This is a genomic window from Streptomyces sp. NPDC006529, assembly GCF_040611795.1.
In the GTDB taxonomy this organism is placed as follows: domain Bacteria; phylum Actinomycetota; class Actinomycetes; order Streptomycetales; family Streptomycetaceae; genus Streptomyces.
In genome coordinates this window covers 1-57671 of record NZ_JBEXPB010000013.1, presented here as the reverse complement: position 1 = coordinate 57671, position 57671 = coordinate 1, and the positions used below count along the sequence as shown (strand labels likewise).

The 57671-nt window shown below is 71.9% G+C and carries 39 protein-coding genes and 8 pseudogenes (1 of these 47 running past the window's edge); 22 read left to right on the top strand and 25 right to left on the bottom strand.

Annotated elements, in window-relative coordinates; all coding sequences use genetic code 11:
• Together ABZY31_RS12840 and ABZY31_RS12835 are read left to right on the top strand one after the other, a co-directional pair.
• Positions 1-610 carry the 3' portion of a hypothetical protein gene (locus tag ABZY31_RS12840; protein ID WP_356408476.1) on the top strand. 53 nt of this gene lie to the left of the window's left edge, so only the last 610 of its 663 coding nucleotides appear in the window; the start codon falls outside the window, past its left edge; its stop codon occupies positions 608-610.
• A gap of 695 nt (positions 611-1305) precedes the next feature.
• Positions 1306-1887 (top strand): YdeI/OmpD-associated family protein, encoded by a 582-nt coding sequence (locus tag ABZY31_RS12835; protein WP_356408473.1) that lies wholly within the window; start codon positions 1306-1308, stop codon positions 1885-1887.
• Between the two features lie 144 nt (positions 1888-2031).
• Here ABZY31_RS12835 and ABZY31_RS12830 read toward each other — a convergent pair whose 3' ends face one another.
• The 9 genes and pseudogenes from ABZY31_RS12830 to ABZY31_RS12790 all read right to left on the bottom strand — a co-directional run bounded on the left by ABZY31_RS12830 (position 2032) and on the right by ABZY31_RS12790 (position 10355).
• A complete protein-coding gene (locus tag ABZY31_RS12830) occupies positions 2032-2181 on the bottom strand; it encodes a hypothetical protein (RefSeq protein WP_356408470.1) in 150 nt (49 codons plus the stop codon).
• A 10-nt stretch (positions 2182-2191) separates the two neighbouring features.
• Positions 2192-2653 carry a hypothetical protein gene (locus ABZY31_RS12825; protein ID WP_356408467.1) on the bottom strand — a complete coding sequence of 154 codons (462 nt, stop codon included), beginning with the start codon at positions 2651-2653 and terminating at the stop codon, positions 2192-2194.
• 981 nt (positions 2654-3634) lie between these two features.
• Positions 3635-3862, bottom strand: coding sequence for a hypothetical protein (locus ABZY31_RS12820; protein ID WP_356408464.1), 228 nt, complete (start codon positions 3860-3862; stop codon positions 3635-3637).
• 1136 nt (positions 3863-4998) lie between these two features.
• Positions 4999-5736: pseudogene (locus ABZY31_RS12815) on the bottom strand (PIG-L family deacetylase); the annotation flags it as partial.
• 129 nt (positions 5737-5865) lie between these two features.
• Positions 5866-7050: pseudogene (locus ABZY31_RS12810) on the bottom strand (MFS transporter); the annotation flags it as partial.
• 59 nt (positions 7051-7109) lie between these two features.
• Positions 7110-7325, bottom strand: coding sequence for a hypothetical protein (locus ABZY31_RS12805; protein ID WP_356408679.1), 216 nt, complete (start codon positions 7323-7325; stop codon positions 7110-7112).
• Positions 7326-7452: 127 nt separating this feature from the next.
• A pseudogene (locus ABZY31_RS12800) lies at positions 7453-7557 on the bottom strand (NUDIX hydrolase); the annotation flags it as partial.
• Positions 7558-7586: 29 nt separating this feature from the next.
• The gene (locus tag ABZY31_RS12795) at positions 7587-8327 is read right to left on the bottom strand and encodes a phosphotransferase (protein ID WP_356408461.1); all 741 of its coding nucleotides are present in this window, start codon (positions 8325-8327) and stop codon (positions 7587-7589) included.
• A 138-nt stretch (positions 8328-8465) separates the two neighbouring features.
• On the bottom strand, positions 8466-10355 hold the full coding sequence (locus ABZY31_RS12790) for an ABC transporter ATP-binding protein (protein WP_356408458.1): 1890 nt from the start codon (positions 10353-10355) through the stop codon (positions 8466-8468).
• Positions 10356-10856: 501 nt separating this feature from the next.
• On the opposite strand from ABZY31_RS12790, the pseudogene ABZY31_RS12785 reads away from it, so the two are divergent.
• Positions 10857-11328 (top strand): annotated as a pseudogene (locus ABZY31_RS12785) (transposase family protein); the annotation flags it as partial.
• Between the two features lie 128 nt (positions 11329-11456).
• Here the strand turns inward: ABZY31_RS12785 and ABZY31_RS12780 are convergent.
• The 4 genes and pseudogenes from ABZY31_RS12780 to ABZY31_RS12765 all read right to left on the bottom strand — a co-directional run.
• A pseudogene (locus ABZY31_RS12780) lies at positions 11457-12041 on the bottom strand (NUDIX domain-containing protein); the annotation flags it as partial.
• A gap of 139 nt (positions 12042-12180) precedes the next feature.
• Positions 12181-13479 (bottom strand): cytochrome P450, encoded by a 1299-nt coding sequence (locus tag ABZY31_RS12775; RefSeq protein ID WP_356408455.1) that lies wholly within the window; start codon positions 13477-13479, stop codon positions 12181-12183.
• A 96-nt stretch (positions 13480-13575) separates the two neighbouring features.
• A complete protein-coding gene (locus ABZY31_RS12770; protein ID WP_356408452.1) occupies positions 13576-13740 on the bottom strand; it encodes a hypothetical protein in 165 nt (54 codons plus the stop codon).
• A complete protein-coding gene (locus tag ABZY31_RS12765) occupies positions 13737-15704 on the bottom strand; it encodes a prolyl oligopeptidase family serine peptidase (protein WP_356408449.1) in 1968 nt (655 codons plus the stop codon). Before ABZY31_RS12765 ends, ABZY31_RS12770 begins: the two co-directional genes overlap by 4 nt.
• 228 nt (positions 15705-15932) lie before the next feature.
• Here ABZY31_RS12765 and ABZY31_RS12760 point away from each other — a divergent pair, with 228 nt between their 5' ends.
• From ABZY31_RS12760 to ABZY31_RS12735, 6 genes are all read left to right on the top strand, one after another.
• On the top strand, positions 15933-17252 hold the full coding sequence (locus tag ABZY31_RS12760; protein ID WP_356408446.1) for an MFS transporter: 1320 nt from the start codon (positions 15933-15935) through the stop codon (positions 17250-17252).
• Positions 17253-18140: 888 nt separating this feature from the next.
• The gene (locus ABZY31_RS12755) at positions 18141-18995 is read left to right on the top strand and encodes a DUF4132 domain-containing protein (RefSeq protein WP_356408443.1); all 855 of its coding nucleotides are present in this window, start codon (positions 18141-18143) and stop codon (positions 18993-18995) included.
• The gene (locus ABZY31_RS12750; RefSeq protein WP_356408440.1) at positions 18992-23974 is read left to right on the top strand and encodes a hypothetical protein; all 4983 of its coding nucleotides are present in this window, start codon (positions 18992-18994) and stop codon (positions 23972-23974) included. Before ABZY31_RS12755 ends, ABZY31_RS12750 begins: the two co-directional genes overlap by 4 nt.
• The gene (locus tag ABZY31_RS12745) at positions 23971-25161 is read left to right on the top strand and encodes an AAA family ATPase (RefSeq protein ID WP_356408437.1); all 1191 of its coding nucleotides are present in this window, start codon (positions 23971-23973) and stop codon (positions 25159-25161) included. The genes ABZY31_RS12750 and ABZY31_RS12745 overlap by 4 nt, the downstream gene beginning before the upstream one ends.
• Positions 25162-25255: 94 nt before the next feature.
• Entirely contained in the window at positions 25256-28960 is a 3705-nt protein-coding gene (locus ABZY31_RS12740; protein WP_356408670.1) for a DUF5682 family protein, read from the top strand.
• Positions 28957-30747 (top strand): hypothetical protein, encoded by a 1791-nt coding sequence (locus ABZY31_RS12735; RefSeq protein WP_356408434.1) that lies wholly within the window; start codon positions 28957-28959, stop codon positions 30745-30747. The genes ABZY31_RS12740 and ABZY31_RS12735 overlap by 4 nt, the downstream gene beginning before the upstream one ends.
• Positions 30748-31002: 255 nt before the next feature.
• Here the strand turns inward: ABZY31_RS12735 and ABZY31_RS12730 are convergent, their stop codons facing one another.
• Complete coding sequence (locus ABZY31_RS12730) at positions 31003-31644, bottom strand: hypothetical protein (protein ID WP_356408431.1); 642 nt, start codon at positions 31642-31644, stop codon at positions 31003-31005.
• Positions 31645-32032: 388 nt separating this feature from the next.
• On the opposite strand from ABZY31_RS12730, the gene ABZY31_RS12725 reads away from it, so the two are divergent.
• Positions 32033-32968: a nitrilase-related carbon-nitrogen hydrolase gene (locus ABZY31_RS12725; RefSeq protein ID WP_356408429.1), complete on the top strand. Its 936-nt coding sequence runs from the start codon at positions 32033-32035 to the stop codon at positions 32966-32968.
• Between the two features lie 473 nt (positions 32969-33441).
• Here the strand turns inward: ABZY31_RS12725 and ABZY31_RS12720 are convergent.
• Positions 33442-33591: pseudogene (locus tag ABZY31_RS12720) on the bottom strand (thioredoxin-disulfide reductase); the annotation flags it as partial.
• A gap of 40 nt (positions 33592-33631) precedes the next feature.
• Positions 33632-34051: an arsenate reductase ArsC gene (locus ABZY31_RS12715; RefSeq protein ID WP_356408426.1), complete on the bottom strand. Its 420-nt coding sequence runs from the start codon at positions 34049-34051 to the stop codon at positions 33632-33634.
• A gap of 112 nt (positions 34052-34163) precedes the next feature.
• Between ABZY31_RS12715 and ABZY31_RS12710 the strand changes: the two genes are divergently transcribed.
• The 3 genes and pseudogenes from ABZY31_RS12710 to ABZY31_RS12700 all read left to right on the top strand — a co-directional run.
• Positions 34164-34472, top strand: a complete 309-nt coding sequence (locus ABZY31_RS12710) for a metalloregulator ArsR/SmtB family transcription factor (RefSeq protein WP_356408423.1) — start codon at positions 34164-34166, stop codon at positions 34470-34472.
• Positions 34469-35560 (top strand): annotated as a pseudogene (gene arsB / locus ABZY31_RS12705) (ACR3 family arsenite efflux transporter). Before ABZY31_RS12710 ends, arsB begins: the two are co-directional and overlap by 4 nt.
• Positions 35561-35983: pseudogene (locus ABZY31_RS12700) on the top strand (pyridine nucleotide-disulfide oxidoreductase); the annotation flags it as partial.
• Positions 35984-35995: 12 nt separating this feature from the next.
• Here ABZY31_RS12700 and ABZY31_RS12695 read toward each other — a convergent pair.
• The 3 genes from ABZY31_RS12695 to ABZY31_RS12685 form a co-directional block, all read right to left on the bottom strand.
• Positions 35996-36391, bottom strand: a complete 396-nt coding sequence (locus ABZY31_RS12695; protein ID WP_356408420.1) for a hypothetical protein — start codon at positions 36389-36391, stop codon at positions 35996-35998.
• A gap of 229 nt (positions 36392-36620) precedes the next feature.
• The gene (locus ABZY31_RS12690; RefSeq protein ID WP_356408417.1) at positions 36621-37115 is read right to left on the bottom strand and encodes an N-acetyltransferase family protein; all 495 of its coding nucleotides are present in this window, start codon (positions 37113-37115) and stop codon (positions 36621-36623) included.
• Positions 37112-37477: a metalloregulator ArsR/SmtB family transcription factor gene (locus ABZY31_RS12685; protein ID WP_356408414.1), complete on the bottom strand. Its 366-nt coding sequence runs from the start codon at positions 37475-37477 to the stop codon at positions 37112-37114. The genes ABZY31_RS12690 and ABZY31_RS12685 overlap by 4 nt, the downstream gene beginning before the upstream one ends.
• 207 nt (positions 37478-37684) lie before the next feature.
• On the opposite strand from ABZY31_RS12685, the gene ABZY31_RS12680 reads away from it, so the two are divergent.
• Positions 37685-39052 (top strand): NAD(P)-binding domain-containing protein, encoded by a 1368-nt coding sequence (locus ABZY31_RS12680; RefSeq protein WP_356408411.1) that lies wholly within the window; start codon positions 37685-37687, stop codon positions 39050-39052.
• A 5-nt stretch (positions 39053-39057) separates the two neighbouring features.
• Complete coding sequence (locus ABZY31_RS12675; protein WP_356408408.1) at positions 39058-40284, top strand: MFS transporter; 1227 nt, start codon at positions 39058-39060, stop codon at positions 40282-40284.
• 45 nt (positions 40285-40329) lie between these two features.
• Here the strand turns inward: ABZY31_RS12675 and ABZY31_RS12670 are convergent, their stop codons facing one another.
• The 3 genes from ABZY31_RS12670 to ABZY31_RS12660 all read right to left on the bottom strand — a co-directional run bounded on the left by ABZY31_RS12670 (position 40330) and on the right by ABZY31_RS12660 (position 43150).
• A complete protein-coding gene (locus ABZY31_RS12670) occupies positions 40330-40989 on the bottom strand; it encodes a hypothetical protein (RefSeq protein ID WP_356408405.1) in 660 nt (219 codons plus the stop codon).
• A gap of 850 nt (positions 40990-41839) precedes the next feature.
• Positions 41840-42247: a hypothetical protein gene (locus ABZY31_RS12665; protein ID WP_356408403.1), complete on the bottom strand. Its 408-nt coding sequence runs from the start codon at positions 42245-42247 to the stop codon at positions 41840-41842.
• A 3-nt stretch (positions 42248-42250) separates the two neighbouring features.
• Positions 42251-43150 carry an aminoglycoside phosphotransferase family protein gene (locus tag ABZY31_RS12660; protein ID WP_356408400.1) on the bottom strand — a complete coding sequence of 300 codons (900 nt, stop codon included), beginning with the start codon at positions 43148-43150 and terminating at the stop codon, positions 42251-42253.
• Positions 43151-43232: 82 nt separating this feature from the next.
• Here ABZY31_RS12660 and ABZY31_RS12655 point away from each other — a divergent pair, with 82 nt between their 5' ends.
• Complete coding sequence (locus ABZY31_RS12655) at positions 43233-43436, top strand: hypothetical protein (protein ID WP_356408397.1); 204 nt, start codon at positions 43233-43235, stop codon at positions 43434-43436.
• A 178-nt stretch (positions 43437-43614) separates the two neighbouring features.
• On the opposite strand, the gene ABZY31_RS12650 is transcribed toward ABZY31_RS12655, so the two are convergent.
• Positions 43615-44145 carry a hypothetical protein gene (locus ABZY31_RS12650; RefSeq protein WP_356408394.1) on the bottom strand — a complete coding sequence of 177 codons (531 nt, stop codon included), beginning with the start codon at positions 44143-44145 and terminating at the stop codon, positions 43615-43617.
• Positions 44146-44974: 829 nt separating this feature from the next.
• Here ABZY31_RS12650 and ABZY31_RS12645 point away from each other — a divergent pair.
• Together ABZY31_RS12645 and ABZY31_RS12640 are read left to right on the top strand one after the other, a co-directional pair.
• Positions 44975-45739, top strand: coding sequence for an alpha/beta fold hydrolase (locus tag ABZY31_RS12645; RefSeq protein ID WP_356408392.1), 765 nt, complete (start codon positions 44975-44977; stop codon positions 45737-45739).
• 112 nt (positions 45740-45851) lie between these two features.
• Positions 45852-48695, top strand: coding sequence for an AAA family ATPase (locus tag ABZY31_RS12640; RefSeq protein WP_356408389.1), 2844 nt, complete (start codon positions 45852-45854; stop codon positions 48693-48695).
• Between the two features lie 121 nt (positions 48696-48816).
• Here ABZY31_RS12640 and ABZY31_RS12635 read toward each other — a convergent pair whose 3' ends face one another.
• Both ABZY31_RS12635 and ABZY31_RS12630 read right to left on the bottom strand, forming a co-directional pair.
• The gene (locus ABZY31_RS12635; protein ID WP_356408386.1) at positions 48817-49449 is read right to left on the bottom strand and encodes a response regulator transcription factor; all 633 of its coding nucleotides are present in this window, start codon (positions 49447-49449) and stop codon (positions 48817-48819) included.
• Positions 49442-50743 (bottom strand): sensor histidine kinase, encoded by a 1302-nt coding sequence (locus ABZY31_RS12630; protein WP_356408383.1) that lies wholly within the window; start codon positions 50741-50743, stop codon positions 49442-49444. Before ABZY31_RS12630 ends, ABZY31_RS12635 begins: the two co-directional genes overlap by 8 nt.
• A 156-nt stretch (positions 50744-50899) precedes the next feature.
• On the opposite strand from ABZY31_RS12630, the gene ABZY31_RS12625 reads away from it, so the two are divergent.
• From ABZY31_RS12625 to ABZY31_RS12610, 4 genes are all read left to right on the top strand, one after another.
• Positions 50900-51484, top strand: a complete 585-nt coding sequence (locus tag ABZY31_RS12625; RefSeq protein ID WP_356408380.1) for a hypothetical protein — start codon at positions 50900-50902, stop codon at positions 51482-51484.
• A 40-nt stretch (positions 51485-51524) separates the two neighbouring features.
• The gene (locus ABZY31_RS12620) at positions 51525-52025 is read left to right on the top strand and encodes a PH domain-containing protein (RefSeq protein ID WP_356408377.1); all 501 of its coding nucleotides are present in this window, start codon (positions 51525-51527) and stop codon (positions 52023-52025) included.
• Complete coding sequence (locus ABZY31_RS12615; protein ID WP_356408374.1) at positions 52022-53566, top strand: PH domain-containing protein; 1545 nt, start codon at positions 52022-52024, stop codon at positions 53564-53566. The genes ABZY31_RS12620 and ABZY31_RS12615 overlap by 4 nt, the downstream gene beginning before the upstream one ends.
• A gap of 266 nt (positions 53567-53832) precedes the next feature.
• A partial coding sequence (locus ABZY31_RS12610; RefSeq protein ID WP_356408371.1) for a beta-ketoacyl synthase N-terminal-like domain-containing protein occupies positions 53833-57671 on the top strand: 3839 nt, incomplete at its 3' end.

The following is a 57671-nucleotide window of genomic DNA, read 5'->3' as shown; positions in this document are numbered from 1 at the left end:
CTCTCTCGGCTGGATTTCCGCGGCCCTGGTGCTGCCCGTTCTGGGCGATGATCCCTTCTGGGCGTCGTTGGGAGCGGGGCTGGGAGCGGGGCTGATCGTGGTGCCGCCCCTGACGGTCGTGACCATGTTCGTACTCGTCATGCTGGCCGGTCGGCGGTTCGAGCCGCCGACCGGAGGCCCCTCGCGGATCCGGGGTGGCTGGCTGATCGTGCTACCCCTGGTCCTGCTGCTGCCCGTGGCCCTGCTCGTGCCATTGCAGTACCTGATCGTGGTCGGCGCGCAGTTCGTCTACCTGGTCTGGGTGCTGCCCTGCCAGGACGCCCGCGACACTGCGGACGTGCTGCGCTCGCTATCCGACCCGGCCGTCCCTGCTGACCGGCGAGCCGGGATGGCCCGGGCGGTTGCGGGACTGCGGGGCAGGCCGGTCGTCGAAGCCCTGCTGCAGACCTCGGCCGACGCGGAGCCGGAGGTCGCCGAAGCGGGCTTGGAAAGCCTCTGCACCATCTGGCGGCGCGACGGAGTCGTCGGCGAGGACCTGCTGCTCAAGCTCGACCCTCGCGCCCAGGAGTACGTCCGGGCCCTTGGCGTCAGGGTGCGGAGCCCTTGGTGAGAACGGCGGCGATGGTAGGCATATGACAGGGCCTGGCCTGGCCCGACATTCGGTACCGGTCCCGGACGGTGCGGTGCATACCGGAACGGTGAGGGCGTACGAGAGCACGGCGACGAGCTGGTGAACTCGCTGCCGTCGTCGCGCCCTCACCTACCAGATGGCCCGCGCCCGCATCGCCGGCCTCCGCTGCGCTCCGGCCGACGCGCAGTTGCGACCGCCGTCGAGGGTGACCGCGCCGGCATGACGAATGTGCGTGGCAGAGTCTGCGGACCTTTCTCCATCTCGACACACCGAGGATCGACGATCTCGTCAACTTCGACGCGCCGGATCAGGCACAGGCCTAAGCTACCGAGGCGAACCAGCAGCTCGGCCAGGATCACGTAGTGCTTTGCGTGCCAGGCAGGAAACGCGATCCCCTTCATCCTCGCCTCTGCTTCGGCTGAATAGCGACATGCGACCCATTCGTTCAGCGAACTAGCCCACAGCCCTGATCTGCGCACACGGCCCATTGGACAGTCCCTGGTCGTAGCCGCCGTCGCCGGACTCCAAAGAACGTCCGCGTGGATGAGATCCTCTACGTTCAGCTCACCGGGGCTCGCCGGAGTCGGCAGGTCTGCTCGACATCCGGGGGCGTCGGAGGGCCCGTGTCCGTAGTAGGTCAGAACCTGTCCTATCTGGTCCCTAGCCTGCCATTCATGCAGACATACGAGGACGGCGTCGAGATTCTTGTCCCCGCCAGCCCGGCCGATCTCGAGGCATGGCTCGACGAGCATCACGAGGAACAGACCGCGCTCTGGGTGAAGATCGCCAAGAAGCATGCCGGCATCCCGTCGCTCTCCTGGGAAGAGATGGTCGACACGGTGCTGTGCTTCGGCTGGATCGACGGTCTGCGGCGCGGCTTCGACGACACGTACTTCCTGCAGCGCACGACACCCCGCCGCCCCCGCTCGTCCTGGTCGCAGGTGAACGTTGACAAGGCCGAGGCCCTGATCGCCGAGGGACGGATGCGCCCCCGCGGCCTCGCCGAGGTCGAGGCGGCGCGTGCGGACGGTCGCTGGGCGACGGCATATGCCTCGCAGAGGAATGCCACCGCACCGCCGGATCTCGTCGAGGCGCTCGACGCGAATCCGACGGCGCGGGCGTTCTACGAGACGCTCGGCAAGTCCGACCGGTTCGCCCTGTACCTCGGTCTGGTCACCGCCCGCACCGAGAAGACCCGGCTGGCCCGCCTGGAGCGGATGGTGACGGCGATGGCAAGGTCCGAGCGGCCATCATGAGCAACGTGCCAGGGTCCAGCGGGCACGACAACCGCCCCGAAAGGCCCTCGGCGGATAACTCACCCGCGCGGGCGGCCGGACACCGCAGACGCCTCACGACGCCAGGCGTCCAGTTGACGTTGCGCAGCAGCCAGTACTTCCTGTTCAGAAACGGGGCAAGGGACTCCGTGGGTCAACAGTTTCCATGAAATCGTCGAGCGATTGGCTGTTGTGAGCATCGACCTGACGCTCGACCACTTGGGCTTCCTCGGTATCCAGCGGTAAGGAAATCAATTCCTTCATTTCATCAATCACAGCGATTACCTTACGGTTTGACGACCGCTCGCATTGCTCGCATTGCGGTGTCGGGATCGTCCGCCGCAAAATAAATTTTCTTCGCCGCTACAACACCGGCCTTCCCGAGATCCAGACTCAGGAGTTGATCAAATTCCATGTACATATTCACGCTGGCGCCGACGGAGCAGGCAACGGCGTCTGCCTCGTCCGTTATGGAACGAAGCCCCCGGCCGGTGACCGTGCGCGTCCCCCTACCGACGGAACTGATGGCATGGACCGGGATGTCCACTGCACCGAGAAAACCCGTCCGCAGCGTGATCTGCTCGGAGTTGAGGAGGTGCGGATGGCGATGCATGGCGGCAACCGCACCGAACCCGAGCAGAATGATCGATATCTCCAACAGCGCATGCGCGGGGCGCATAACCGGAGGCACCATCCTCGAGACGAGGAATGCCAGGAAGCCCTCCATGGCGCAGAGAATGATGATCATCTGGCGAGTGTCGGAGGAGTGTCGTAGCGACGTCGCCTGTTCGACCCCGGGAAGAGGCCGGCGGGCAGCCCAATCGCGGAGGGATCCGCCCATTACTTTCATCATCCCGAGCTTGGACGGCTTCGGAATCGCTTTCGCGACAGGGGGAGTGACGGACACTGTAGATCCTCCTGCGTCCACACCCGGAGAGTCCCATTCTGCGGGCATCGTATGGAATGTTTCGAATTTAGCCTGATCGTGATTACGGCCTGCAGGCGACGTCACTTGCGGGCCTCCCAGCGGAACCGCATGCGGGCGGCCCACACAACGGCGACCGTCCACGCGCCAGCGCCCACTGGGTCAGGCAGCGCCACCGAGCCACCCCACGCGAACAAGATCCATCACCGACGTCAACGGCAGGTACGCACACCACTCAGTCGGCCAAGAGGGCATGGGACTGTCGAAGGAATCGCCGGACCCGATCCGGCGACGGAGACCAGAAGCGACGGCATCGTGGTCAGTTGCGCCATCTCCACGCTGCGAGTGAAGTTCGCTGTGCAGGCGACCCTTTCTTCCAGCGGGATTTGATCAAATCTCACCATTGCCCCTCTGTCAAACTCGTGTAGTGTGGACCCACTTAGAATCGGCCTTCTCTGGCACCGTTTCAGCCACGCCGAGATCCGAGGATCGACGGTTTTGAGTCATTGTGGAAACGGGCTCAATATTCCGCTTTCGGGCACAGTCGTAGCTACTGGCAGGCCCTGCGGAGGTGCGGGTCTGCGCCGTCGTCGCGTGCCTGACGGAAGAGCCTCCCACCTATCAGGTGCCCGCCTCGGCCCGTAATGTGGTTCCGCTGGCGGAAAGAACCCAGCCATATGGAACCCGCCACGGAATGGAACGGGACTCGAATCGGGACCTCAAAGGGGACCCGCAACGGCACCCATCAGCCATGGCCCCGCCCCCGGATCACGGCGGAACTGCTCCTGTGCGGGGCCATGGTCATCAGCGGACTTGGCCGAGGCGGAAGCGGCGAGCCATCCGGCTCCTGCTGCGGGTGCCGGTGGCATCGGCCAGGGCCGACCGCAGGACCTGATAAGTGACCTGTAGGGCGAAGACTTCCTGGGCGATGCCAGCAGTCTCGGCGGGAAGGGGCCGGTCGCCCAAAATGGTGGGCTTGATCTCCAGGTAGGAGGTCTCGACCTCTCGGCGCTCGTGGTAGAGCCTGATCACCTCGGCGGCGGCGGGTGCGGGGGTCAGGTCAGGGTCGTGACGAGACGGTATGCGCAGGTGCGGTGTCCCTGAACAGTGCTGAGGGTGATGCGCAGTCGATGGCCCTGACCGGAACGCATCCGAGCCCGGACGGGTAGGAACCGCCCGCCAATCGTCCCAGGACCGGCGGCCTGCGACGCCCCCGTCACGCGGACCGGGACGTGAGCGCCCGTGCGGGCGACCGCCTCGGCCACTGCCTGGACGGCGCAGTCCCGGTCCAGCAGGACGATCATGCCCTCGCGTAGGTTACAGATCAGGCTCGGGGCGTAGCTATCTCACCGTTCAAGGTCGGCCCGAACACCGCGTCCAGAACGGTGCGGGTGCCGCAGGACGCAGAACCAGTAGCCGGAGCGAGTGGTTTCCCGCCCCGCCGCCATTGCAGCGGTGCGGGGCGAACCCATGCAGCACTGCGGCGGGTTCGGTGCCGTTCGCACCCTGCTGGCCAATCCGCTCGATGCCCTGGCGCCCGATACGTACCCAGGTCCTCCGCTCCGTGCGGGCTCCGGCGAACGTTCACGCCCTGCTCCATCCCGGATCAGTCCCCCCAACGGACTCATGGGGCAAGTCACGGCAGCAGGTGCGGATCCGGCCGGCAACCCCCCTCGGCAACTGAACGACCGTAGCCAGGGTTTGGATCTGCACGGGAGATGCGGCGCAAGCGGAGCTGCGCCCTGTCCGCGTCCCGAAGGGCGCTCCACCCGACAACCGCTCTGGCCTCATGAATCTCCGCATCGCAGCTCCGTGAACCTTGCGGACTTCTGGGCGAGCACCTCGGCGAGGTACCCGGGTGCCTGGGCGCCGAGCATCCGGAACAGCGTGACCATGCAGGTGATTGCGGTGTCCGCGACTTCCTCTTGGACGTGCAGCCATGAACCCTGTCCCTTTCGGGGGTTCGTGCCCCAGGCGCCGACGACGGCCTGCGCGGCTTCGCCGACTTCTTCGGCGACCTTGAGGACCTGTAGCGTCCACTGCTGCTCCGGGGTCATGCCGCGCTCGGTGTCCAGGCCGGTGAACAGTTCGCCGAGCATGCCGATCGTGTCCCACACGGCCGGGTACGGCGGTTGTGGTGTGAGGGAACTTCGCACGGGGCCGGCCAGGGGACCGGTGTCCAGGCGGGTGTACCACTCGGTGGCCAGGATCCGGTGCCGGACGTCGTCCGGGACGCCGGAGAGAAGGGCTGGCAGGGCTCGCTGGCCTGCGACTTGACTCCGGTGGGCGAGGATGGCCTCCCACTTCGTCGTCGCCACGGGTCCCACGTCGACGCTCGCGGTGACCTGGTCGTCGGGGATGCTCCGGACCGTCTTGCCGACGCGCGCGAGTAGGGGGCCGAGGTCGGCGACGCCCGACTGGGGGTGCGTCGCCAGGTAGAGGGCGCCCGGCGTCCAGGGTTCGCCTTCCTCGGGGTAGAGGTGCGGGAGTCCGGCGGCGTGCACGGCGAGTTGGGTGACGCGGTGGGTGTGCAGGTGGTCGGGGTGGCCGGTCAGCTGGCCGTACTGGTCGTGGGTGATCACGATGTGGGGCCGAAGCTCCCGGATGTGGCCGACGATCCGCCCGACCACCTCATCGAGGGGTGCGTCGCACAGGCGGGTCCGGCCGGGCGCGGACTCGGGAACGCGGGCGTCGGCGTATCCGAGCATCCGGGGCTTCCCGGCCCCCAGGATCGCGAGGGCATCGGCGAGTTCGACGGCCCGGTGTGTGTCGGTGGCCCAGGTGGCGGTGACCACGGCGGTCGCCGCGCCCGCGGCGGCGTGCTGTGCGAGGACGCCCCCAGCGAGCAGCGCTTCGTCATCGGGATGTGCGAAGACTGCGAGTAGGGACGGCTTTGGTTGTGTCACGGGTGTCTCCAGACAGTGGAGTCGGTGTGCGGGGACGGGGTGGCTGGCGGTTACGGGCTTGGTGTCGAGCCCTTGCCGGTGGCTGCGGCGGGCTTCACGAGCGGGCGGCGCGGCGGTCCGCGCGAGCGGGGAAGGCATCTCCCGCAGCGCGCGGACGGGGGAGAGGAGCAGGAGGACCACGGGGACGGCCTGGAGGACCGCGCCGACGGCGAGAGTGCCGCGTAGGCCCACGAGGAGGACCAGAGCACCGGATACCGCAGCGGCGACGGGTCGGGCTCCGGCGGTGAGCATGGTGCTCGCGGCCTGCATGCGGCCCTGGAAGCGTGGCTCGCACAAGGTCTGTCTCAGGGATCGCTGGCTCGTCCCGGAGGCCGTTGCCCAGAACAACTGGGTGGCCAGCGCCGCTGCGAGGAGGATCTGCCAGGTTCGGCCGGGTCCGGCGAGGAGGAGGGGGATGTGGGCCAGCGGGCTCACAGCGAAGCCGATGATGATCGTCGGTCCGATGCCGATACGGGAGGCGATGCGCGGGGCGAGGAGCGCCCCGGCCAGGCTGCCGGCCCCACCCACCCCCATCATCACGCCGAACGCGCTCGGGGACGTGCGCAAGTGGGTCAGCACGTAGTACGCCCAGTACGTGTTCATGATCGCGAGGCCGAAGCTCAGCGTGGACAGGGCGGCGATCACCGTACGGATGGTGGGCTGCCCGGCCACGTAACGCAGGCCCTCACCGATGTCCCGCGCGAGGCTGCGGCGGCCCGCGGGCGGCGCGGCGGCCGGCTCGGGGGTGCGGATGCGCCACACAAGGAATGCGGAGACGAGGTAGGACAGGACGTCGGCGAAGACGGAGCGGGCGGCGCCGACGGCGCCGACCAGCGCGGCGCCCACATTGCTGCCTGCGCTGTCGGCCACCGATGAGGCCGCGCCCAGCCTTGAGTTCGCGTGCTGCAACAGGCGCGGTTCGACGAGGACGGGCAGATAGCTGATGGACGCCGAACCGTGCACGGTCTCGGCGATGCCGAGGACGACGGCGACCGCGTAGAGCTGGCCGATGCCGAGCACCCCGGCGATGGCGGCGGCCGGAATGGATACGAGGACTGCGGCAGCGGTGAGATCCGCGGTGATCATCAGAGGGCGCTTGGCATGCCGGTCCGAGAACGCGCCGGCCGGGAGCGCCACGATGGCGTTCGGGAGCTGGCCGAGGAAGGCGAGCAGTGCGATCTGGCTGGTCGAGGCATGGAGATCGAGCACGGCCAGAGTGGGGAGGGCAACGGTACTGACGGCCGAGCCCGACAGGCTCGCGCACTCGCTGCCCACGAGACGCCGCAGGTCCGGGGAGACGCGCTTCCGCGCCTCGGTCGGCTGGGTGGAGGTCGTCACCCGGTTTCACCACCCGGCAGCTGTGGGGTGATGACGTTCGCGTAGAGCCGGCCGGTGGCGAAACGGGCCAGGGCCGAGTGTGCGAACGGGTTGCAGTCGAGCGGCGGCGCAGCAGGATCGCCCCACACCGGTTCGCTGTGCGTCTGCGTGTGCGGCTCGCGGTTGTACGGGGCGCCCTCCCACTCCCGCACGGTGAAAACGGCGCCGGTCACCCGCTCCCCGTCCGCCGCGTGGAAGCGTGGCAGCCGGCAAAACCGCGGCCGGTCCCGGGGCGAGGTGGATGCCGACTTCCTCGGCGAGCTCCTGCGCCGCACCCTCGTCAAGGAACTCGCTTTCCTCCAGGCGACCCCCGACCACGGTCAGCATCCCGGGGGAGTGCCACGACGTCTCCCGGTGCCGCACGGCCAGGACCCGGCCGTCGCCGGGGCGCTGGAGCAGGACCATGACGTTGCCGATGCTCCGGTGTACGGCGCTCACGGCCGTTCCTCCCTCATGAGGCGGTCCAGGGTCCGCCGGACCCGGGCCGTGACCAGCTCGTCTCCGTTGTCCGGCCCCCAGGCCAGGCAGTTGACCGCGTCCAGCACGGTCAGACAGCGCAGAGCCTGACGCTCCGCGTCGGTGAGCGACCGCCCGTACCCCCGGAAGAACGCCTTCTCGCGGTCCGGATGGTCGGCCCACTGGGTGGCCGTGAGGATGATGAAGTCCTGCACGCAAGCCGCCGGTCTGGCCCGCTCGAAGTCGATGAGCGCGAGCACGCCCTCAAACACCATCCAGTTCCTGGGCTGGTTGTCGCCGTGGATGTGGCCGACGGGAACGGGGCCGACGCGGCGGAGGCGGGCAGCGTGGTCCCGGATCAGCTGCCACTCGTCCTCGGTCAGCCGGTCCCGGGCGCGAGCGAGGTACTTCTCCGCTCCGTCCGCAGCGGCGTCCAGGGAGGCTTCGGCGTCGCCCCGTGCTTGGCAATCGACGAGCTGCGGTGCCCGGGTGTGCCCCAAGGCAGGAACGACATGACGGTAAGCCCGGCTCTCCCGCAGGTAGAACTTTTCGCTGGGCGAGACCTTCAGGTACCAGGAGACCCCGCCGGTGCCCTCCAGCTCCCACACCCGGGAGCGGTCCCAGTCGTGCGAGGCGTCACGTACCGCTGCGACGGCCCCGATCCGTTCCTCCGCCCAGCGAAGCAACGGCGCGGGCAGGGTCTTCGCCGTCTGCTTCACGCGGCGCTTCCCTCCATGCTCGAGGCGAGCGCATGCCGGCCGCGCACCTCGGCCGCGTTGTGGACATCGGGCACGCGCTTCTCCTTCGATGATGTGCGGCTCGCAGCTTCGCGCGGACCGCAGGAGCAGGCGAAACGGTCAGCGGTCCTGGGAGAGCGCCAGGAGTTCCGCGAAGGTCCCACCGCCGTGGACGAGATCGTCAAAGCGGCCCTGCTCGGAGATCCGGCCGTCTTCCATCACGACGATGTGGTCCGCGATCTTCGTGTTCTCCAGGCGGTGGGTGACCATGATGGTGATCCGGTCGGCGGCGATCGCTTTGATCTGTTCGAAGATCAGGTGCTCACCGCGAGGGTCCATCTGGGAAGTCGGCTCGTCCAAAATCAACAGGTCGGGCTTGCGGTACAACGCCCGGGCACACGCCTCGCGCTGCCACTGGCCGCCGGAGAACTCGACACCTCCCCAGATGTCGCGGGCCTGGAGGCTGTCCAGACCGTTCGGGAGTTCTTCGATGGTCTCGCGCAGGCCGACCGCGTCGATGGCCTCCCATACGGGGCCGTCGTCATGGGTGCGGGGCTGGCCGAGGGTCACGTTCTCACGCACCCGCAGCGGCCACCTGGCGAAGTCCTGCGGGACCAGGCCGGTGCGGCGCCAGACGCTCCCCGGCTCGGTGCCGGCAAGGTCGCTCCCGTTCCAGGTGACCCGGCCCTTGTCGCTCAGGTAGACCCCCGTGAGCAGTCGCAACAGGGTCGACTTCCCCGAGCCGTTCGCTCCGACGATCGCGAGGATCTGCCCACGCTCCAGGGTCAGGGAGACGCCGTCCACCGCGGGGCGGTCCTTGCCCGGGTACTGGTAGACGACCTCGTCGAGCCGGATCTCCTCGACCGGGCCGGTGATCTCGTCAGGTCCGCGCCGGGGAGCGCGGGCGGCGGCCTCGTCGAGGAAAGCTTGCATGTCGGTGAGGTAGAGGCTGGTGTGGAAGATCGCGGCGCCGTTGATGACGACCTGGGAGAGGGCGGCGAGTGCGGTCTGGACGGCGATGACTGCAGTGGCGGCGATGGCGGGTTCGATCCGGCCGGTCACGGCGAGCCAGGCGAGCGCACCCCAGGTCGCGAGGAGGAAGACGCCGCCGGCGAGCGCGGAGAGCAGGGAGATCCGCAGGGTCCGCGGCGCTGCGGCCAGGTTCCTGCGGTCGCACCGGTCGGACAGGGCGCGGTACCAGTAGACGAGGTAGTCGGTCATCGAGTTCGCGCGGACCTCGTCGCCGTACTGGGATGCGGTGGCCCACCAGCGCATCATTCCGCGCACGTTCCTGTCGGAGATGTTGGAGTAGTGGATCTCGTAGTCCACGCGGGCGGTCAGGACGGCGCCGATGCCGGCCGGCAGTACGGCGAGGAGCAACAGGGGCAGCATCATCACGTTCAGCAGGGACAGGACGCTGCCGGCGGTGACCAGGCGAATCAGGGAGGACATGAAGCGCTGGGCGTCCGTGACCATCACGTGGGTGCGGACCACCCCCATCTCGGCCGCTTCCTGACGGTCGGAGAAGCCGTCCCCGGCATAGGCGGCGGCCTCGACCCGGCAGACCGCCTCGACCAGCGCGCTGTCCGTCTCGGAGGTCAGCCGGGGAGTGATCCGCCGCTCGGCGTAGGTGGCCACGGCCCCCGAGACACGGTTCATCGTGGCGGCGAGCGCGACCACGAGCAGCGCGGGCAAAGCGCCTTGGAGGCGGTCGCCGGCACTTCCGGGGCCGAGTACGGGCCCCATCGCGCCGACGGTGGCGGTCAGCAGCACCGCGGCGGAAACGCCCGTGATGATCTGGCACCCGATCAGGAGCCGGACGGCCTGCCGGTCGGTCTGCCACGACAGGCGACCGATGCGGGCCAGGACGGAAGGGAGCGTGGCGCACATCTTCCGGAAGGAGGCCTCGGCGAGCGGATTGACGGAGTACTGCCCGCTGTAGGTGATCTCCGCCGGCGGCGGTGGGGGCGGTGTGCCGACCGGTTGGCTGTGCAGTCCGGATGTGGTCATCGGGTCCCCCTGGATCGCCGTTCGGATGCTGTCGGAAGCTCAACGACAGCCGATGATTTTTCGAACACATGTGTTTCGGTCGACCATGAAAGCCCGGAACGGAGCGCCTGTCGGACCGTGGGAGCTACACCGATCCGCGCCCTGCAACGCCAGTGCCACTAAAGGGGGTTGGCCGAATCGCCGAGGGTTTCAAGCACCGCAAGGGCGCGGGAGCGTTGGGGCCGAGCGGGCAGGGTGCGCTTGTAGAGTTCGAGGCGTCTCGTACCGCTCGCGGACCAACCCCTGCGGAGCAGACTGTGCATGTGCCCGTTGGCCGCCTTCGAGCGGTCGGTCTCAGCGGCACCCCCCTCGCGGCGACATGGGGGTGAGCAGCTGCGGCGGTCACAGAGCTCTTTCAGAAGTGGCCACTGATCGAGTGACGGGCCGGCGTCCCGCAACGCACGAAGCTCCCCTGCCGTTGAGAGAAGTGCCTGACGTGTCAACTCATCAACAGAAGCCTCGTTGGTTGCCCGTCCTGCCGCACTCGACCTGCCGCACGCTCTGGCCGAGTGGGTCTCGGCGCTCATCGTCACCCGTGAGGGTGACCGACGCTGCAAGCTCCCGCCCCGCCAGCGCGCTGCGGGTCCTGCGCGAGACGGATCCTGATCACGTCCTGCTCGACGGGACGCTCGCCAAGTGCGACCGGGTCGGCGACAGCCGGGCCCACTTGTCCCCAAAGCACCGCCGTCACGGCGTGAACGTGCAGGTCGTGGCCGATCCCACCGGCAACCTGCTGTGGATCTCACCCGCCCCGCCCGGCCGTACCCACGACCTGACCGCGGCCCGCACCCACCGCATCGTCCGGATCTGCGAACGCGAGGGCGTCCCCGTCCTCGCCGACCGCGCCTAGATCGGGGCCGGTCTCTGGGTGACCACGCCCATCAGACGGCTTCCCGGCCAGGACCTCACCACAACCCAGCGGGCGATCAACCGAGCCGCCTCCCAAGACCTGAGCCGCAACCTCGTGACGTGCAGCAGACGTTCACCACTTCGGGAGGTACCCGAGCCGTCTGGGCAATCGAACGCTCTGCCTTCCTGGGTGTATCTGGCGAAAGCGGGCTTTCACACGTTGTGCTGTCGGGCGAAGGGCCCGTGCAGGGCTGCCCGTTGCAGGAGCAGGATGGTCTTGCCGTCGGTGATGCGTCCGTCATGGGTCATGGCGAGGGCCTCGGTGAAGGGGAGTTCGAGGACCTCGATGTCCTCGCCCTCTTCCTCGAGTCCTCCGCCGGTGCCGGTCCGGTCGGCCGCGGTGTAGGGGGCGGCGAAGAAGTGGAGGCGCTCGGTGACGGAGCCCGGGCTCATGTAGGCGTCGAGCACGTGGGTGAGGGGGCCGAGGCTGATGCCGAGTTCTTCGGCGCTCTCGCGGCGGATCGCGGTGTGCGGGTCTTGCGCGTCGAGCAGTCCGGCCGCCGCCTCGATGAGCATGCCGTCGGGGTGGTCGTTCACGTAGGCCGGGTAGCGGAACTGGCGGGTGAGCAGGACGCGGCTGCGTTCGGTGTCGTAGGGCAGGACGACGGCGCCGTTGCCGCGGTCGTAGGTTTCGCGCTGCTGGGTCTGCCACCGTCCGTCGCGGCGCCGGTAGTCGAAGGTGGTGCGGCGCAGGACGTGCAAGCCCTGGGAAGTGAGTTCGACATCGCGTATCCGGACGTCGGGCGGTGGCCCGTTCGCCTGCCGTACGTCCAGCGCGGTCCCACCTTGCGCACCCCGTGTCCCGCTCTCCTTGACCGGCCCCGCCCAGGCCGCGACGGTGCGGGAGGTGGTGAGGGCGGCAGGGTCAGGGCGGGGATCAGCGGCGCAGGGTGACGGGCAGCGCCTCCAAGCCGCGCAGCATCATCGTGTTGCGCCAGCGCAGGTCGCGCTCCTGGCAGGCCAGGGTCATTCCGGGGAAACGGGTGAGGAGCGCGGTGAGCGCGATCTCGGTCTCCAGCTTGCCGAGCAGGGCCCCGAGGCAGCGGTGGATGCCACCGCCGAAGGCGAGATGGCCGGCGTCCTGGCGGTCGAGGATGAGGCGGTCGGGGTCCTGGAAGCGCGCCGGGTCGCGGTTGGCCGCGCCGAGGGACAGCAGCACGAACTCGTCCTGCGGGATCTCCACCCCGCCGACGTCCACCGGCTCGGTGGTGAAGCGGGTGGTGGCCATACAGATGGGGGAGTCGTAGCGCAGGAACTCCTCGACGGCCCCGGGCATCCGGGTGAGATCGGCGCGCAGCCAGGCGGCCTGGCCGGGATCGCGCAGCAGCGCGAGGCAGGAGGTGCTCAGCAGGTTCACGGTGGTCTCGTGCCCGCCGATCAGCAGCAGGGCGACCATGCCCACGATCTCGTCGTCCGTCAGCTCCCCGCGCTCGCGGGCCGCCATCAACTCGGTGAGGAGATCGGCGGGACGGTCATTGCGGCGGATACGACGGTCTGCGAGGGCCAGGACGTACGAGCCCATCTCCTGGACGGCTCGCAGGAACGCCGCGTGGTCGCCTCCATGGGTGACGACGGCGGTCGACCACTGCCGGTAGAGGTCGCGGTCCTCGGGCGGGAAGCCGAGCAGTTCGCAGACGACGAGGATCGGCAGCGGGAAGGCGAAGTCACGTACCAGGTCCACCGTGGCGGTGGTGGTGCGGGTCATGTGGCGCGCGGCTGCCGCGTCCAGCCCGTCGAGGAGTTCGCGGGTGATGCGCTCGACCATCGGCCGCATCGCCTCGACCCGCTTGCGGCTGAACGCCGCCTGGACCACGCGGCGGAGGCGGGTGTGGTCGGGCGGATCGCTGCTGAGCATATGGGTGATGTCGGTGCCCAGGTTGACGCCCTCGACTCGGCTGTCGGCCAGGGCCTGGGCGCGCCGCGCATCCTGTGCGAAGCGGGGGTCGAAGAGCGCGGCCCGGACATCGTCGTAGCGCGGGATGATCCACAGTCGCAGGCCGCCGTCGCCGTGCAGCACGGAGACCGGGGCCGATTGCCGCATCCTGGCCAGGGTCGGGTACGGGTCGCTGAGGAACGTCGGCGGGTTCTGGCGCGGTCCCGTCGTCTCGGGCTTGTCCGGCCGGTGCTTGTCCGGCCGGGGAGCGTTCGTCCGGGGTGCTGCCGTAGCTGTGGTCATGATGTTCTCCTTTCCTCACCGGCACGGCCGGCGCCGTGGCGGGGTGCCGGGCGTGGCACCCCGCTACGGCGCTGCTCGGGCTCACTGCAGAGGCGACTACTTCTCCGTGTTCTTCTCCGTGCGGGCGGTGCAGTTCCGCGCCGCGCCGTTCGGCTGGACCGGGACCGCCTTGTCCAGGGAGGCCTCCTGCGGCGGGATGATGAGTCCACGCTCCCGCTCGGTGGCGCTGATGGGGTCGACGCGCAGTCCGTGACGCTTCATGAGGTTGACCTTTCTTCGGTTTCTTCGGTTTCTTCGGTGTGGTGAACAGGGTGGTGCGAGCCGGTCCGTCCGCTGTCGCGGCGGTCGGCGGTTCTGGGGGATGCGCGCAGCGCGTCGTCGGCGTAGCGCACCATGGCGGCCCAGGCGGCGGCGTGTCCGGCCGGGTCACGGCCCACGTCGTGTCCGCCGCCGAGCCATCGGACGCGATGCGGGACGTCGCGGCGCCGCAGCGCGGCGAGATAGCGCTCGATCTGTTCCGGAGGGCACTTCTCGTCGTCCGCCGAGGCGGCGAGGAAGAGCGGGCCGCGTACGCGGCCCACATAGGTCATAGGGCAGGCCGCGCGATAGCGGTGTGGCACCTGCTCGGGGGTGCCGCCGAAGAGGCGGTCGTCGACCTCTCGCAGCGCCGGCGTCGTCGCCCGGTACGCGGCCGTGTAGTCGGCCACCGGGACGACGGCCAGCCCCACGTCCCATAGCCGGGGCTGGACGCCCATCGCCAGCAGCGTCAGGTAGCCGCCCCAGGAGTAGCCGCACAGGCCGGTACGGCCCGGCTCCGAGACTCCCGCGTCGATGAGGTGGCCGCGCACCGCGGCGAGGTCTTCGAGCTGGGCGAGACCGACCCGGTGGCCGAAGTCGTCCCGCCAGCGGGGGCCGTAGCCCGTCGAGCCGCGGTAGTTGGTGCGCACCACGGCGAAACCGGCTCGGACCAGAGCCTCGGTCCGGGTGTCATAGGCGTCCCGGTCGTGGGTGTGGGGCCCGCCGTGGACGAGGAAGATCGTCGGCCAGGGGCGGTGGCCCGCCCTGCGGCCGGGCGGGGTGGCCACAAAGCTGTGGATCTGCCCGTACGGCCGACGTGTCCACAGCTCGCGGCGCCCGGATCCGGTCGTTCCGCCGGGCGCCGTGCCGCGTGACGCCGTCGTGGAGCGGCCGGAGCGGCCGGAAGTGCCGGAGCGGTCGGGACGATCCGGGGGCTCCGGGTGCTCCGCACTTTCCGATCCTTCCGGGCTTTCCGGGTGGCAGATCAGTGGCCGGGGCAGTTCGCCGTCGCGGCTCCACAGGCAGTGGACCGTGCGGTCGGGTGCGCAGGAGAAGTCGATGATCGTGCCCTCGGGCGTGGGAAGCACCGTCGTCGTACCGCGGTCGAGGTCGGCGCGGAGCAGGCGGCTGCGTCCCGCCCGGTCCTGCTGGACCAGCGCCGTGCGGCCGGGCCCGTACCAGCAGGCGGTGATCTCCGTATCGAAGTCGAGCGCGGAGCCGGGACCGTGCGTACGGATCCCCTCGCCCTGCCGCCAGAAGGTCAGGGTGTAGCGGCCCGCGCGTTCGAGGACGAGCAGCAGTTCCGGCCGTGCGGTGGCGAGGTCCGGGCGGAAGCCCAGCGCCCACACCGCGCCGCCGTCGCCGTCCCCCGCCGCGCCGGGGATGGCGTCCACGAGGACGCCGGAGGCCGGTGACCACAGCCGGACCGCGGCCGCTCCGGCCGGGTACCCCGCGGTGGCCAGCAGCCGGCCGCCGGGGGCCAGGCCCACCACTGCCGCATAGCCGGGCTCCTCGGCCACCAGGCGGGCACGCTCGCCCGGTCGGCCGACGTAGTACCGCGAGCGGTCCGCGACCCCGACGCCGACGGCGGCGAGGCCGCTGCGGGGGTCGAAGGACAGGCCGTGCATCCGCCCGGCGGGTACGCCGTCGAGCGCCGGGCGCGGGTTCCCGCCCTCGAACGGTCCGCGCAGCCAGCGGCCTTGACCGCCGGCAGCGTCGTCGAACCACCACAGGCCGTGGCCGTCCGGCTCGATGGCGGCGGTCTCCACACCCAGCGGTGCAGTGGTCGCCTGGCGGCGCTGACCCGTCGTCAGGTCCCAGGCCACGATCTGCGGGAGACCGTCCACATACCGGGTCTCGACCGCTCGTCGTCCGTCGCGGGTGGCGAAGGACGGGACGTGCACCGCCGTTCCGATACCGCCGCTCATCGCCGTCCCTCCCTTCGTTGGTGTCCGCTTCCGCCGCCGGTGGCCTTGGCCGTGCTGGGCTCCGACGACCATCACACTGCCGGACGGGCGGGCTGCGTCATAGGGAAGAAAGCGCAGCGGCGCCAGTGAGCTACTGCCGGTCCTTCCCTGGCACCGGACGGTGGGCGGGCGACAGGGTGCGGGGGCGGCCACGCGGCCCGGACCCACCGAGGAGAAAGGGGCGAACCGATGACGATCGCGGAGACCCGGCCCAGCGCACCCCCCGTCCCACCTGACGGAGCACCGAACGGCACACCGGGTGGCAGGCCGAGCCGTGCGCTGACGACGGTCTACGTTGCGGGCGCGGTGACGGCGTTGGGCACCCAGATGACCATGCTCGCGCTGCCCTGGCTGGTGCTGGAGACCACCGGCTCGGCCACCCGGGCGGGCCTGGTCTTCGCGGCCCAGGTGCTGCCCATGGCGCTGCTCGGCTTCGCGGGCGGAGAGGTCATCCAGCGCCTGGGCGCCCGCCGGACCATGGTCGTCTCCGATCTCGCCCGCGCTCCGGTGGTGGCGCTGATCCCGCTGCTGCAGACCCTGGGCGCGCTCAATCTGGCCGTCCTCCTGGTGATCGTCACGGCGCTCGGGGCCCTGGCCGTTCCGTACCACGCGGCACAGCGGGTGCTGGCGATGGAACTGCTGAGCCCGCACGCCCGCTCTCTGGCCCGCGCCAACAGCGCGCTGGCAGGTGTGCAGAACGGCTCGGCGTTCGCCGGACCGGCGCTCGCCGGCGCGCTGATCCCGCTGGTGGGGACCATATCGGTGGTGTGGCTGGACGCGGCAACGTTCGCCTTCTCCGGGTTGCTGCTGCTGCGCCGCGTCCCGGCAGGGCATGGCGGGGCCGAAGGGTCCGCGGCCGGGCCCCGCGGCCTGTGGGCGGGGGTGCGGCATCTGTGCGACGACTGGTTCCTGAGCCGGGCGATGCTGTCCACCGTGGTGTTCGGGCTGATGCTGCGAACCCTGATGATCACCATGCCGGTGCTGGCGTTCGCCCGGTTCGGAGGGGACGCCAGGATCGGCGGTCTGCTGATCGCCGCCCATGGCGCCGGTGGCCTGGTGGGAGCGGTGGCCGCCTATGTGCTGGCGGCACGGGTCGCCCCCGTACGACTCGCCTGTACGGCCCTGGTCTGCGTCGCTCTGCCCCTGTGGACGCTCCTGGCGCCCGTGCCGGCCGGCGTGCTCGTCGTCGCCGTCGGCCTGTCATCGGCCGCCGCGCCCCTGGCGAACGCGCCGCTGATGGGCCTGCTCTCCGTCCGGCTGCCGGACGGCTTCGGGCCCAAGGTGTTGCAGGCCGTGGTCACGATCAGCGCCCTGGCCGGGCCGCTGGGCTTCCTGGCCGCGGGCGCCGTGCTGGACCGGGCCGGTGTCGCGGCGACCCTGTGGGGCATCGCGGCGCTCGCGACGTTCGCCAGCGGCAATCTGATCCTGGCCCTGCGGCGCCTCCAGGCCACCGGGGACTGCGATGAAAACCTCCCGCGAACAGCCTCGAAGCTGAACACGACGACGTGACAGGGAAGATGGCTTCGGTGGTGTCGCGGCGGCGAACCTTGGTCCAGTTGCCCGCGGGCGCGGGCGTCGGTCCTGTAATCAGAGCCTCGCCGGGTCTGCAACACCACCTGCCCGCCCGGGGCGGCCGGGGTGAAGAGGATCGTCCGGTGCCCGTCGAACTTCTGCTCATCGGCGGCGCCACCCACCGGCGCTCCCGGGCCGGGCACCGACTCGGCGGCCTGCGCCGGCATCGACTTCACTGGCGGCCTGAGCACCATCCGGGGGCCTTCCTCGTCATCGCTCCCTTCCAGGGCGGTGCAGCCGTGGACCGAGGTGCCGCTCTGGGCCCCGGACATCCCCGAGGTCGTCGGCAACCGGACCGCTTCCTCGGCCAAGGCCCTGGCCACCGGGATGCGTTGTCGCCCCGTAGCCGAGACGGTCACTGACACCTGGCGGGCGCTGAACGACGGCGGGTACCCGCGGCCGAAGTACCTTCAGGGGAACGTGGCCGATCAGGCCCGCGTACCGGATCGCACGCTCAGTGGACACGGACGACCGTGAGCACCGCGTGACGCGTCGTACCGGCGGCTACTTCGACCACCAGGCGGCGGCTGCCTGTTGGTACGGCTCCCCGTCTGCGGTGCGGGCCGCCACACCACTCTCGGCCGCCCGCAGGTGATGGCGTGAATCGGCGGGTCCGGGGCGTTACTCCGGCCCCCACAGGGAGTGATCCGCCCTCCCGAGGCGCTGCCTGAGGCCCCTCCCGAGGCCCCTCCCGAGGCGCTGCCCGAGGCATTGTCCGAGGCTGCGCCTAGAGTCACACCAACGTGATCGCGGCGGCGCTGCGACGGGGGGTGTGCCATGCCTTGCCATGCCCCGGACCAGGCCGTCTGACCGAGGAGACAGCACATGGGGTGGGTTCCGGCCGGCGACTACGAAGTCGCCCTCGACGACGGGAAAGTGGTCTGCCGCAATGCGGCGGGTCGCCAGCTGAAGACGGTCCCGGGGAAACTCGCGGACGACCCGGCCGTGGTCGGACTGCGCCAGCTCGTGGAGTGGCTGGATCGGCACGAACGTCAGTGCGTCGCCGACGTGGAGCGCTGGATGGTCCGCTCGCTGCCCGTCCCCGCCGCGGTCATCGCCCAGGTGTGGCAGGACACGGCTTGGCGCGCCGCGCTGTACGACCTCGTCGTCACGGGAGAGGACGGCGAAGTCGCCGGATTCCTTCGTGACGCCGACCCCGTCCGGGGCCTCGGCCTGGTCGACCTCGACGGCGACACGGTGCGCATCAGCCCCGAGCTGGTCCGCATCCCTCACCCGGTGCTGCTGGCGGACCTGGAGGAACTCCGCGAGTTCGCGGTCGAACTCACCGTGGACCAGCGGGTACAGCAGCTCTTCCGCGAGGTCTGGCACCGCCCGGCGGACCTGGACCCGGAGACCGCCTCGGTCGACGACTACGCGGGCGGCGCCTTCAAGGAACTGCGGTTCCTGCACGGGCGCACCACCCAGCTCGGCTACCGGGCCCGCGGCGGCCAGGCGGTGTGCCCGGTCGTCGAGGACGGCGCGACGGTCGAGGCACGCATCTGGATCGGCGACTACGACAGCTACGAGCGGACCGAGACCGGCTCGCTGACCTGGACCGACACCGCAGGCCGTGCACTGACCGCCGGCCACGTCGGCCCGGTCGCCTGGTCGGAAGGCATGCGCATGGCGGCGGCCCTGTACGCGGGACGCGACATCGAGGACGAGGAGCAGGCGGCGTGAACACCGACGAGATCACCCGGGCCGCGGCCCTGCTGGACGCCGGGGCCATCCTGCGCACCGGCACCGTCGCCCGCGACGACGCCGACACCCTCACCGCCCGCACCTACACCCACCCGGCCCTGGACGACCGGCGCGTGGTGCGTCTGGTGGCGGGCACCCTGGGCGAGGCGGAGGACCTGGCACTGGACTTCCTCGGACTCGCCCGCGAGCCCGAGGCCCCCGAGGTGGGGCAGGTGCGCCGCGAGACACTGGGCTTCCCCGCCTGGGCCCTGGTCAACGATCCGGCCAACGGGCACCACGCGCTGGCCCTGGTCAAGGACATGGAACGGCTGTCCCGCCAGGCCAAGTCCCGGGCCGGCGCCGCCAAGGACGGCTTCGAGGCACTCGCCACCCGGCTCGGCCGCGCCGTACCGCACTTCCTGCCGACGTTCTACGAGCAGGCCGCGCGCGTCTTCCTCCAGCACGACAACAGCACGTACGCCGCGACGCTCTTCGGCAAGGCGCGCGCCGCCGAGCGCGTCCACGGCCTGCCGGTCGACGAGGAGCGGCAGCGGGCCGTCTTCCTGGAGTTCGCCTTCGCCGGGGCCCTGACCGTCAAGGCGCTCAAGGACCACGCGCAGGACCTTTCGCGTCGCCTCGACCCGGCCGAGGCCTGGGCGCAGTTCCGTCAACTCGCCGTCGAACGCTGCGGTGCGGGCATGGCGCCGTACGCCGCCCTGCCGCAGGACGCCCGCGCGCTCGTCAAGGCCGCGGGCCTGGACCGGGAGACCGCCGAAATCGCCTTCGTCGCCGCCCTGATCGGCTCACCGAGCATCGTCCGGGCCCCCGCGTCGTTCTGGACCGCCTACCGTCCGACCCTGGTGGCGCTCGCCGCCGCGCGACCGGAGATCCGCGCCCGCCTGCTGGAGATCATGCCGACCGGCCTCGGCGACGACCGGAAGGCCGACGAGGCCTGGCTGTCGCTGCTCGCCGAGACGGGCGCGGACGCGCTGCTCACCGATGCGCAGAGCACGGACGGCGTCGACCCCGCGGACTGGCTCAGCCGCTGGGCACTGCACCGCAAGCACGGCTCGTCCAGTTCGGAGCGCTGTGCGCGCACCCTCGACCTCGTCGAGCGCATGGCCCCCCGACTGCGCTCCGACGGCCGCCCCGTCGACCTCTTCCGGGGACGCTGGCACGCGGGCGCCGACCTGGACCTGCTGGACGCCTGCGTCGCCTGGGACATCCCCGTCGTCGAACCGGCCGCGGGCGCCAACGTCCACCTGCCGCTGGAGCGCTGGATCGGCGACGATACCCCGGGCCGCCGCGACCTGACGGCCGTCGCCGGCCGTCCCCGCTTGCGCGGACTGCTGTACGACGCGCTGAACGGCATGAACGGCCACCGCTCGAAGGACTCCGTGCTCGCCGCGATCGCCGCCCACCCGGTGCTCGGCGCGGTGCTCCACGACTGGCTGCGCGATCGCGCCGCGGAACTCACCGAGGCGGCGGGATTGCCCGGTTCGCGAGCGGCGCTCGGGCGCCTGTCGTCCTTCCGCGCGGTCGCCGGCCAGGTCAATCCGGAGGCCGTCGCCCGGATAGCCGTCCACGACCTGGCGCCGGTCCTCGGCGCCACCCTGCGCGCCGGCGTTCTGGACGAACTGGGCTGGCCCGCCCTGGAGGAGACGTACCGGCGGCTCGACACCGACCGGACCGACCAGAACCACTGGATGGTGGTCGCCGAGGCCTGGCCCGCCCTGGTCGTCGCCAACCGCCACACGGCCGTCGTGGTCGGCCCCGAAGGGGTGCTGCTCGAACACGAGCTGCGCCTGCCCGCCGACCTGGACCGCTGGCGGCGACCCCGCTTCCGGTACACCGACGGCGAACTGCTGGTCATCTGGGCGGAAGACGGCAAGCAGCGCGCGTACTGGTCGGCCCGCCCCGGTGAACCCTTCACCCTCGGCGGCGAGCAGCTGCCGCAGTGGTGGAACGGCCAGGAAGTGGGCTCCCCGTCGCTGCCGCTGCCCGGCGGCGGCCGTGCCACCGGCGGCCGCACCCTGCACGCGGGCGACACCACCCTGCCGTCCACCCGCCCCGTGCTGGGCGACGGCACCGGACACTGGCGCCAGGGCAAGCAGGGCCGCGACCACTGCTGGGTCGAGTACGACCCGGCGGGCGGCACCCACGGGCGTGCTTCGCTGCCCGCGTTCCTCCAGTCGGGAATCCGCGACGGCGCCCACCTCGCGACCGAAAAGTGTGAGGTCCTGCCGCTGTTCCCCGGCCTGGAGACCACGCCGTTCGGCACCGACGGCACCGTCCTGGGCCGCTGGGTGCGCACCGAGGGACAGGACCCCGACCGCCGCGTCACCACCGGAACCCCCGACGGGCGGACCGTCACCCTGCCCGTCGCGCCGGGCCGCCGGGACCACCCCGTACCGCTGGGCGCCCTGCGGCTGCCGGGCGGAGCCGCGCCCCTCGCCGCCGTCGTCGGCGACACCGTCGAGCTCTATCCGGCGGGCGCCGTCACCACGGACGCGCTGGGATCGGTCCCCCTGGGAGACCAGGGCGGCGAGTACGCCGCCGGCACCCGGTACGTCCCGCCGCCCGCGTTCTGGCACGCCCTGCGCCCGCGCGACGAGCGGGGCTCGGCCGCCCTGCGCGCGGTCACCGACGCGCAGGTCGCGACCCTCCTCGACGCCGTCGACACCGCGCTGGCCGAGCGGAAGGCCGCGGTCGCCGCCGACACGTCGTACAACGGTCCCTCCGCGGACGAGCTCATCGAGGCCGCCGTGGCCACGGCGCTGCCCGCGCTGACCGACCCCCGGCTGCGCACCGGCGTGAGCGCGCTCGTGCGGACGGCCGCCCGCCACCGCGCCGCCACCGCCGCCTACGTGGCACCCCCGCAGGACGAGCCGCACGGCGCGAAGCGGCACGGCGACGGGATGTACGCCGACCACCGGCCCGTCCACGGGGACGACACGACCCTGACCGCCGCCGTGAACGGGATCGCCGCGCCGGGCAGGTACGGCTACTGGGGGCGCGAAGCGAAGTGGAGCGGCCTCCAGCAGATCCTCTCCGTCAACCAGGTCCTGTCCGGCAAGCCCGCCGACGGCAAGCCGCTGCCCGACCCGGCCCCGCTGCCGGTTCTGGGCGACGGCTGGACGAGCGAGACCCACACCGTCCCCGGCATGGACCTGGCCTGGCTGCCGTTCCTGGACGCCCTGGGCCCCCTCGCCTACCGCGCCGCCGCCCCCACCACCACCGACGAACACCGGGAGGCGCTGCTGCTCCTCCTGGAAGCGGTCGCCACCGGCCCGCTCGCCCACCCCGCGGGCGCCCTGCGGCAGGTCCTGCTGTGCGAGGAGGACAGTGAGGACCGGGTCGGCAAGAGGCAGCGGCTCGGCCAGGTGCTGCGCCGCGGCGACCGCACGGTGGTGATCCTCCGCCGGGAGCACACCCACCGCAACGACCGCGTCCACTGGCTCGCCCTCGACCACGACCCGGAAGGGGCGTTCGGCCAGATCGCCGACTTCACCCACCACGAGGACCAGCGGCACAACCCCGCCCTCCCGCACGAGCGCCTGCTCCCGCTGATCCGCCTCGTCCGCGAGCGCGGCGCCGCGCCGTGGCGGCCCGAGGCGCCCGTCACACTCGACGCCGCCACCGGCATCGGCCCCGCACAGGCGGCCGTTCTCGTCGCGGCGGGGACCGGCGGACTCGACGCCGCCGGGCTGGCCCTCGTGGGCCTCAAGGCCCGGCAGGCCGAACGGGCCGACGCCAGGCTGAGCGCGCTCGGCGCCGGCAACCGGCTGGCACTGCTGGACGCGCTGCTGCCCGCCGACCCCGCCGACCTGTGGGAGAGCGGCCCCGACACCGAGGCGGCCGCCGAGACCTGGGCGGAGCGCCTGGGATCGCTGGTCCGGCTGCCGGAGGAGCTGGGAGACGCCCTGGCCGGTGTCTCCACGGCGTCGGCGGAAGCCGTCCTCAACCCCGGCCGCACCGCGTGGCTCAGCCGCACCACCGCGATGCGCCTCGACAAGGACGGCGACCTCGTGGCGGAGGATCCGGCCGCGGTCCCCGCCCGCGGAAGCCTCACGAGCGCGGTGGCGGCGCTCGGCGGGCTGGCGTACGGACTGCCGTACGGCCATCCGCTGCGCGCCCACCTCCCGGCCGCACTCGCCGCGCTGCGCAGGCGCCTGGCCGACCCCGGCCTCATCCTCGACCTGGACGTGGAGTGGACGGAGAAGGGCACCCCGACCGCGGTCCCGCTGCGCACGGCGTACGGACTGCCCGCGACGGGAGGGGCGGGAGCCGACGGCCTCACCCGGCTCGGGGACGCCCTCGTGCTGCGCCCCTGGTACGGCGACAACGAGATGACGCTGGTGCGCACGGCCGGGATCACCGGCGCGGACGATCCCGTTCTCGGGCTGCTCGAAGGGCTGGTCGGCCCGGGCCGTTGCCACTCCCTGGCCGCCGTGCGGGCCCTGCTCGGCGACGACCTCGAACAGGCCGTCCTGGCCGGATCGGCTGCCGACGGCTTCACCGGCTACGCCCAGGACCCCGCCCGCTCGGTCCCGGAGCTGGTCGCCGAGGTGGCCGCGACCCACGGGCTGGGCGACGACGCGGCCGCGCTCTACCTGCAACTGCTCGCACTGCCCGACCCGACCGACCGCGACCGCGCGCGCTGGACCGGCTGGACGCCGGGCCGGTCGAAGAAGGCCAGGACCGAACTGGCCGCCACCGGCCTGGTCCTGGAGGCCAAGCGGTCCCGCGCGGGCCGGACCCTGTTCCTGCCCTGCGGCTGGCACGACTTCAAGGCCCCCGCCCTGCCGGTGGAGACCTGGAAGGAACCCCTCTACCCGCTGCGCGACCACACCCGGGCCGTGCCGCAACTGCCGGTGCCCGCCCTGTTCGCCCGCGCATGGAGCCGTGTCAAGGACGGCGACGCCCCCGCCTTCGAAGAACTCACCACCCGTGCCACCCGGAAGGGCCGCCGCCGATGACCACCGACACCACCACTCCCGTACCCCCGTCAGCACCCCCGTCCGGCCGGCAGGTCAGTCCGCCCGAGGACCGCCACGCCACCGAACTGGCCTTCCTCGCCGCCTACGACGACGGCCCCCGCCCGCCCGCCTGGCTGCTGAGCCCGCGCGCCGTCGTCACTTTCGTGATGGGCAGCGCGGGCGAGGCCCTGCGGCTGCCCGAGGGCGCCGCGGCGCCCGACGGCGTCCCCCGCAAGCTGGTGGTCGAGCAGAAGTTCGTCGGCGACCGCGCCCTGGTGGAACGCTGCGTCGTCACCCTCGCCGGAGAACGCGGGCTGCTGCTCGTCGGCGAGCCCGGAACCGCCAAGTCGATGCTCTCCGAGCTGCTGTCCGCCGCCGTGTGCGGCACCAGCGGCCTGGTGGTGCAGGGCACCGCCGGCACCACCGAGGACCAGCTCAAGTACGGCTGGAACTACGCGCTGCTCCTGGCCCAGGGCCCCACCCGGCAGGCCCTGGTGCCCTCCCCGGTCCTCACCGCCATGACCCGTGGCGCGGTGGCCCGCGTCGAGGAGATCACCCGCTGCCTGCCCGAGGTCCAGGACGCCCTGGTCTCACTCCTGTCCGAACGGCGCATCGCCGTCCCGGAGCTCGCCGGCAGCGCCGACGCCCTCGCCCATGCCGCCCCCGGCTTCACCCTCATCGCGACCGCCAACCTCCGCGACAAGGGCGTCTCCGAGATGTCCGCGGCCCTCAAGCGCCGCTTCAACTTCGAGACCGTCGGCCCCATCGGTGACCTGGACGCCGAGACCGCCCTGGTACGCCGCCAGGCCCATGCGGCCGTTACCCGGGCCGGTGCCCCCTTCCAGGTGGACGACGCGATCCTCGAAGCCCTCGTGACCGCCTTCCGCGACCTGCGGGACGGGCGGTCGGCCGAAGGCTGGGAGGTCGAGCGCCCCTCCACGGTGATGAGCACCGCGGAGGCGGTGTCCGTGGCCGGTTCGCTGGCCCTGGCCGCCGCGTACTTCCCGGGCGACCGGGACGTGCTGTCCCTGCTCCCCGGGCACCTGCTGGGCGTGGTCCGCAAGGACGACCCGGCCGACGCCGCCCGGCTGCTGGGCTACTGGGACGGCGCGGTGCGCCGCCGCGCCGAGCAGGGTTCGGCCACCTGGCGCACCCTGTGGGACCTGCGCCCGGCCCTGGAGAACTGACGCCATGACCCTTCCGTCCCCGGCCGCCACCCCTGCGGAAACCTCCACCGCCCTGTCCGAGTCCACCGTTCCACCGGACTCCGCCGCCCCCGCCATGACTCCGGACGAGGCGGTGGCGGCCCTGACCGACCCCACCGCCCCGTACCTCATCGGCGTGCGCCACCACGCGCCGTCGCTCGCCGCCGTCATGCCGGAGCTACTGGAGGCGGCGAAGCCCGAGGTGCTGCTCGTCGAGCTCCCCGCGGATCTGCAGGAGTGGCTGCCCTGGCTCGCCCACGCCGACACCCGGGCCCCCGTCGCCCTGGCCGCCGTCCCCGCCACCTCCGGCAGGGACGGCGCGGGGGAGGGGCGCGGGCCCGCCTTCTACCCGTTCGCCGACTTCTCGCCCGAACTCGTCGCCCTGCGCTGGGCCGCCCGCCACGACGTCCCCGTGATCGCCTGCGACCTTCCGCTGTCCGACCCCGCCCGGCACGAGCCCCCGCGCCCGGCCGGGGCGGGGCACGAAGGACCCGGGCTGCGCGAGGCGCTCACCGCCCGCCTCACCGGCCGCCCCGGCGAGGACCTGTGGGACCGTCTGGTGGAAACCGCCGCCCCCGGCTCCCCGCCCGAGGCGCTGCGCCGTGCAGCCCTGCTCACGGGCTGGGCACTGCGGCACGACGCCGAACGGGCCGGGGCGGTGGCCGCGTCGGACCTGGCCCGCGAGCGCTGGATGCGCGCCCGGATCGAGGAGGCCACGGCCGCCGGCCGCCGGGCAGCCGTGGTCGTGGGCGCCTTCCACACCCCGGCGCTGCTGGGCCCCGGGCCCGGCCCGGTGCCGCCCGAGGACGCGCTCCCCAGCGGGCCGGCCTGGACCGTTTCCCTCATCCCGTACACCTATCCGCTGCTGGACGAGCGTTCCGGCTATCCGGCCGGCATCCGCGACCCCGAATGGCAGCACCTCGTTCTGGAGGCGGCGGGCCGCCCGGCCGCCCTGTACGAGGCGCTGCTCACCACGGCCGTACGGATCTGCGGCGAACTGCGTGCGCAGGACCACCCCTCGGGGCCCGCGGACGCCCGCGAGATCGTCCGGCTGGCGGGCGACCTCGCCCGGCTGCGCGACCTGCCCGCGCCCGGCCGCGGCGAACTCATCGAAGCCGTGCAGACCGTACTGACCCAGGGCGAACCCCTCGGCCGGGGGCGCGCGGTCGCCCGATCGCTGGAACGGGTCCTGGTCGGCACCCGCTCCGGCCGGCCCGCGCCCGCCGCCCCGCGCAGTGGTCTGGCACCGGCCGTCGAGGACGAGGTCGCGGCCCTGGGCCTGCCCGGTCCCGCCGACACGGGCCCCGCCGCCCGCGACCTGCGGCTCGACCCCTTGCGCTCCGACCTCGACCGCCGCCGCGAACTCCTGCTGCGCCGGCTGACGGTCTGCGGCATCCCCTACGCCACGTCGACGCCCGTCACGGGCGCCGGCGCCGGCGAGGCCCTGACCACCCGGTGGGAGGTGCGCTGGACCCCGGCCACCGCCGCCATGCTCACCGCCGCCGGGATCCGCGGCGCCACCCCGGCCCAGGCCGCCGAAGGCCTGCTGCGCGAACGGCGCCGAGCCGAACAGGACGACGGAGGGCCCACCGCCGCCCAGAGCACCGACGGCCTCGCGCAGGCCGCCGCCTGCGGACTGCCCGCACTGGCAGACGAACGGCTCACGGAACTGGCCGAGGTCGTCCCGGCCACCGGCACGCTGCCCCAACTGCTGGCCGCCCTCGGCCTGCTGGACCGTATCCGGGCCGGCCACGTCGCCGGACTCGGCCCGGACCCGGACCGCGCCGCGCGGTCGGCGGCGGCAGGCGAACTGCTCACCTCGGCCGCCGTCCGCCAGGTCGACGGCCTCACCGGCTCCGACGACCCCGACGACGCCCGGGCCCTGCTCGAACTCGCCCACCGCGCCGACGTCTTCGGCGGGATCCGGCTCACCGACGCCCTCACCCGGCTGGCCGCCGACGGCTCGCCCCTGATGTCCGGGGCGGCCGGAGCCGTCCGCGTCCTGCTCGGCCACGAGGACGCCCACGCCTTCGGCACCCGTACCGCGTCCTGGGTGGACGCGGCCACCGACGCAGCCACCCGGACCGCGCTGACCGCGCGCCTCACCGGCCTGCTCACCGCGGCCGCTCCGCTCCTGGAGACCATGGCGCCCGTCCTCGACCCGGTGCTGGACCGGGTCACCGACCTCGCGGACACCGCGTTCCTGGACCGCCTGCCCGCGCTGCGCGGCGGCTTCGACACACTCAGCCCCGCCGCCCGCGACCGGCTGCTCGCGGCGGTGGAGGCCCGGCTCGGGGACGCAGCCGGCCTGGTCACCGACACGGACGGCATCGACCCCGCCACGCTGGCGCTGTGGACCCGCGCCGACCTGGCCGCGCGCGAGACCCTGGCCCGGCTGGGCCTCCTGCCACCCGCCCTCCCGGCGGAACCCGACCTCTGCGGACCGTCCGCGACGCCGCCGCAAGACGGCGATCACCGCGGCGGCGAACCGTCACCAGCCACCGCGGCGGAGCCCACGCCCCCTGGCCTGACCGGTACGCCGCCGCACGCCCCCGGCCAGCCACCGGCCCCGGCCGCCGCTGCGCCCGGTGGCGCCGCCGACCGCGCGGCCGCACCACGGGCCGGCCTGCCACCGGCCGCGTTCGCGGCCGGGAAGACCGCACACGCACCGGACCGCGTCCTGGCCCCCGCCGACCGCTGGCGACTGGTGCTCGGCCGCCGCACGGAGCAACTGCCCCCATCCGCAGCGCCGTTGGCCACCGCGCTGGACGAGCTGTACGGCAACGGCCGCGGCGAGGGCTCCCGCGGCGATCTCGGCGCGGGCAACCGCGGAGGCCGCCAGGCGCCCTACCCCGGCGTCCGCGAATGGTCCGAGGAACTGTCCGCCCTGTTCGGCCCCGGCATCCGCGAGGAGGTTCTCGCCGCGGCCGCCGCGACCGGCCGCCGCGACGTCCTGGGCGAACTCGACCCCGCCGTCGTCCGCCCCTCCGTCGACCTGCTGCGCACGGTACTCCAGCACGCGGGCGGCCTCCCCGAGGCCCGGCTCGGCGTACTCCGCCCCCTCGTCCGCCGGCTCGTCGACGAACTCACCCGGCAGCTGGCCACCCGGCTGCGCCCCGCCCTGACCGGCATGACGCTGCCCCGCCCGAGCCGACGCCCCGGCGGACAGCTCGACCTGGCCCGCACCCTGCGCGCCAACCTCGCCACCGCCCGCCGGACCGCCGACGGCAGCGTCCAGATCATCCCCGAGCACCCGGTGTTCCGCTCCCGCGCCCGGCGCGCCGCCGACTGGCGGCTGGTCCTGGTCACCGACGTCTCCGGCTCCATGGAGGCCTCCACCATCTGGTCGGCCCTCACCGCCGCCGTCCTGGCCGGGGTACCCACCCTCTCCACCCACTTCCTCGCCTTCTCCACCGAGGTCATCGACCTCACCGACCACGTGCACGACCCGCTGTCCCTGCTGCTGGAGGTACGGGTCGGCGGCGGCACCCACATCGCCGCCGGGCTGCGCCACGCCCGCACCCTGGTGACCGTGCCGTCCCGCACCCTGGTCGTCGTGATCAGCGACTTCGAAGAGGGCTACCCGGTCGGCGGGCTCCTTTCCGAGGTACGCACCCTCGTCGGAGCCGGGTGCCACGTACTCGGCTGCGCGAGCCTGGACGACGCCGGCCGCCCCCGGTACTCGACCGGCGTCGCCGGGCAGCTCGTCGCCGCAGGGATGCCGGTAGCCGCCCTCAGCCCGCTCGAACTCGCCCGCTGGGTAGGGGAGAAGATCGCATGAGCCACCACCTGCCCGCCGTCGCGCCCGCCGTGACCGCCGAGATCGTCGGCGCGCTCTCGCCGAGGCTGCGCAAGCGGCTCGACGCCGCCATTACCAAGATCGCCGACCGGCCCGTCACCCGCGACGGCGACACCGTACGGATCGCGGTCGACGACGAGACCGGCCTGGAACTCCACGCCCCCGCCGGGATGGTGACCACGGTGGACGCGATCCGCTGCGGCTGCCTGCTCGCCCCGGGCTGCCTGCACCGGGCGGCGATCGCGTCCGCCGCGCCGGTGGCCGACCTGGTGGCCGAACCCGTTGCCCGCCCGGCCTCCGGCGCGGACGCAGGGCAATCGTCCTCCGGCGCGGACGCCGGATCCCCGGAGACGCCGGAGACGCCGGAGACGCCGCAGGCTCAGGAGAGCGCGGCCACCCCCGATCAGCGTGCCGCGGCCGGCCACCTGTGGGCCGCGGGCGCCGCCGTGCTCGACACGGGCATCGAAGGCGCCGGAGCGGTCCTGCAGTCCGAGCTGCTGCGGGCGGCCCACACGGCCAAGCTCGGCGGTCTGCCCCGCCCGGCCGCGGCCGCCGTCTCCGTCGTCACCGCGCTGCGCTCCGCCCGCTCCGCCGACCCCGCCCACCGCCTCGCCGACCTCACGGCAGCCGTCCGAGAACTGCTCGGCACCGCCCACCGGCTGCCCGACGCGACCGGCCCCGAACTGGCCGCCCTGCGCGGCACCGCCCGGCAGACCTACCTGCCGGACGGATCCCTGCGCCTGTACGGCCTGTTCACCGAACCCCTGATCACCGCCGGCGGCTACGCGGGCGCCATCACCTGGACCGCCGCCGCCGACGGCCGCCTCCACACGGTCTCGGACGTCGCCCCGGGCGGCCCCGGCCGTGCCACGGCGGCAGCCGGGCGCACCGTACGCCTGGGCGATACCGCGCTCACCCACCGCCAGCTGTCCCACGCCGGGCTCGCCCTGTCGGGGGCCACCGTCTCGCCCACCGGCCGCCTCGGCGCGGGCGCCGGGTGCAAGGCGGTCCAAGCGTCGGGCGCGGCCTGGACGGACGAACCCATTGCCGCCCTGTGGGTCCCGCCGGCCGCCGTGCAGGCCGCGCGCGCCCTGCACTCCGACGCTCCCGGCGCCGACCTGCTCTTCCTCGACGTGACACTCATGGGCCCCGCCCGCGAGACCGGGGGCGACTGCCTCCTCGCCACGTGCGGCGACCTTACGCTCCGGCTCACCGCGGCCCACGACCATCCCGCACTGGCGTACCGGGACAACCTCCGGATGCTGGCAGCCCTGCCCGGCACGCGCCTGCGGGTCGTCGGCCGCCTCGTCCCGGACCCCCGGCCCACCCTCCAGCTCCTGGCGGCCGCCCATCCGGCGGATCCCGCCCGGCGCGTCGACCTGGGGCTGGACCGGCTGCAACGCGCCGACCTCCCCTCCGCCCCGCCGCCGCCCGTCGCACAGGTCCCCACCGGTCGAGGGACGGACCCGGCCCCCCTCCACCTCCTGCGCCGCCGCCTCGAACAGGCCGTCGCCGCCGGACGCCCCTTCCTGGCCGTCCCCGGATCGCTGTCGGCCGACGCCGGGCAGCTGCGCCGCTCGGCCCTCCCCACCGCCGCCGACCTCCTGGCCGAACTGCAACGCACCGCCACCCGGCGCGCCCGCGACCCCTTCGGCCGCCTGCTCCCCGCCAACCCGACCGACTTCGCCCGCGCCTGGTTGGGCGCGGCCCTGTACGCGGAGGCGGCCGAGACCTCATTGTGTGCGGCGGCGTGGCAGCCGGACCCGTGAGGGACTGCGGGATGAGCCGAAACGGCCACCCAGTTCGCGGATGTCCTGCTGCTCCGGGCGCCCAGCGCACAAGCCGTCGGCTCGGCGTCCCGCCCCTCAGCCGCTCTCACGAGTCGGCGGAGCCGTGAGCTGCTGGGGCTGGACGGGTGGTGGTTGAGCGCCTGGTGGCGGTGACGTCTTTGTTCACGAGAACTCTCGTGAACAAAGACGTCTTCATCCGGTCAGCCGGGTGGTCCGAGAGAAACGGCCAGCCCGTCAGTCCTTCGGCAGAGGAAGCAGCTCGGCATGCCTGACCGTGTAGCCGCCCTTGGTCACCGGGGCGTACGGGGCCGGGGCCATGCAGGTGCCGACCAGGGCCTCCGCGGGAACGGCGTCGCCGGTCGGCAGCAGGTTCACTCCGTTCCAGGAGAAGCCCACGCGGTCCCGGGAGCGCCCCTTGTCCTCGCCGCTGTCGTAGACACTGAACCCGACCCGCTTGCCGACGTCATCTACCGGGCCGCCGTCGCTCACCCTGGTGATGATCGCCGTCAGCGTCGCGGTGTGGGGGCCGGTGACCAGGCAGTCCACGAGGCCCTCGGACGTGTAGGTCTTGTTTCGCTCCGCGGAGTAGTGGGAGACCGTGACCGTGCCCCGAGCATCGGTCGGAAGCCCCGTCGGGATCCCCGGCAACGGCCGACTGTACGGAGCCGCCTGCGCGTCGAACCTGAACGAGCGGACGTCCTTGTCCGGGTAGTAGGGAAGGACGAACTCCGCGCTCCCCGTGACGCTTGCGTACGCGGTCTTGTCGGCACGCTGCTCGGCGGACGCGACGGGGGCAGCACTCAGGGGTAAGCCGACGACGAGGGCGGCGAGTAGGGCCGGGAGGGCCATCGTCCTGGGGCGGGGCAATGCAGTCATCGGGCTCTCCAGGTGCTTGCGGGCCCCGTTGATGGGGTCGCCTCATCCTGGCGTCCGTCCCCGCCCGGGCCATCCGCCTTGATCCGTAACTGATCGCCGGTTCGCCTCAGACCCGAGACCGACCGGCGTCAGCCTCGGGTCTCCCGCACATGCCGCCGTCTTCCCCCGCTGGCTGAAGGTGAAGGCCGGCGGGGCGGCGCAACTGCAAGACACTCCGAGCCGGACCGTTCCGACTTCTCTGCCGTTCCGTTGTGAGCTCTCTCTGGGAGGTCGTGTCGATCGGGTTCGATGCGTGGAGGACGAGGATCTTGGTTTCCGATGGCGCGGTGAATCGTTCTTGCTGGCGTGGCGGTCACCTGGACCGCCCTTCACCGAGGACGTCCCTTTGATGACCGAGCCCGTCCGTGTCGTGTTCCGCTCCGCCTCGCATGCCGCGCCCGCTGTCGGTGAAGGGCTGCGGGTGGCCCTGTATCAGGGCCAGGGCCCTGTCGGTACCCGGCAGGCGGTGAAGCAGAACCTGGAACGCCTGGTCGAGGTTGCCGCGCTCGCGGCCGACTACGGCTGCCAGGTGGTGGTGTTCCCGGAGAAGTACACCACCGGCTACGCCATCGGGCCCGAGCAGTGCCGGGAGCTGGCCGAGCACCGCGAGGGTCCCTCGATCGAGCGCGCCCGGCTGGCGGCCAAGGAGAACGCCCTGGCCGTAGTCCTGCCCTACCCCGAACGCGACGGGACCGCTTTCTACGACTCGATCAGCGTGATCACCGGGGACGGGCTGGTGGCGGCGAACTACCGCAAGACCCACCTGTACGGGGCCGCCGAGCGGCGCAACTACTCCTTCGGGCAGGAGCTGCCGCCCGTCGTCACCATGAACGGCATCGCAGTGGGGGTGCTCAACTGCTACGAGTGCGAATTCCCGCCGCTGTACCAGTACCTCGCCGGACAGAACGCGCAGGTTGTCCTCGGGCCGACGGCTGCGGACTTCCACTTTCGGCTGGCCGACGGCAGCATGAGCCCAGTTCCCTACCAGGACGCCACCCGCCACATCATCCCGGCCATGGCCAGTATCTGGCGTCTGTTCATCGCTTACGCCAATCGCCGCGGCTGGGAGCAGGTCCCCGTCGGCGCCTGGCAGTACCGGGGCAACTCCGGCATCTGGGCGCCCGACGGCGAACCCCTTGTCGCGGCCACCGCCGAAGACCGCCACCATGACTGCCTGCTGATCGCCGACTGCATTCCCGGGACGGTCCCGCCGTTCAGCCCCGAAGGCCACCACCCCACCGACAACCGCCTCACCCTCAACCCCGCCCTGCAACCCGCCCACTGAGGCCCCCACCGGTACCGCAGAGCAGGCAGCACGCGGACTCGCCGCCATTGGAACCGCACAGCGTGACCCATGGCGGCCAGGCATCTCCCCACTCGCCGGCAGCAAGGGAAGGATTCCACCGAGCTGGGGCCCGCCGACCAACGGTCAGCGGACCCTGGGTCGCCCCCGCCGCAACAGTTCCGTGTCCTCGTTCTGAGTGCGGGATCGGCTGCATCGTCTTGATGGTGGAGGAACCTTCCTGACTCTGGCCGCCGCCGTCACCGGCGCCCTGGACGCGGTCCTGACCCGACCGGCCGTGATCCGACGGCAGTGGCCGGAGTCCGGTTTCCCGGGGCCACGCATGGTCGTTGTCCGGACCAGCGGCGGGGGCTTGAGCGTGCGGTCGGCATCCGATCAGGCGGCAGGGCGCGCCCGCCGGAGTCACGGCGATGCCGATGGCCGCCGTTGCCGGGGGAGAGCGTGCGCCCCCGGTCGGGGAAGTTCTCCACCTCGGTGGTCGTGGTGAGGGAGCCGCCGACGAAGATGGAGCTGCCGAACAGCAGCGGCTACAACTGGGCGCGGGCGGTGTAGAGGGCGCCGGTGTATCCGGCGGGGCCGGAGCCGATGATGATGACCTCGCGTATGCCGTCAGCGGCGGTGGTGGGGGTCGTGTCGGTCGCGGGGTCAGCCCTGCTTCTTGGTGTCGATCTCGGCGATCAGGCCTTCGATGAGGCCCTTGATCTCGTCGCGGATGGGGCGGACGGCCTCGACGCCCTGGCCGGCCGGGTCTTCGAGCTGCCAGTCGAGGTAGGTCTTGCCGGGGAAGTACGGGCAGGCGTCCCCGCAGCCCATGGTGATGATGTAGTCGGACGCCTGCGCGGCCTCGGGGGTCAGCACCTTCGGCTTCTGGCCGGAGATGTCGATGCCCAGCTCGGCCATCGCGGCCACCGCGGAGGGGTTGATCCGCTCGCCGGGTACGGACCCGGCGGAGCGGACCTCGACGCGGTCTCCGGCCAGGTGGCGCAGGAACCCGGCGGCCATCTGAGAGCGGCCTGCGTTGTGGATGCAGACGAACAGGACGGACGCGAGCGGGGTGGAGGACATCGCCTCTTCCTTCATCGACCAGGGTCTGCCGGGCGCCGGCATGATCCATGACTCAGCCCCATGACTCAGCCCAGACTGATGTCAGGCCGGAATGATGTGACAGTATCAGTCCATGATGACGTCAGTCGACACTGAACTGATCCGGGTCCTGGCCGATCCCCTCAGGCTCCGGATCGTGACCCTGCTCGCCCGCGAGACCCTGTGCACCACCCACCTCGTGGAGGAGACGGGCGCGAAGCAGACCAACCTGTCCAACCACCTGAAGGTGCTCAGAGAGGCCGGGGTCGTGGAGACCGAACCGTGCGGCCGCTTCACTTACTACAAGCTGCGTCCGGACGTCATCGCCCAGCTCGCCGGCCAGTTCGCCGACCTGGCCGCCACCGCTCGCTCCGCTGCCGAGAACAAGAGGGCCTGTCCGTGACCCCCACCCAAGCTCCCGCGACGACCGAGGACGCCTCGGTCGTGGCGAAGCTGTCGACGCTCGACCGCTACCTCGCGGTCTGGATCCTGCTTGCCATGGGCCTCGGGCTCGGGCTCGGACGACTGATCCCCGGCCTGAACGACGCGCTCGCCGAGGTCGCGATCGGCGGGATCTCCCTGCCCATCGCGGTCGGCCTGCTGGTCATGATGTATCCGGTGCTGGCGAAGGTCCGCTACGACAAGCTCGACGCGGTCACCGGCGACCGCAGGCTGATGATCTCCTCCCTGGTCATCAACTGGCTCCTCGGCCCCGCCCTCATGTTCGTGCTCGCCTGGATCTTCCTGGCGGACCTGCCCGAGTACCGCACCGGCCTGATCATCGTGGGACTCGCCCGGTGCATCGCCATGGTCATCATCTGGAACGACCTCGCCTGCGGCGACCGCGAAGCCGCCGCGGTCCTGGTCGCCCTGAACTCCGTCTTCCAGGTCATCGCCTTCGGCGTGCTCGGCTGGTTCTACCTCGACCTGCTGCCCGGCTGGCTCGGCCTCGGCAACGGCGAGCACCTCGACATCTCCGTGTGGAAGATCGCCCTGAACGTCGTCATCTTCCTCGGCATCCCGCTGCTCGCCGGCTTCCTCACCCGTCGCATCGGCGAGAAGAAGCTCGGCCGGGAGGACTACGAGGCGAAGTTCCTGCCGAAGATCGGCCCCTGGGCGCTGTACGGGCTGCTGTTCACGATCGTCATCCTCTTCGCCCTCCAGGGCAAGACCATCACCTCCCAGCCCCTCGACGTTGCACGGATCGCGCTTCCGCTGCTCGTCTACTTCGCGGTGATGTGATTCGGCACCTTCGCCCTCGGCAAGGCGATCGGCCTGAACTACGACCGCACCGCCACCCTCGCCTTCACCGCGGCGGGCAACAACTTCGAGCTGGCCATCGCCGTCGCCATCGCCACCTTCGGCGTCACCTCCGGGCAGGCCCTCTCCGGCGTCGTCGGCCCCCTCATCGAGGTCCCCGTCCTCGTGGCTCTCGTCCATGTGTCGCTGGCCTGGCGCAAGAAGTTCACGGACAACCAGCTCGGCTCATGACACACCGTCCAGTACAAAAGCCCAGGCGAGTTCGCCGGGCAGCGGGTGATCGTGGTGGGCGGCGGGAACTCCGGGGCCCAGATCGCCGCTGACCTCGCATCCACCGCCGACCTGACGTGGGTCACCCAGCGCCCGCCCCGCTACCTCCCCGACGACATCGACGGCCGCGCCCTCTTCGACGCCGCGACCGCCCGCCAGCGCGCCCTCGACTCGGGCGGCCCGGACGTCGGCGGCGTTGCCGCTCTCGGCGACATCGTGGCGGTGCCCGCGGTCCGGGCGGCCCGTGATGCCGGGCTTCTGGCGGCGAAGCCGATGTTCACCCGCCTCACCGCCACCGGTCCCGAATGGGCCGACGGCACCCGAGCCGAAGCGGATGCCGTCGTCTGGTGCGCCGGCTTCCGCCCCGCCCTCGCCGTGCTCGCAGGGGCGCGCCGGCTAAGACGATCCGGAGGCGGCGTTCCAGGCCATGATCAGGAGAACGACGATGATCGACAACGGGACGGCGATGAGCAGCCCGCACCCGATGGCACCGGGCAGGTTCTCCCTGCGAAGGCGCTGATCGAGCAGCTTCGCCTCGGGGGTGTCGTTCCGCCAGTGCGGCTGGAGCTCGGCGGTGCCGTCGGCGATCGCCCTGGCCACCCGGGCGACGTCCGCGGGATGGTACGCACGCCACTGGACCGGTCCCCAAGTGCCGTGCGCTACACGGTGGTTGTTGCGGACTCCGTTGGCGTTCGCGGTGGCGTCCAGGCAGGTCGCCCGGATGGTCGGCCAGGCTCGGGCCAACTGTCTCTCGGACAACCAGGCGACGCGCTCCGGTCCTGCTGCTGCCATGGGCGCACCTTCTCTCGGCTCGCAAGCAGTCTCTACCCGATTCGGCGGGATAGGCAACACCCGCTTCCCGTAACCGACTTGGCCACTCGACTGCCCATATCGACCTGGGCGTCCGAGAGGGGCCGTCACGGGTCATCGGACGTGGGAGCAACGCGCGCGGGTGTCCCAGCGGGAGGGAAGGCAGACACGTCGGGTCGGGCAGCGGACGGTGATCCGGTGGGAGGTGACGTCAGTCAACGGTTGGGCTGCGGCGCTCCAGCAGGACCACGTCGCGCCACACGCCGTGGTGGCGGCCGACGCGCTCGCGGGTGCCGATCACGCGGAAGCCGGCCCGCTGGTGGAGGGCGAGGCTGGCGCGGTTCTCGGGGAAGATGCCGGACTGGATCGTCCAGATTCCGGCGGCCTCGGTCGAGCCGATGAGGGCGCTCAGCAGCGCGGAGGCGACTCCCTGGCCGCGGGCGCCGGGGTGCACGTAGACGGAGTGCTCGACGACGCCCGCGTACGCGCACCGGTCCGACACCGCGCTCGCCGCCACCCACCCCCGTACCCTGCCGTCCGGCCCGACGCAGGCGAAACGGTGTTCCGCCAGCTTGCCCTCCTCGAACACGCGCCAGGTGGGGGCGGTGGTCTCGAAGGTGGCGTTGCCCTCGTCGATTCCGGCCTGGTAGATCGCCAGGACCTCGTCCGCGTGCACGTCGGCCAGCGGCGCGATGGTGAGGCTCACGCGGCGGCCGCGCGGGTGAGGAGCTGCCCCATGGCGGCGAGCACCGAGGGCTCCACCCGGTAGTACACCCAGGTGCCGCGCCGCTCGGAGGACAGCAGTCCGGCCTCCCGCAGCTTCTTCAGGTGATGGGAAACGGTCGGCTGGGAGACGCCTACGTCGGAGATGTCGCACACGCACGCCTCGCCGCCCTCGTGCGAGGCGACCAGGGAGAACAGGCGCAGGCGGACCGGGTCGCCCAGGGCCTTGAACATGAGGGCGGTCCGCTCGGCCTCCTCGGCCGTCAGTGGGCGCTCCGACAGCGGTGGGCAGCACGGAGCGGCGGTCGCGGAGTCCAGCAGCGGAAGAGCCTTCACATTCGACATGCGTCTATGTTGACACACGTCGAAGCAGTGGACGAGGGTGCGCGGCGGGCCGCACAACACCGGACCGGTCGCCTTCGATCGCCGTCACAGCGACACTCCCACCCCCGCAGCTAATTCGACATCTGTCTATGTTGACGCTCATCGAATCAACTGCCATGCTGACACCGCAAGCCATCGACGGATGTCGAAACAAACGAGGAGCCTGCTGTGAACGCGCCTGCCACCACCGCCGACCTGCCCACCGTGGTCATCGGCGCCGGACCCGTCGGCCTGGCCGCCGCCGCCCACCTCATCGCGCGCGGGCTCACCCCGCTGGTCCTGGAAGCCGGCCCCACCGCGGGCACCGCCACCCGCGAGTGGGCCCACGTACGCCTCTTCTCCACCTGGTCGGAAGTGGTCGACCCGGCCGCCGAGAAGCTCCTCGCCCCCACCGGCTGGACCGCGCCCGACGGCGCCACCTACCCCTCCGGCGGCGACTGGGCCGAGCTCTACCTCCAGCCCCTCGCCGATGTCCTCGGTGAGCGCGTCCGGTACGGCGCCACCGTCACCGGCGTCTCCCGCGCCGGCCGCGACCGCGTCGTGGACGCCGACCGCGAGAGCCAGCCCTTCACCATCCGCGTCGTGGGCGCCGACGGCAGTGAGGAGCGGCTCCTGGCCCGCGCCGTCATCGACGCCTCCGGCACCTGGTCCACCCCCAGCCCGATCGGCGGCGACGGCCTCCCCGCGCTCGGCGAGCAGGCCGCCTCCGACCGGATCTCCTACCGCATCCCCGACCTCAAGGACCCGGCCGCCCGGGTCCGGTACGCCGGGAAGCGCACCGCCGTCATCGGCTCCGGCGCCTCGGCCTTCACCGCCCTCGCCTACCTCGCCGACCTCGCCGAGGCCGAGGACGGCGCCGGCACCCACGCCACCTGGATCCTGCGCCGCGGCATCTGCGGGTCCACCTTCGGCGGCGGCAGCGCCGACCAGCTGCCCGCCCGCGGCGCCCTCGGCCTCGCGGCCAAGGCCGCCGTCGACGGCGGCCACGCCGACGCGGTCACCGGCTTCCGCACCGACGCCGTCGAACGCGACAGCGACGGCCGCCTGGTTCTGGTCGCCGAAGACGGCCGCCGCCTCGACGCGGTCGACGAGGTCATCGTCCTCACCGGCCTGCGCCCCGACCTGTCGTTCGTCTCCGAGCTGCGCCTGGGCCTGGACGAGCGCCTCCAAGCCCCCGTCGCACTCGCCCCGCTGATCGACCCCAACCAGCACTCCTGCGGCACCGTCTACCCGCACGGCGTGAACGAGCTCTCCCACCCGGAGAAGGACGTCTACCTCGTCGGCATGAAGTCCTACGGCCGCGCCCCCACCTTCCTCGCCATGACCGGCTACGAGCAGGTCCGCTCCATCGCCGCCCACCTCGCCGGCGACCAGGACGCCGCCGAGCGCGTCGAACTCACCCTCCCCGAAACCGGAGTCTGCGGCGGCGCCGGTCTCTTCGACCAGCCCCGGGCCGCCGAAGAGACCGGTGGCGGCTGCTGCGCGGCCCCGGCCACCCTCACGATCGGCGCCCCGGCCTCCTCCGGCAGCTGCTGACCTCCATGCAACACACCCAGGCCGACGCGGCCGTGACCGGGACGGGGGTCCGGTCACGGCCGCGCGCCGCACTGCCCGCCCTGTGCGCCACCCAGATCACCAGCTGGGGAATCGTCTACTACGCCTTCCCCGTCCTGAACTCCCGCATCACCACTCAGACGGGCTGGTCACCGGCCACCACCGCCGCCGCCTTCTCCGGCGCCCTGCTCGTCTCCGCCCTCGCCGGCATCTCCATCGGCCGCATCCTCGACCGACGAGGACCACGCGCCGTCATGACCGCCGGCTCCGTCCTGGCAGTGCTGGCGCTCCTGACCATCGCCTGGGCACCGAACCTCGCCGTGTTCACGGCCGGATGGCTCCTTGCGGGCGTGGCCATGGCCGCCACGTTCTACCATCCCGCCTTCGCCGCCCTGACCCGCTGGTGGGGCGAGGACCGCGTGCGCGCCCTCACCATCGTCACCCTGGCCGGAGGGCTCGCCTCCACCGTCTTCGCACCCCTGACCGCGGCTCTCGCCGAACACTTCAGCTGGCGCACCACCTACCTCATCCTGGCTGCCGTCCTCGCCCTCGTGACCATCCCCGCGCACGCGCTCGCCCTGCGCGCACCCTGGCCGCCCGCCCCGGCGGTCCACCCCCGGCACGCCATCACCACGGGGCGGGCGGTGGAGCGCAGCTGCCCCTTCCTCCTCCTCGCCGCAGCCCTGACCCTGTCCGGATTCGCGATGTACGCCGTCGTCATGGGACTCGTCCCCCTGCTCACCGAGCGCGGCGCGACCGCCACCGAAGCCGCCTGGGTGCTGGGACTCGGCGGAGCCGGCCAGACCCTCGGCCGTACCCTCCACGCCACCCTCGCCCGACGCACCGGCGTCACCGCGCGCACCGCCGCCCTGATCCCAGCCGGCGGAGCCACCACAACGGCCCTCGCCCTCATCCCCAACCCCCTGCCACTCCTGGCCCTCTTCGCAGTGCTGGCGGGAACCGTCCGCGGCAACCTCACCCTTCTGCAGGCCACCGCCGTCACCGACCGCTGGGGCACCACCCACTACGGCCGCCTCTCCGGCCTCCTCAGCGCACCCGCCTCCATCGCCGCGGCCCTCGCCCCCTTCGCGGGCGTGGGACTTGCCGGCCTCCTCGGCGGCTACCCCGCCCTGTTCCTCCTCCTCGCCGTGTTCTCGCTCGCCGCAGCTGCCCTTTCCCTCGGCGCGGCGCCAAGCCGCAACCGACCAGCATGAGCAATGCCCACCCGCCGCATTACCGGGGTCTGTTGCGAAAGCGGATCAAAAGTCGTGGTCGGCTCGGGCTGCTGTCTGGTCTGACCAGCCCCGTGACAGGGGGAGACGGCCGGATCGAAGCGCGTCGCGCTGTTCGGTCACCCATTGCTCAACCTGATCCACGGAGTCCGCGACAGGCTGGTCCGTGGTGTCGAGGAGGTGGGTGCACCATCGCCGATCGTGGGAGATCCACCCGGTCCAGCGGCGCCAGGCCATGCGCGGCCAGCTGTCGTCGATGATGACGTCGGGTTGGGATCGGGGATCCTCGGCGTGCTTGCGGTGCCAAGCGGCCCAGCCGAGAAAGGCGTCGACCGCCGGAGCGTCCCATCGGTCCGGGTCGCGCTTGGTGAGCCTGCCGCGCCGGGCCTCGTCGGACACGTCGACCAGACAGACCGCGATGCCGTCCAGCAACGGGGCGGAGGGGCTGGCCAGGACCTCCCCCAGCGGGGACTGCCCGGTCAGCAGGAGGTCGACTCCGCGGGCTTGGTATTCCAGCGCGCGACGCACCCACATCTCGGTCATGCGGTTTCGCCACTGGCGATCGGCGGCTTCCGGTACGCCGAGCTCGTCGAAGTCGTGGACGGCAATCCGCCCCAGCCGCTCGCCCACGGAGTAGGCGAGCGTGGTCTTGCCCGAACAACTGGAGCCGGTCAGTTTGAGCAGCATCTCACCAGGGTTGCAGGTCAGTAGTGATGTCCTCGAAGGGTTTCCCCGGAACCTTCCACCCCGTTCTGGTGCTGGTCACAACCACTCTTTGCTGGCAGCGACCCGTACGGTCGCTTCGTAGCGGACAGCCCTCGGCGAATGCCACGGTGAGACACCGAGGTCCTGTGCTGACGTGCGGCTTGGCCGACGGCCGGAGACGGATGAGTCATGATGTCCTCGATGACCGTCCCCGGCGTGGGCAGGCTCAAGGGGACCGTGGGCAAGCCCGTCCAGCCGTCTCTGTCGCGCTCACTTGACGCCCAGCTTCCGCAGCGCGTCCAGCTGCTCCGCCGTGAGCTTGTCGCGCATCGACCTGGGGATCGAGACCCCACGCCCAGCTTCACGATCACTGGCCTCCCCATGCCCGCCGACCGCGATCGGCTCACCGCCCGGCGCGGCACCGACCGGCCCGCGCCTTCCCGCTCCACCCGATGGGTGAGAGCCTCAGGCGTGTACCCTCCCACCCCGGCCAGGTTCCGGTCCGGCGCTGGCGTACATGGCGCGCTGGGACGAGGCAGGACGGGCGGCGGGCAGTGCCCCGCCACCGTGCCGCCGGCCGCCTCCGGTCGGGAACCGGCGCAACGCCCGGTCGGGGCCGATGGCGGCAAGGCGGCGCAGCGGCCGCGCGCAGTGTCCGGTGACGACGCACCGTCGGCGGGGTCGGGCTGCGATCTGACCCGCCCGTATGACCGTTCTCCCTGCTGCCCCGCCGGACGGTCGACGCCGGCGGTCGGGTCCGCGAAGCTGTAGCCCAGGGAGACCGGACGGCTTGTGATGACCTCGGGCACCCCCACCAGCACCTTGCGGGCGGTTACGGACTCACGGTAGACGTGGCCCCATTTCTTGACTTCGTCCTCGGGCACCACGCTCCGCTCCGCAGTACGTCCGGCAGATTTTCCTCCAGGACGGTCAGCTGCTCGCCCTGGCGCAGCCCGTCCGCGGCATGCAGCAGCGCGCCGAACATCACGTTCCCCCTCGGCACTTGCAGAGCTTTCCGCGCCATCCACGAATCCTCCTGCGCCCCCGACAGCAGGCAGGCGTCTGCGTTGACGACGGGTTGGAAGGTGCGGAAGCCGCCCTCGGCCGGTGTGCTGCGGCGGGCGACGTCGATGGCGAGGGCTTCGGCTTCCTGCCTGGGCATCGTCTCGCTGCCGGAGAGCAGCAGGCCCGGCTCGGCGGAGCCTGGGCCGGGGCCGGGGCCGGGGCCGGCGACCGTCACCGTTCAGCCTTCGTCGAGCACCGTCCGGATCACGTGACGGGCATTGCGCGCCATCGCCGGGTTCGTCCTTCGGTAGTACGGCAGCGCAATCAGCGCCTGTGAGAGCGTCCGCCCCCGGCCGCGGATCCAGGTCGCGTCGTCCACGCCCAGCGCCTCGCGGAAGACCTCCCTCGCATCGGCTGGCAGCAGATTCCACGCCGGGAACAGATCGCACGCCGGATCACCCACGCCCAGGCACCCGAAATCGATTACCGACGTCAGCCTGCCGCCGTCCACCAGCAAGTTGCCCGGCATGAGGTCGGCATGCAGCCACACCGGCCGGCCGTCCCAGCCCGGGGCCCGCAGCGCCTCCTCCCATGCGGCGGCGGCAGCATCGCAGTCCACGCCCTCCTGCGGGATCCCGCGCAGTTCCTCGATCGCTGCCCGGGTCTCTGCGTCGAGCGAGGCGATCGGCCCACCGCGATGGGCCCGCGGCGCACCCGGCAGGGTGATGCTCCGCGTCGCTGCCACAAATTCGGCCAGGTCCTCGGCCAGCAGGACAGGTTCGCTCAGCGCCCCCGCCTCAGGATTCTCCCCCGTGAGCCACTTGTACACCGACCACGGCCACGGATACCCCTCGGCGGGCTGCCCGTCCCGGAGCACCTCGGGGATGGGTGTGGGCAGGTGGGGTGCGAGTCGGGGCAGCCACGTCCGCTCCAGCAACACGTCGTTGGCCCCGCCCTTCACCAGCGGAAGCCGTACGACCATGTCATTGCCCAGCCGGTACATGGCGTTGACCGTGCCGCTGGACGGAAACCGCTCCACCGCCAGCTCCGCCCACTGCGGGAACTGCCCGGCGATCAGTCGCCGCACAAGGTCGTCGTCGATGGGATGTGTGCCGGGATGCATGTGCCCTGTGCTCATGGCATGTCATCCGACCGTCGGACGCCGACGGGCGTCAAACGTTTTTCCGGCAGGCACCACGCCCGGCCACCCCGGACACCTGATGGTCCGCACGGCGGAACAGGCGCTCCTGTTCACCCCGCCCGCCCCCGACCGGCTCTCCTTCGTCGCCACACCCTGCACGCCCGCCCAGGAGATCCGCGAGATCGTGGCCGTACTGCGCCGCCGGTTTCCCACCCATGCGCGGCAGCACCACGCCGCCTCGGGCTACGTCGCGCTGCGCTACGACCACGTCGTCAACGGATAACCCCCGGCGCGAGCGAAGGCCGGACCGCCCTCCACCGGGCGGTCCGGCCCTCAGTCGTCGGTCACTCCGGGGCCTCGGAGGCCGCGGTCCGGAGCCCGGTCATGCCTGCGATCACGTCCGGGGTGACCGCGCGGGGGGACAGCCGGCCCTGGCCGGTGCCACAACCCCACATCGCCCGTCATGCAACCCGATTGACAGCCTCATCGGGAATCGGAGCCTGGGCGCCGCGCAGCCGGCGGCGCTTGCCGAGCAGAACAGCCGTGCGTACAAGGACCATGGCCAGTGCCATGAAGACGAAGGCGTTTGAGTAGACGTCTTGCCCACTCAGCTTGTTCTCGATGCTGAAGCGAATGACATCCTCGGTGAACCAGTGCTCGGAACCGTAGGCGAAGAGCACGCGGGAGGCGGACATCAAGGTCCAGACGATCGCATAGGTGATGCCGCCCTTGGTGTAGATCTCGCCGTCGGAGCCCCGGTGGGCGGGCAGCAGGACCGCGGCGATCAGGCCAAAGACGACTCCCGCACCGATACCGGCCAGCTGGAGCCAAGGGTCGTTGCCCCCCAGCGGGAGGGTGTGGACGAACAGCGCGATCACGATCGCGACAGCGATGATCGAGCGCAGCAACCGCATGTTGGTGACTTTGCGGGTGCCCAGGTCGGTGGACAGGATGATGACCAGAATCACCGAGCTGGCGATCAGTGCGGTCAAGAACGGGCTCATGGGTCAAGTCCCCCTCATGTCGATGAGTACGGGGGCGCGTTGCGGCTCTCCCGGATCTTCCACCTGCAACGTTAGGGAGCGGGAGGGGTGCACGTGGACAACCGACCGACGGACCCGGCTGTCAATCGACCGGTGGACAGGAGTCAACGCGGGGTGACGCACGGGTGGCTGTGCACGGGCCCGCGATCCGTGGTCGTGGGGGTCGGCGCGCGGGGGGCCGATCGCCGCAGCATCAGCAACGATGCGTTCCATCGGACCCGGACCGGGATTCCCTGAGGAGACCTGCCCGAACGCTACGGAACCACCCACCGTGCCCCAGGTTGCTCGCGAAGTCTCCCGTGGAGGTCTCCCGTGAAGCGGGGGCGTGAAGCGAGGGCGTGAAGCGAGGGTGTGAAGCGAGGGTGTGAAGCGAGGGTGTGAAGCGAGGGTGTGAAGCCCGCAATGTTGCAGTTCGTTCAAGAAATGAGCGAACACCCGGCACGGTGGTCTCGCCTACGTGGCTGAATGTGTTCCCCACCAGGTCGCTTCAGCCGCTGCATTAGAGCCATCGGCCCGTCTGGCTCGACCGGCCATAAGGGCCTTGTGGACCCGGTGCGCCCCGCTGCCCGACGTGTGTGGCCAGGAATCGCCCCCACTGCGCACGTTGTCGTCCGGCTGATTTCCAGTCGTCGTAGGGGGCAAATGTAGGGGTACTGGACGTAGGGGGAGCTCTGCTAGACATGGGGCAAACGGAACGCCTGTACGGATGTAGTCGCAATGTCCGGGTCTGACGGACTGTCGCGCTGTGCCCGGACAAGAACACGGAGTTTTCATCCCCTTGATCGACAATCAGAACGCCGACGCCTGGATCCGCCGCTATCAGGCCGCGGACGACGCTGCGATCCGGCTCGTCTGCCTGCCGCACGCGGGCGGATCCGCCTCCTTCTACTTCCCCATGGCCCAGGCACTGGCGCCCGCGGTGGACGTCCTGTCCGTGCAGTACCCGGGACGACAGGACCGCCGGCACGAGCCCTGCATCACCGACATCGGTGTCTACGCCGACGCGTTGACCAGCGCACTCCTGCCCTGGGCGGACCGCCCGTTGGCCCTGTTCGGCCATAGCATGGGCGCCGTCCTCGCCTTCGAGGTGACGCGCCGCCTCGAACGTGACCACGGCATCGCCCCGGTCCACATCTTCGCCTCGGGCCGGCGCTCGCCCTCCAGCCACCGCCCGGAGACCGTGCATCTGCGCGACGACGACGGCATCGTCGCCGAAATGCGCGAACTCAGCGGTACCGACGCCGCCATTCTCGGCAACGAGGAAATCCTGCGCATGGTGCTCCCCGCCATACGGAGCGACTACACGGCCATCGAGAACTACCGCGCCGCTCCCGAGCACACGGTGAAGACCCCCGTCACCGTGTTGACCGGTGAATCCGACCCGCGCACCAGCCGCGAGGAAGCCGAAGCCTGGGAAGGCCACACCCTCGGTGGATTCGACCTCCGGAGTTTCCCCGGTGGCCATTTCTTCCTCGCCAAGCAACAGCCGCAGATCTTGAAGATCGTTTCCGAAGAGCTCGCAGCAGCCACCCGGAAGGGCTGAGCCGGTCGCCGGGCGGGCCGCACGAACCGCCGCCCGCCCGGCGACCGCGAGGAACGCAGGACCCGGTGCACCGCCGGGCGCACATCCGAACACCCCCGGTGAAGGGAACGCAGTGGTTGCAAGGTTCGTCGAGCGTGAGAAGCAGTGGGAGACGCTGACCGACCTGCTCGGGAGCGCCCGCCGTGGCCGTGGCCGCGTCGCTGCCATCAGCGGGCCGATCGCCGTGGGCAAGACGGCCCTGTTGGAGCGCTTCACCGAGGAGGCGGTCTCCGACGGTGTGCTGGTCCTGGAGGCTGCCGGATCCCGCGCCGAGCGCTACCTCTTGTTCGGCATCCTGCGCCGGATTCTCGACGGCGCCGCCGCCTTCGATCCCGCCGTCCACGCCGAGGCCACCGCCCTCCTGGACGGCGTCACCGCCCAGGCCGTGGACAGCGGCGACACCGCGGCGGCCGTCGAGGCCGGCATGCGTGTCCTGCCACACGTCTGCGCCTCCCTCCTGCGCATCGCCCGCGACCGCACCGTCCTCATCACCGTCGACGACGTCCACCACGGCGACGAGCTCTCCCGCGCCTTCCTGCTCTGCCTGGCCCGCCGCGTCCGCCAGTCCGGCGTCCTGATCGTCCTCACCGAGGGCGTTCGACTGCTACCCGCCCAACTTGCCTTCCATGCCGAACTGCGCCGCCAGCCCCACTGCACCACCATCCGCCTGCCGCTGCTCTCAGCGGAAGGCACCGCGCGCATCCTGTCAGGCCCCTTCTCCACGGCGGCCGCACGGCTCGCCGCCGACTGCCACGACACCACCGGCGGAAACCCGCTCCTCGTCAAGGCGCTCCTGGAGGACGGACTCGCCGCCCTCGGCGACAGCGAGCCCTTCCAGCCGCTCGCCCCCGCCGAAACCTTCGAACGAGCCGTCCTGGACTGCCTGCACCGCGGCGACCCCGACCTGCTGGCCGTCGCCCGTGGCATCGCCGTCCTCGGCGACGCCGCCCCCGCGGCCCTCGTCGCCCGTATCACCGACGTGCACGTCCGCGCGGTCGAACTCGCCGTCCAGGACCTCACCCGCTGCGGCCTCCTGCACGGCGGATCGTTCCGCCTGGCGGCCAGCCGCGCCGCCGTCCTGGCCGCGGCCCCGCCCGGGGCGCTGTCCGCGCTCCACCAGCGTGCCGCCCGCCTCCTGCACGAGGAGGGCGCCGCCGCCCTCGACATCGCCCGCCACCTCCTGGCCACCCGCAAACCGGTCGAGGAATGGGCGATAGCCGTCCTACAGGAGGCGGCCGAGCACGCGCTCGTCGAGGACGACCCCCAGCTCGCCCTGAGGTGCGGCGAACTCGCCGTCGACTCCTGCCCCGACGGCTCGCGCCGCACCGCCCTGAAGTCCCGCCTCGTCAGCATCGTCTGGCGCAGCAGCCCGGGCGCCGCCGAAGGACACCTGCGCCAGCTGTCCCGCGAGTTCTGCGCCGGCCGCCTCAGCGACCAGGACCTGTTGCACGCCGTGAGCTGCCTCGCCTGGATGGGCGAGGCCCGCCAGGCCGCCGAGGCCGTACGGGGCCTGCAGGCCGCCGCGCAGCAGGCCGAGGAGGCCGGGCAGCCCATCGCCTACGCCCCCGACACCCTCGCCGCCGCACAGAGCTGGCTCTCGCTGGTCAGCCCCCCGGTCCGCGAGGCGTTCCCCGCCGACGGCCCCGCCCGGGCCGAGCCCGCCGCCCACGGCGCCGCCCCCTACGACATGCCCGAGGACGCCCACCTGCCCGCCGCCGAGGCCCTGCGCACCGCCTTGCGCGGCGGCCCGGGCGACGCGGCCGTCGCCGAGGCCACCCGGGTGCTCCAGCGCTACCACCTCAGCGACCGCACGCTCACCCCCCTCGTCCACGCCGTCCTTGCCCTGATCTACGCGGGTGACCTCGACCTCGCGCTCACCTGGATCGACCGGCTCCTCGCCGAGTGCTCCGCCCGCAACGCCCCGACCTGGCACGCCGCCCTCGGCGTCGTGCGCGCCGAAGTCGCCCTCCGCCAGGGCGACCTGCCCGGCGCGGCCGCCCAGGCCCGGCAGAGCATGTCGCTGATCTCCACACAGTGCTGGGGCGTCGGCATCGCCCTGCCGCTCGCCGTCCTCATCGAGGCCGAGACCCAGATGGGCAACCTCGACGAAGCGATGGCCCTGCTCGAACAGCCCGTACCCGAATTGCTGTCGGAGACGCAGTTCGGCCTGAACTACCTCCGCGCCCGGGGCCGTTGCCACCTCGCCACCGGCCGCTACCACGCTGCCCTGCGCGACTTCCTCACCTGCGGCGAACTCATGCAGGCCTGGGGCATGGACGCCGCCGAACTGGTCCCGTGGCGGCTGGACGCCGCCGAGGCCTGGCTCGCCATCGGCAACGTGGCCCGCGCCCGCGAGCACGTCGAGCAGCAGAAGCAGCGCGAGACCGGCCCCTGCGGCGTGCGACCGCGCGGACCCCTGCTGTACGCGCTCGCCCGGACCAGCGGCGACCTCACCTACCGGCTGAAGCGGCTCACCGAAGCCGTCGAACTCCTCGAACAGGGCGACGACCGGCTCCAACTCGCCAAGGCCCTGGGCGAACTGGGTAGCGCCCACCGCGCCGCGGGGGACTACAACCGGGCCCGGATGTTCGTCCGCAAGGCCTGGCACGTCGCCAAGTCCTGCGGGGCACAGCCCCTGTGCCAACAGTTCACTCCCGGCCAGGTCGACGGAGAGCCCGTCACCGTGGGGCGCGAGACGGAACCGCCCCGGGAGGCGGAGGTGCTCTCCGAGGCGGAGGCGCGGGTGGCCCTCCTCGCCGCCCGCGGGGACACCAACCGGGAGATCGCCACCAAGCTGTACGTCACCGTCTCCACGGTCGAACAGCACCTGACCCGGATCTACCGCAAGCTGAAGGTCAAGCGGCGCCGGGACCTGCCGGCCCGGCTGTGGGACCTCAACCTGACGGGGATCGCCTGAACCCGTCGGCCCCGGCCGCGGCCGCGCACGCCCTGCTCCCACCGGGGCCGTCCCGCGCCCGGCCGGAGCACGGGATCGCTGCGCGCCGGACACGGGCCGGCAGGCCCCCGGCCGGGGCCCGTCAGGACAGCAGGCCCCGCTCAAGGGCCGTCATCACCGCGGCCGTGCGGTCCGACACCGACAGCTTCTTGAACGCCCGCAACAGGTGCGTCTTCACCGTCGCCTCGCTGATGAACAGCAGGCGCCCGATGTGCGCGTTGGTCAGCCCCTGCCGGACCAACTGGAGCACCTCCCGCTCCCGCTCCGACAGCACCGGTGCCTCCACCACCCGCGCCCGGAACAGCTTCGGCGCCAGCGACGGCGTCAGCACCGTCTCGCCGCGCGCCGCCGCCTTGACCGCGTGCACCAGCTCCTCGCGGGAACTGCCCTTGAGCAGGTACCCGGCCGCACCGGCCTCCACCGCCCGCAGAATGTCCGCGTCGTCCTCGTACGTGGTGACGATGACGACCCTGGTGCCCGGCGACTCCCGCAGGATGTGGCCCGTCGCCGTCACCCCGTCCATCGCGCCCATCCGCAGGTCCAACAGGACGATGTCCGGCCGCAACCGCGCCGCCAGGGGCACCGCCTCCTCACCCGAACCCGCCTGCCCTACGACACGGATGCCCTCGTCCAGCTCCAGCATCGCCGACAAGCCCTCCCGGACCACCGGATGGTCGTCGACCAGCATCACCCCGATCGGGCCGCGCTCACTCATCGTCGGGCTCCTGCCCCACCGGGCCCAGCGGCACCGACACCTCGATGACCGTGCCCGTTCCCGGGCCGCTGCTGACCTGTGCCATTCCGCCGATCTCCTCCACCCGGGCACGCATCCCGCGCAGCCCGAAGCCGCTCTGCCCGCCGCCCGCCGCGTCCCGCGGAACGTCCGGCGAAGTGTCCGGCACGAAGCCGGGGCCGTCGTCGCGGACCACGAGCCGTACCGCGTCCGGTGCGTACGCCACCAGTACCTCCACCCTACGGGCGCCCCGCGCGTGCTTGCGCACATTGGCGAACGCCTCCTGCGCGGAGCGCAGCAGCACCACGCTCACCGCCATCGGCAGCGGTTGCTCCTCGCCCCGCGCCGTGCACCGCACCACCAGGCCCGTCTCCTCCTGGAGCAGATCGGCCTGCCGGTGCACGGCCTGCACCAGCGAACTCTCCCGCAGCGGCGGCGGGGTGAGCGCCGAGACGAAACCGCGGGCCTCCCCCAGACTGTCCTGGGCGACCCGCCCGGCCAGCCCGAGCCGGCTGCGGGCCCGCTCCGGATGGGCGGCCACGTCCGACTCGGCGGCCTGCACCAGGCCGATGATACTGGTCAGGCTCTGCGCCAGCGTGTCGTGGATCTCCCGCGCAAGCCGCTCCCGCTCCGCGGAGATCCCCGCCTGATGCGACAGTTGGGCCTCCCGCTCACGGCTGCGCCGCAACTCGGCGATCAGCTCCGCCCGGTCGGTGCTCTGCCGCACCACCCGCGTGATCCACAGGCCGAGCAGCACCGACAGCGCGATCCCGAGCAGCGAGATCGGCAGCACCGACAGGATGTGCGGATCGAACTCCCCACCCTGCAGCCACACCACCGTCACCGGCCACAGGTTCGCCAGCACCACCAGCACGATCGCGGGCGGCGTCGACAGGCTCATCATCAGCATCGGCACCACTGCGAACAGCGCGAACGAAGCCGCCAGATCGAGCAGGCCGGCCGCGGCGAACAGCACGAACAGTCCGACGGAGAACACCGCGCTCTGCCGGTGCCTCGACCGGTTCATCATCAGCCGCCGCCCGAGCCCCGCGTACCAGGGCACGATCAGGGTCAGCGCACCGACGGACAGTGCCCGGTGGGTCTGGCTCTCGGCGGACGTGAAGAGCAGAATGACGGTGACGAGGTAGGAGATCGCGAAGTAGCCGTCCCACAGGCCGAACCAACGGCTCCCGGAATCGGGGCCGTAGCTCGCGGCCCGCGGGGTCGGCCCCTCACCCTTCGTCCCTGCCTGAGTCTCCTCGGGATGTGTGTGCACGGCACCAGTCCTACCACGACCCCGCACGTGTCCATCGATCGGTGGACAGCCGGTCCCACCGATCGGTCGTCCCGCCACCCGCAGCGCCCCGCCTACCGTGGGATCCAAGAAGAAGCGAGGGGCTTCGAGGAATGCGGGAAGGGCGGGTTCGGGCACGTGGGCCAGTTCACGACGGCACTCATCACCTGCGGGTCGATCCTGGCCGTCATCCTCGCGACGGATTCCGGCAACCGGCGCATCACCACCGTGAGGACCACGATCCCCACACTGGTGGCCGTCCTCGCCGTCGCCGTCAGCGTGGACTCCTTCCCGACGGCGGGCAACGACATGTCGCTGCACCTCGCCGGGATCGGGATAGGGGCCATCTGTGGCCTCGTGGTGAGCTCCCTGCTCGGCGTTCACAGCGACGGGGCCGGGGACGTCCGCAGCACCGGCGGGCCAGGGCACGCGGCGGTCTGGATCCTGCTGTGCGCGGGCCAGATCCTCTTCGCCTACGGGTGCGAGAACTGGTTCGGCGCACGCATGACCCGGTTCACCGCCGACTACCAGCTCAGCGGCAGCGACGTCCTCATCAGCTCGCTCGCCCTGATGTCGCTGTCGATGGTGACGGCCCGTACCGCGGTGCTGCAGTCCCGGTTGCGGGCCGCCCGGGCCGCGACCACCCCCGTCGCCGAAGCCGGCCCCGACGACACCGATACCGATGCCGACCGCAGCCACCGACAACAGCGCGGTGCGCGTTGACCGGCGAGATCCACGACCGTTCAGGAACAAGGATGAAGCAGTGCTAGACAACCAAGAACTGACGCTCCGTCCGCCTCGCCACCGCGTCGACAGCCGCGCCGTCGGCTGGTGGACCCTCCAGTCGTCCCTCTTCGCCCTGCCGCTCCCGCTCGTCTTCGGCGTGCTCTGGCTCACCATCGCACCGGCCCGATTCGTCTTCGGCCCGCTCTTCCTCGTCGCCCTCGTCCCCGGACTCCTCTACATGGGCCTCATGCCGACCTGGCGCTACCGGGTCCACCGCTGGGAGGTGACCGACGAGGCCGTCTACGCCGCCTCCGGCTGGCTCTGGCAGCGCTGGCGGGTCGTCCCTCTCTCCCGCGTCCAGACCGTCGACATGCTCCGCGGCCCGCTCCAGCAGCTGTTCCAGCTTTCCGGGATCACCGTCACCAGCGCCTCCTCCGCGGGCGCCGTGAAGATCAAGGGGCTCGACCACGGCACCGCCACCGACCTCGTGGAACACCTCACCCGCTCCACCCAGGCCGTACCCGGTGACGCCACGTGAGCCCCGACACCGCGGTGCGGCACACCACGGACCGGGCCTCCGACGACAGCTGGGGGCGCCTCAACCCCCGCCTGATCCTCGTCAACCTGAGCGTGCTGGCCGTCCCCCTGGCCACCTTCGGTGCCACCACCGCCCTCGCCGGCGGCAAGGTCACCCTCCAAGTCCTCATCACCTGCGCCTCGTTCCTCATCACCTGCCTCGTCATCTCCGGCATCAGCCTGATGCGGTACTTCACCACCCGGTACCGCATCACCGACGACCGCGTGGAACTCCACAAGGGGTACTTCTTCCGCAGCGAGCGGTCCGTCCCCGTCGACCGCATCCGCAGCGTCGACCTGACCGCCAAACCCCTCCACCGGATCTTCGGCCTCACCTCCCTGAAGATCGCGACCGGCGACCAGGGCTCCACCTCCGGCGGCCTGTCCCTGGAGGGCCTCGCCGTCAGCGACGCCGCAGCCCTCCGCCGCCAGCTCAGCGAACTGCGCCAGGCCCGCCACGGGTCCGCCCCGGCCGACCCCGCCGCCGACACCACCGTCGCCGAACTCGACTGGGCCTGGCTGCGCTACGCCCCCCTCACCCTCTGGGGCGTCGGCGGCGTCTTCATCGCCGTCGGCAGCGTCTACCGCACCCTGCACGAGTTGAAGGTCGACCCGCTGGAACTGGGCGTCGTCAAGGACATCGAGGCGCGCTTCGGCTCCGTGCCCCTGTGGTACGGCATCCTCGTCACCCTCCTCGTCATCGGCGTCATCGGCGTCATCGGCTCCACCGCCACCTTCATCGAGGGCTGGGGCGGCTACCGCCTCGACCGCGACGAACCAGGCATGGTCCGCGTGCGCCGCGGCCTGCTCATCACCCGCTCGGTCAGCATCGAGGAACAGCGCCTGCGCGGCATCGAAGTGGCAGAACCCCTCCTGCTGCGCTGGGCCCGTGGCGCCCGGGTCAAGGCCGTCGCCAGCGGCCTCGGCGACGAGGACGAGAACAGCAGCCGCAGCCGCCTCACCCCGCCCGTCCCCGTCGCTCTGGCCGAGGAGATCGCCGCCCGCGTCCTGGGCGAGAGCGCCTCCCCGACGACCACCGCCGACCTGGCCGCCCACCCCCGGGCCGCGCTGCGCCGCCGGATCAACCGCGCCCTGATCTGGGCCGCCCTGCTCGCCGCACCCTTCGTCGGCCTCGGCCTGTGGCTCACCCCGGTCCTCGTCCACACCGGCTGGATCACGGCCGTCGTGCTGTTCCCCATCGGCACCGCCTTCGCCTACGACGCCTACCGCAACCTCGGCCACGCACTGGACGGCCCCTACCTCGTCACCCGGGCCGGCACCTTCACCCGCCGCACCGTCGCCGTGCAACGCGACGGCATCATCGGCTGGTCGATCACCCGGTCCGCCTTCCAGCGCCGGGCCGGACTGCTCACCCTCGGCGCCGCCACCGCCGTCGGCGACGGCGTCTACAAGATCCGCGACGTACGGGTCTGCGACGGCCTCGCCTTCGCCGAGGAGACCGTACCCGGCCTGCTGGCGCCGTTCATCGAACGCCGCGCCTAGACCAACTGGCGCACCCCGGGAGGAGGAGGGACGGTCCCCGTGACCGCCCCTCCTCCTCTGCTTTCCCCTCTTCCGCCCAGAATTCATGCCGTGGAATTCTTGCAATTCTCCGCGCGCCGGGGGCATCATGATTCGATTGCGCCCGCAGAGTCGCCCCATACCCCCTGCCGGGACCCTGAATAGGGGCCCCTAGGGGAGCGATAGGGGTTTCTGCGGCCACTCTTCCGTGCCAGGGTCGTCTCTGGTCTCAGGTTTCTGTGCACGGAGTGATGGAGCGCACGATGTTGAACGAATCCCAGGATTTCGCAGCCGAAATCGACGGGTCCTCCCAGACGGGCGGAACCCAGGGTGAAACCGACAGCGTCACCGCCGCCGACCTCCGGGAAGGCTGGCGCGAACGCCTCGGCGGGCTGACCGCGGAAGAACAGCACACCGAGCTCCTCGCATGGGTCTCCTCGCTGGCCATCGCCGCCATGCGCGACTCCGCGCCCGCCAGCCTCGACCCGCACCGCTCCTTCCTCGACCTCGGCTTCGACTCCCTCGCCGCCGTCGACCTGCACGCGCGACTCGTGGCCGGCACGGGCCTGCTCCTGCCCGTCACCCTTGCTTTCGACCACCCCACCCCGAACCACCTGGCCCGCCACCTCCACACGCAGTTGCTGGGACTGACCGCCCCCGCCGAGGCCCCGGTCACCGCCGCGATCAGCAGCGACGAACCGATCGCCATCGTCGGCATCGGCTGCCGCTTCCCCGGCGGGGTGAATTCCCCGGAAATGCTCTGGGAACTCGTCGCCGACGGCGCCGACGCCATTTCGGAATTCCCCACCCGGCGCGGCTGGAACCTCGATTCCCTGTACGACGCCGACCCCGACCGGTCCGGCACCACCTACACCCGGGAAGGCGGATTCCTCCACGACGCCGACGAATTCGACGCCGTTTTCTTCGGGATCTCCCCGCGCGAGGCCCTCGCGATGGACCCGCAGCAGCGCCTGCTGCTGGAGACCTCCTGGGAGGCCTTCGACCGGGCCGGCCTCGACCCCGCCGGGCTCCGCGGCGGCCAGGTCGGCGTGTTCGTCGGCGCCGAGACCCAGGAATACGGCCCCCGCCTGGAGGACGCCGCGGACGGCTTCGAGGGCTACCTCGTCACCGGCAACGCGGCGAGCGTCGCCTCCGGGCGCATCGCCTATACCTTCGGCTTCGAAGGCCCCACGGTCACCGTCGACACCGCCTGCTCCTCCTCGCTCGCCGCCCTGCACCTCGCCGTCCAGGCCCTGCGCACCGGCGAATGCACCCTGGCCCTCGCCGGCGGTGTCGCGGTCATGGCGAGCCCCGGCTCCTTCGTCTCCTTCAGCCGCCAGCGCGGCCTCGCCCCCGACGGCCGCTGCAAGCCCTTCGCGGCCGCCGCCGACGGCACCGCCTGGGGCGAGGGCGCGGGCATGCTCGTCGTCGAGCGCCTCTCCGACGCGCGCCGCAACGGCCACCAGGTGCTGGCCGTCGTCCGCGGCACTGCGATCAACCAGGACGGCGCGAGCAACGGCCTGACCGCCCCCAGCGGCCCCGCCCAGCAGCGCGTCATCCGCCAGGCCCTCGCCAACGCCGGCCTGAGCCCCGCCGACGTGGACGTCGTCGAGGCCCACGGCACCGGCACGAAGCTCGGCGACCCGATCGAAGCCCAGGCGCTGCTCGCCACGTACGGGCAGGACCGCCCCGAGGGCCGGCCGCTGCGGCTCGGCTCCCTGAAGTCGAACATCGGCCACACCCAGGCCGCCGCGGGTGTCGCAGGCGTCATCAAGATGGTCATGGCGATGCGGCACGGCGTTCTGCCCAGGACCCTCCACGTCGACGCGCCGACCCCGCACGTCGATTGGGCGGCCGGATCCGTCGCCCTGCTGACCGAGGCCGTCGACTGGCCGGCCTCACCCGACGCACCGCGCCGGGCGGGCGTCTCGTCGTTCGGCATGAGCGGCACCAACGCCCACGCCATCATCGAGGAGCCGGAGACCGCGCCCACCGGTGCGCCGGACGACTCCGCCATCGAGCCCGGGCACGGAACGGCGCAGCTGCCCGGCCCGCTTCCCTGGGCCCTGTCCGCCAAGACCCCCGAGGCCCTGCGCGGCGCAGCCCGTCGCCTCGGAGACTGGATCGACACGCACCCGGACGCCACCCCCCTCGACCTCGGCCACTCCCTCGCCACCACCCGAGGCCGCTTCGACCACCGCGCCGTGGTCCTCGGCGACGACCGCACCGCCCTCCAGCACGCCCTGCGCTCCCTCGCCGACGGGATCGACGCACCCGCCGTCGTCCACGGCGCCCCGGCCGCCGGCCGCTCCGCCGTCCTCTTCACCGGCCAGGGCAGTCAGCGCCTCGGCATGGGCCGCGAGCTGTACCTGTCCCACCCGGTGTTCGCGGACGCCCTCGACAACGCCGCCTGGTACCTGGACGAGCAGCTCGAACTCCCCCTGCTCGATGTCCTGTTCGCCGCCGAAGGCACACCCGCCGCCGCCCTCCTGCACCAGACCGCATACACCCAGCCCGCCCTCTTCGCGATCGAGGTGGCGCTGTTCCGCCTCGTCCAGTCCTGGGGACTGCGGCCGTCGTTCGTCGCAGGTCACTCCGTCGGTGAGATCGCCGCAGCGCACGTCGCGGGCGTCTTCTCGCTGGAGGACGCGTGTGCGCTGGTCGCTGCGCGCGGTCGCCTGATGCAGGCGCTGCCGGGTGGTGGGGCAATGATCGCCGTCCAGGCCGCGGAGGACGAGATCCTGCCGTTCCTGACGTCGGGCCGGGTCAGCATCGCCGCCGTCAACGGACCGCAGGCCGTCGTGATCGCCGGCGACGAGGACGCGGTCGTCACCATCGCCGAGGCCTTCGAGGCCCAGGGCCGCAAGACCAAGCACCTCACCGTCAGCCACGCCTTCCACTCCCCGCACATGGACGGCATGCTCGACGAGTTCCGCCGCGTCGCGCAGGTCCTGGAATACGGCACTCCCACTCTGCCCGTCGTCTCCCTCCTCACCGGCACCACGGCCACCGCCGCCGAACTGGCCGACCCCGAGCACTGGGTCCGGCACGTCCGCGACGCCGTCCGCTTCCTCGACGGCGTACGCACCCTGCGTGCCCGCGGCGCCGACTCCTTCCTCGAACTCGGCCCCGACCCCGTCCTCACGGCCATGGCCCAGGACTGCCTCCCCGCTGCCACCGACACCCAGGGCGCCACTGCGTCGGTACCCGTCTTCGCCGCCGGACTGCGCGCGGGCCGCCCCGAGGCCGCCACCCTGCTCGACGCCGTCGCCCGGATGTTCGTCCATGGCGCGGACGTGGACTGGGCCGCCTTCTACGCCGGTACTGGCGCGCAGCGGGTGGACCTGCCGACGTACCCCTTCCAGCGTCGGCGCTACTGGATGAACGCCCGCCCCGAGACCACCGAGCAGACCACCGCCGGGTCGCGCGGGACCGATCCTGCCGACAGCGAGTTCTGGGACGCCGTCGAACACGAGGACGTGGCCGCGCTGGCCGCTGCCCTCGAACTGGACGCGGACGCAGACCAGCCCCTGAGCGAGGTGGTCCCGGCCCTGTCGGCGTGGCGCCGCCGGGTACGGACCCAGTCGGAGGTCGACGGCTGGCGGTACCGGGTGTCGTGGAAGCCGCTGGAGGCTGTGTCTGCTGGTGGGCTGGATGGTGAGTGGCTGGTTGTGGTGCCGGCTGCGGGTGTGGATGATGCGGCTGTGGTGGCGGCTCTGGCTGGGCGTGGTGCTGGGGTGCGTCGGGTTGTGGTGGAGCCGGGTTCGGACCGTGCTGGGCTGGTTGAACTGCTGGCTGGTGTGGGGTCCGTGGCTGGTGTGGTGTCGTTGCTGGCACTGGATGAGGCTGTGGGTGTGCTGTCGACGGCTCCTCTGGTGCAGGCGTTGGGTGATGCTGGGGTGGGGGCGCCGTTGTGGTGCCTGACGCGTGGTGCGGTGAGTGTGGGCCGTTCCGACAAGCTCGTTTCGCCTGTTCAGGCTCAGGTATGGGGCTTGGGTCGGGTGGCGGCTCTGGAGGTTCCGGAGCGTTGGGGTGGTCTGGTCGATCTGCCTGAGGTGTGGGACGAGCGGGCGATGGGCCGGCTGGT

What these genes read in the sequence shown, in the direction of transcription:
- ABZY31_RS12835 (WP_356408473.1), top strand. Translation starts at nt 1,306, where the DNA reads ATGCAGACATACGAGGACGGCGTCGAGATTCTTGTCCCCGCCAGCCCG.
- ABZY31_RS12825 (WP_356408467.1), bottom strand. Translation starts at nt 2,653, where the DNA reads ATGATCATCATTCTCTGCGCCATGGAGGGCTTCCTGGCATTCCTCGTC.
- ABZY31_RS12790 (WP_356408458.1), bottom strand. Translation starts at nt 10,355, where the DNA reads ATGACCACATCCGGACTGCACAGCCAACCGGTCGGCACACCGCCCCCA.
- ABZY31_RS12775 (WP_356408455.1), bottom strand. Translation starts at nt 13,479, where the DNA reads ATGACCACAGCTACGGCAGCACCCCGGACGAACGCTCCCCGGCCGGAC.
- ABZY31_RS12770 (WP_356408452.1), bottom strand. Translation starts at nt 13,740, where the DNA reads ATGAAGCGTCACGGACTGCGCGTCGACCCCATCAGCGCCACCGAGCGG.
- ABZY31_RS12765 (WP_356408449.1), bottom strand. Translation starts at nt 15,704, where the DNA reads ATGAGCGGCGGTATCGGAACGGCGGTGCACGTCCCGTCCTTCGCCACC.
- ABZY31_RS12760 (WP_356408446.1), top strand. Translation starts at nt 15,933, where the DNA reads ATGACGATCGCGGAGACCCGGCCCAGCGCACCCCCCGTCCCACCTGAC.
- ABZY31_RS12755 (WP_356408443.1), top strand. Translation starts at nt 18,141, where the DNA reads ATGGGGTGGGTTCCGGCCGGCGACTACGAAGTCGCCCTCGACGACGGG.
- ABZY31_RS12745 (WP_356408437.1), top strand. Translation starts at nt 23,971, where the DNA reads ATGACCACCGACACCACCACTCCCGTACCCCCGTCAGCACCCCCGTCC.
- ABZY31_RS12740 (WP_356408670.1), top strand. Translation starts at nt 25,256, where the DNA reads ATGACTCCGGACGAGGCGGTGGCGGCCCTGACCGACCCCACCGCCCCG.
- ABZY31_RS12735 (WP_356408434.1), top strand. Translation starts at nt 28,957, where the DNA reads ATGAGCCACCACCTGCCCGCCGTCGCGCCCGCCGTGACCGCCGAGATC.
- ABZY31_RS12730 (WP_356408431.1), bottom strand. Translation starts at nt 31,644, where the DNA reads ATGACTGCATTGCCCCGCCCCAGGACGATGGCCCTCCCGGCCCTACTC.
- ABZY31_RS12725 (WP_356408429.1), top strand. Translation starts at nt 32,033, where the DNA reads ATGACCGAGCCCGTCCGTGTCGTGTTCCGCTCCGCCTCGCATGCCGCG.
- ABZY31_RS12715 (WP_356408426.1), bottom strand. Translation starts at nt 34,051, where the DNA reads ATGTCCTCCACCCCGCTCGCGTCCGTCCTGTTCGTCTGCATCCACAAC.
- ABZY31_RS12710 (WP_356408423.1), top strand. Translation starts at nt 34,164, where the DNA reads ATGATGACGTCAGTCGACACTGAACTGATCCGGGTCCTGGCCGATCCC.
- ABZY31_RS12695 (WP_356408420.1), bottom strand. Translation starts at nt 36,391, where the DNA reads ATGGCAGCAGCAGGACCGGAGCGCGTCGCCTGGTTGTCCGAGAGACAG.
- ABZY31_RS12685 (WP_356408414.1), bottom strand. Translation starts at nt 37,477, where the DNA reads ATGTCGAATGTGAAGGCTCTTCCGCTGCTGGACTCCGCGACCGCCGCT.
- ABZY31_RS12675 (WP_356408408.1), top strand. Translation starts at nt 39,058, where the DNA reads ATGCAACACACCCAGGCCGACGCGGCCGTGACCGGGACGGGGGTCCGG.
- ABZY31_RS12670 (WP_356408405.1), bottom strand. Translation starts at nt 40,989, where the DNA reads ATGCTGCTCAAACTGACCGGCTCCAGTTGTTCGGGCAAGACCACGCTC.
- ABZY31_RS12660 (WP_356408400.1), bottom strand. Translation starts at nt 43,150, where the DNA reads ATGAGCACAGGGCACATGCATCCCGGCACACATCCCATCGACGACGAC.
- ABZY31_RS12655 (WP_356408397.1), top strand. Translation starts at nt 43,233, where the DNA reads ATGGTCCGCACGGCGGAACAGGCGCTCCTGTTCACCCCGCCCGCCCCC.
- ABZY31_RS12635 (WP_356408386.1), bottom strand. Translation starts at nt 49,449, where the DNA reads ATGAGTGAGCGCGGCCCGATCGGGGTGATGCTGGTCGACGACCATCCG.